Source organism: Sinomicrobium endophyticum (assembly GCF_052983315.1).
The window spans coordinates 57,672-115,342 of sequence record NZ_JBRKIS010000039.1; the positions used below are offsets into that span (position 1 = coordinate 57,672).

A 57,671-nucleotide genomic window follows, 5' to 3' on the forward strand; every position below is an offset into this window, starting at 1 on the left:
TGAATACGGGGATATTGTTATAAAGGCTTTGGGCAACGGCAGGTTTTTAAGGGTTAAAGACGTAGCCAAGGTAGAACTGGATGCCTTTTCTTATACCGGGTTGAGCCGTACTATGACATACCCGGCATCTAACGTAGGTATATTTCAGACACCAGGCTCCAATGCCCAGGAAGTTATAGAAGGTATCCACGCAAAGCTGGATGAATTAAAAGCCAATTTCCCCGAAGGAATCGATTATGTGGTATATTACGACACCAATAAGTTTCTTTCCGCATCTATCGAGAAAGTGCAACACACCCTGATAGAGGCATTCTTACTGGTTTTCGTCGTGGTATTCATCTTCCTCCAGGATGTAAAGTCCACACTGATCCCCGCAATTGCGGTTCCTGTGGCCATTGTTGGTACATTCTTCTTCCTGCAACTGTTCGGATATTCCATAAACCTGCTCACGCTTTTCGCCCTTATCCTGGCCATCGGTATTGTGGTGGATGACGCCATTGTCGTCGTCGAGGCCGTCCATTCCAAGCTGGAAGAAGGATATGACAACGCGATGAATGCCACCGTATCGGCCATGAGTGAGATAAGCGGAGCCATTATATCCATTACCCTGGTTATGGCTGCCGTTTTTGTGCCTATTACGTTTATACAGGGGCCTTCGGGAGTATTTTATGAACAATTCGGAGTAACCCTTATCGTTGCTATCCTGATCTCGGCAGTCAATGCATTGACACTCAGCCCGGCTCTGTGTGCCATATTCCTGAAGCCACACAAAGATCATCCGGATGCCAAGAAAAATATATTACAACGTTTCTATAGCGCATTTAACATTGCGTTCAATAAAATGACCGAAAAGTATGCCAGGTCTTTGGGCTTTCTTACCAGGCACAAATGGATCACTGCGGTTATTCTGATCGCCGCGGTACTGGGTATACTTTGGGCAAATAATACCACTCCTACAGGATTTGTTCCTTCGGAAGACCGTGGTTTTGTTATGGTCAACGTAGAATTACCTCCGGGTTCTTCCCTGGACAGGACATATGGCGTAACCGAGGAACTGCACGAGATCATCAGTAGCATAGAAGGTATACGGGCAGCCGGTTTGATCAACGGCAGAAACTTCTTTTCCGGTTCAGGTAGCTCTTATGCTATGGGATTCATTATCCTCGAAGACTGGGATAAACGTACTACCGATGCAACTTCGATCGATGCTATTGTAGGCCAGCTTTTCCAGAAGTCCGCAATGATATCGGATGCGAACATCATCTTCTTTACTCCTCCCAGCGTACCCGGATTCGGTAACTCCGACCTGGAGTTGCAAATCCTCGACCGCGCTGCAGGAGACATAAAAGACCTGGACAATGTAGCCAAACAATTTGTAGGAGCGCTGAACCAGAGTCCGGAAATCGGATTTGCCTCCAACTCTTTCAGTACCAATTATCCGCAATTGGAAATGGAAATAAATGTTCCAAAGGCCAAAGAATCCGGAATTGGTATAAGCGACATACTATCCGCTCTCCAGGGATATATCGGTGGTTATTACGCAACCGACTTCAGCCGGTTCGGAAAACAATACAAGGTATTTGTACAATCCGAACCCGACGACCGGAAAGACCAATCCAGTCTGAACAGTATGTTTGTTCGTAACAGTGATGGAGAAATGGCGCCTATTTCGGAATTTGTAACACTGAAAAGGGTATACGGACCGCAAACGGTAAACCGCTTTAACCTTTTCAACGCTGTAACGGTTAACGGAGCAACGGCTGAAGGATTCAGTACCGGGGATGCGATTGCAGCTATAGACAAACTGGCAGCAGAAACCTTACCAAACAACTATGAAGTGGCATATTCCGGACTTACCCGGGAAGAGATCAATTCGGCCGGACAATCCATTATCATCTTTGCCCTGAGTATCCTCTTTGTATATTTCTTCCTGGCAGCACAATACGAAAGCTACCTTTTGCCGCTTTCCGTATTGTTATCGCTTCCGGTCGGAGTAGCAGGTGCATTCATTGCCACGAAACTGGACGGACTGCAGAATAACATCTACTTCCAGATAGCGCTTATCATGCTTATCGGGTTACTTGCGAAAAATGCCATTCTTATCGTGGAATTTGCCATCCAAAGGCGTAGACATGGTATGTCTATCGTAGAAGCGGCTATTGATGCCGGAAAAGCACGTCTGCGGCCAATCCTTATGACATCTTTTGCTTTTATCGTGGGACTTATGCCCCTGGTACTTGCCAAAGGTGTAGGTGCCGAAGGTAATAACTCCATAGGTACCGGTGCCGCTTTCGGTATGCTTATCGGTACCGTTGTCGGAGTGTTCATTATCCCTACGCTCTTTGTCGTATTCCAGTGGTTACAGGAACGCATAAGCGGAGCTCCGGAATTTGTATCTGCAAAGGAAGAATCAAAAGAAAGCTAACAACACCATACGATAAGATTATGAACTATAAAAGAATATTTAAAATAACTGCGATAGCAGGGTTTGCATTTCTCATGCAATCCTGCTTCGTAGCCAAGACCTACGAGCGCCCCGAGGTGGAAGAGACCGAAGGCCTCTACCGTACGGATGAGCTGCCACAGGACAGCATATCCATGGCAGACGTATCCTGGGAGGAACTCTTTACGGACCCTTACTTACAGGATCACATAAGAAAAGGACTGGAAAACAATCTGGACATCCGTATAGCCATACAGCAGATTGTTACTGCAGAAGCTTATATGAAACAAGGAAAGGCCGGATATCTCCCTACCCTGAGTGTCGGCGTGGATGCAAGCCGCCAGTTTATCTCCAAGAACAGTCAGTTCGGATCTTTCTTCAGCGGACATATCGATCAGTTTCAACTTACCGGAGATCTCTCCTGGGAAGCAGATATATGGGGAAAAATAAGAAGTAACCGAAGAGCTTTTCTGGCTTCTTACCTGCAAACCGTATCGGCCCACCAGGCAGTAAAAACGGAACTCGTAGCTTCCATTGCCTCTGCCTACTACCAGCTACTTGCCCTGGACCAACAACTGAAGATCACCGAAGAGACCATAGAAAACAGGGAGTCCAGCCTGGAAACCACGAAGGCCCTTAAAGATGCCGGAAACGTTACCGAGGTAGGTGTAAAACAAACCGAAGCACAGCTCCATACGGCCGAAGCCCTTCTTGTTGACCTTGAAGCCAGCATAAAACTTATGGAGAATACCATGAGTATTCTGCTTGGGGAAAACCCCGGCCCGATTGAAAGAGGATCACTTGAAGGACAGCGTATAGATACCGAACTCAAAGTGGGCGTGCCGGCACAACTGCTGCAAAACCGTCCTGATGTAGTCGCTGCCGAATATGGTCTCGTCAATGCTTTTGAACTGACCAACGTAGCCCGGAGCAATTTTTATCCTTCCCTTACGCTCACGGCTACGGGAGGTTTCCAAAGTGTAGATTTTGACCAATGGCTCGATTCGGGATCGCTTTTTGCAACTATAGCAGGAGGACTGGTACAACCCATCTTTAACAGGAGACAAATAAAATCCGAATTTGAGGCATCCAAAGCAAGACAGGAATCATCTTTACTGGAATTCAGGAAAACCCTTCTGAATGCCGGAAAAGAAGTTTCCGATGCTCTGTATACCTACCAGGCAGAAACCAAAAAAATAGACATCCGTAAAAAAGAACTGAATGCCTATTCCCTGGCTACGGAATATTCCGAAGAGTTGCTGAACAATGGTATGATCAACTACCTGGAAGTATTGACCGCCAAAGAGCAGATGCTCAATTCGGAGCTGAACTATATTAATTCCAGGTATGAACAACTGAATGCCATCATCTCTCTCTACAAAGCTCTGGGAGGAGGATGGAAATAATACCCGGAGATGATAACCAAAGAAGAATTTTTAAAGTTATCTATCACCAATTTTACCCGGTTTGGCAGCCGGAATTTCACTATGGATCAACTGGCTGCCGAACTCGGTATTTCAAAAAAAACGATATACGAGCATTTCAGTAACAAGCACGAACTGGTCTCCGCCAGTTTTCAATACCTGCTCAATAGCATCAAACGGGAACTGGCCTCTATTGAGCAAAGACAGAAAGACACTCCCCTCCATTGTATCGTTAGTTTCTATAAACTGGGGATGGACAAATTACAATCGTTCAATCCCTCTTTTTTACACGGTCTCAGGAAATACTATCCCGAGGCTTATGACCAATACGAAGTTTTCAAAAAAGACATCGTGTACGGAAAGGTCATCCGCCTTTTAAAGAAGGCGCAGCAACAGAATCAACTGAGAGAGAATATACACCTGGAATTGTTTTGCAAACTATACCTTTTACGTATGGATGAGATCGTTTTCTCGGAAAAACTGCTCGACGATTACGATAAAAACGTTTTGCTGGAACACCTCATCATCAACAACCTTCGCGGGGTATTGACGCCGGAATACGTCCGTAAACAAGGTTTTGTAATATAACTCCGTTGCCGGGCAATACCATGGTCCGGAGGAACAGTATTGTTTTCGTTTTAATAAATGGTTAATTGGAGAAAACCGTTCGCGTTTGCACTGCAAATACGGACGGTTTTTGTTTACCGGAGGGGGAAACCTTTGGCCGCCCACCACGGGTGTGTTTCCACCATTAATCTTCCGGATTTCACCATAGGGTCCAGTTTTGCCAGACTATCCGCCATCTGCAGGGTAGCCGTATTGTAGATAGTGATACCACGAATATCACCGTCATCTCCAAACGGCCCGGAGATCGAAGCATATCCTTCCTCATACATCCGTCCGAGGTGCGCCATATGTAATGTCATCAAACTGTCGGTTTCCTCTTTACTGCCGGACCGGTCGGGACCTTTTTTCAGGAAAACGATGAAGTATTGCTGCATGAGATAGGTAGTATCCTTCCCTTCGTCCCGGTATTCGAAGATACTGTATCCCTGTTCGATCAGAGTTTTCTTTAAAGAATCGGTATCTGCCGGTTTCCCGGTTTTATCTTCACTTATCCTTTCTTTCTCCTGTACGGAACGCTCCGCACATGAAAAAAGCCCTCCGAGCGCCAACAGGAGGATCATCTTTTTTACATTGTCCATGTCGTATACGGTTTTTTGCTTAATTGCGAATTGTAATAGCGGACATCTCCGGTGACTTCCTCTCCCAACCATGCCGGCCTGTAAAAATCCTCGTCTTCCGAGGCCAGTTCAATTTCTGCGATCACCAGTCCGGTGTTATCCCCCAGAAACTCATCCACCTCGATAAGATGCGGACCGGCCTTTATTTCATGTCTTATCTTTTCGATCACTCCCTTTTCGCACAACGGCAAAAGTGCTTCCACCTCAGCTACCGGGATTTCCTTTTCCCATTCAAATCTTGACAACCCGTTTTCACCGGACTTCCCCTTAACGGTAATAAAACCCTTATTCCCTTTTATACGGACTCTCACGGTCCTTTCGGGATGCGTATTTAAAAAACCCTGTACGATACGGATAGCGCGTTGTGCTTCTTCTTTATATTTTTCTGATCCCACTATAAATTTGCGTTCTATTTCTACCATCAACGTTTAATTTAGGAAAGTTTCGGAACTTTGTCAAAGTTAGCTAATAATGGAGGATAACCCTACATACCGCAAAATTATCCATGTCGACATGGATGCCTTCTACGCCTCGGTAGAGCAAATGGACAATTCCGAACTCCGCGGAAAACCCGTTGCGGTTGGTGGAGGGAGTAAGAGGGGCGTTGTCGCCGCGGCCAGCTACGAAGCCAGGAAATTCGGGGTTCGCAGTGCTATGAGCGGCGCTCTTGCACGTAAAATGTGTCCGGAGCTCATTTTTGTAAAGACCAGGTTTGATCGCTACCGGGAAATATCGCGAAAAATCAGGAATATCTTTTATGAATACACCGATCTTGTGGAACCACTATCCCTGGACGAAGCCTACCTGGATGTCACCGAGAACAAAAAAGGCACCCCTTCCGCTACACTTATAGCCACAGAAATAAGAAAGCGCATCTATGAAGAGATAGGACTCACGGCATCTGCCGGAATTTCCATAAACAAATTCATAGCCAAAATCGCATCGGACTATAACAAACCCAACGGGCAGAAGACCGTAAACCCGGAAGAGGTAATTCCTTTTCTGGAAGCTCTGGATATCAAAAAATTCTATGGTGTGGGCAAAGTTACTGCCGAGAAAATGTACAGGCTCGGGATTTTCACCGGGAAAGATCTCAAGCTAAAACCGGCAGAGTTCCTGGAAGAGCAATTTGGTAAATCGGGGATGCACTACTACCACATTGTACGCGGTATCCACAACAGCCCTGTAAAGCCGGATCGCATTCCCAAGTCGGTAGGTGCGGAACGGACTTTTTTCGAAAACCTCTCTTCCGAAATATTCATGCTGGAGCGCCTGGAACACATCGCCGAAGAACTCGAGCAACGTCTTCTTCGCAACCGTATTTCCGGAAAAACGATAACCCTTAAAATAAAATACAGCGATTTCACGCTACAAACCCGAAGTAAAACCCTTGCTTATTTTATTGCAGACAAAAGCCTTATCCTCGAAATGGCCAAAGAATTGCTATACCAGGAAAAACTGCAAAACTCCGTCCGGCTCCTGGGTATATCCCTTTCTAACCTGAACACACAAAAAGAAGAACAGGTAGCGGTACAACTAAAGTTTGATTTCTGAACAAATACACCCAAAAAAGAAAGGCGCAGCCAAAAATGCCGTTATGACATTCCCGCCTGCGCCTCTATAACACGGTACTTATATTTTTAATGAATTTCCGTAACCCGGAGTGTATTTACCATTCCTTTTTCCTGGATAGGCATCGCAGCAAGGCTTATCATCATATCCCCGGTTTCTACAAAACCTTTTTCTTTGGCAAGCCCGTTAACATCTTCAATGGTTTCATCCGTAGACACATATCTGTCGTAGTAGAATGCTTTCACCCCCCAAAGCAAATTGAGTTGTGCTAGTATCCTTTTGTTAGAAGTAAAGACAAGTATATATGCCTGAGGTCTCCAGGCAGATATCTGGAAAGCGGTATATCCGCTGTTGGTAAGTGTAGATATGACCTTGGCCTGTATCTCATTGGCCATCAGCGCCGCATGGTAGCAAACCGACTTGGTGATATATCTTTTGGTACGTATATGTGGCGGCTCCTGGGGAACCTTAATCAGCGGTGAATGCTCCACACTGTTTATAATGCTGGACATCTTTTCGATAACCTGAACCGGGTAGCTTCCTACGGATGTTTCTCCGGAAAGCATTACGGCATCAGCTCCATCCATAACCGAGTTGGCAACGTCATTTACTTCGGCACGTGTGGGAGTAAGGCTGGTTATCATGCTTTCCATCATTTGTGTAGCAATAATAACCGGTATTCTGGCCTTTTTTGCACGGAGTACAAGCTGTTTCTGGATCAGCGGAACTTCCTGAGCAGGAACCTCCACACCGAGATCTCCGCGGGCAACCATCAAACCATCACAGTTGGCCACTATCTTATCTATATTTTCCACGCCCTCGGGCTTTTCTATTTTCGCAATGATCGGTATTTTTTCATCCGAATGCTTTTTGATAAGTTCCTGCAGATCGAGTAGATCCTGGCTGTCCCTGACAAAAGAAAGAGCTATCCAATCCACGTTGCATTTTATAGCGAAAATAGCATCCTCTATATCTTTCTTCGTAAGAGCTGGCAACGAAACCTTGGTATTGGGCAGATTCACACCTTTTTTTGATTTTAATGCGCCTCCCTGTATAACTTTGGCCTTTACCGTAGTCTTTTTATCCGTACTCAGCACTTCAAACATAAGCTTACCATCGTCCAGAAGAATGAGTTCACCGGGTTTTACATCCTTGGGAAAAGCTTTGTAATTCATATACACCTTCTCCTTGGTACCCTTAAATTCTTCTCCGGTAACGAAGGTTATTTCGTCTCCCTTGTTTACCACAACATCTTCCGCCATGACACCCACCCTGAGTTTCGGCCCCTGCAGGTCTGCCAGGATAGAAGTATTATATCCCATCTCTTCATTCAGCGCACGTATCATCTCAATACGTTCTGCCACATCTTCATAATTGGCGTGGGAAAAGTTAATACGGAACACATCCACTCCCGCTTCTATCATTTCCTTCAGGATTTCCTTCTTGCTTGTAGCGGGGCCTAATGTGGCAACAATTTTTGTTTTTTTTCTGTTTGGCATTATAAAAAAATTAAATTGTGTTTCGATTTTAGTTGGTTTACATCCACCTCATAAGCAGTAGCCACCCGAGGTATTTCGTTTATTTTTCGCACTATTTGTTTGTCTATGTCATAGCCTTCTGCATTATCTATTTTCAGAAAGTAATCTACCTTTTTCATCTCCGGTATAAGATACCTGGTAATGGTCAGTATATCGGACGGAAACAGAGCATTTCCGGCAGACGACACCGTCGTTCTTGTAGCATTGACAATAAGACCCCACACCGTTTCTTCCATCCGGTTCTCCCATTCGTAATATTCGGACAGCATATCGCTTTCATCCGGTTCCTTTCCCGTAATCCTCCTCAATCCGATCTGGAGATGTAAGTTTAAAAAATAGGCCAGCCGATATGCTTCCATCGGGCAATGAACAGCAACTAAAGAACAGGTGGGTTCATAAAAGTCATCTGACAGTTTCAGTGTAGCCATATAATGTTACATGGAAGTGTAAATATAGGATACTATGGGTGATTAGACAACAATAACAAAAGGTTTAATTATAATTTAAAGTACGAAAACGATTTCGTTTACTGCATTTTATCCTGTAATGCATAATATGCTCTTTTCGAAGCCTGCTCTTCCGCCTTCTTCTTGGATGTTGCCCTTCCTTTGGATATCACCTTTCCGTCTATAAACAACTTTACCGAGAAATGTTTGATCGATTCGTTTCCGCTATCTTCATAAACTTCATAGCGAAATGTATTCTTCTTCTTCTGGCACCATTCGATAATAAAACTCTTATAACTTATTATTTTACCTTCCAGTCGTTCTATGTCTACATAGGGTTCTATAACTTTTCGGTAAATAAATTTTTCACAGTATTTATAACCTCTGTCCAGGTATATGGCGCCCAGTAATGCTTCGAACAGATTACCGTGAATATTCTCTCCGAAGCTATCTTTTGATATTTTGGAATCTACATAAGTAATCAGGCTCAGGTCTTTTCCCAGTTCGTTCAGGTGTTCCCTGCTCACCACTTTGGACCGCATCTTAGTGAGATATCCTTCGTCTCCCGAGGGGACTTCTTTGAAGAGATGGTAAGATATGATAGTGCTCAGCATAGTATCGCCCAAGAACTCGAGACGTTCGTAGTTAACAGGATTACCCTGGCTGTCTCTTTTATTGGCAGACCTATGTGTGAACGCTTTCTTGTATATGTCCAGATGCCTGGGATTAAAACCCAGGATTTTCTTAAGTATTAAAAAAAAATTCCCGTCTTCATCGGAGCGGGAATTTAATATGTTCTGAACAATTTTCATTCAATATCGGCCTATACTAATCCAGTCTCTTGAACACTACACAGGCATTATGCCCGCCAAAACCAAAAGTATTACTCATAGCGATCTTGATATCTCTTTCCTGGGCCTTATTAAGGGTAAGGTTGAGTTCCGGAGAGATCTTTTCATCAGGAGTACTGTGGTTTATTGTCGGTGGCACCAGCTTATGCTGAATGGCCAGGATGGAAGCAATAGCTTCTACTGCTCCAGCGGCGCCCAGCAAATGTCCGGTCATGGACTTCGTAGAATTTATATTAATATTTTTGGCATGTTCTCCGAACACTTCGGTAATAGCCTTGAGTTCGGCTACATCTCCCAGAGGTGTTGATGTTCCGTGCGTGTTTATGGCATCCACATCTTCGGGTTTCAATCCGGCGTTCTCCAGGCAGTTTTTCATTACGGCTTTTACTCCTGTTCCGTCCGGATGTGGCGCGGTCATATGATAAGCGTCTGCGGAAAGCCCGCCGCCTATTAATTCCGCATATATTTTAGCGCCACGTGCTTTGGCGTGCTCATACTCTTCGAGGATCAATGCTCCGGCTCCTTCACCGAGAACAAAACCATCCCGGTTCTTATCAAAAGGCCTGGAGGCTGTTTTAGGATCTTCATTACGGGTAGATAACGCATGCATGGCATTAAACCCTCCCATTCCGGCAGCCGCAACCGCCGCTTCGGATCCTCCGGATACAATAACATCGGCATAACCGAGGCGAATGTAGTTGAGAGCATCTATCATGGCATTTGCCGAAGAAGCACATGCCGATACCGTCGTGTAATTAGGCCCCATAAATCCGTGTTTGATAGAAATAAGCCCGGGGGCCATATCCGCTATCATTTTTGGGATAAAGAAAGGATTGAATCTCGGTGTTCCGTCTCCTTTTCCAAAATTCAGCACTTCTTCCTGGAAAGTTTCGAGTCCGCCAATACCGGCACCCCAGACAACACCAACTCTTTCTTTATTGATCTTATCCAGTTCTATCCCCGAATCCGCAATTGCTTCATCCGAAGCCACTATGGCATACTGTGAGAACTTATCCAGTCTTCTCGCTTCTTTCCGGTCTATAAAATCGGTAACGTTGAAATTTTTAACCTCACAAGCAAATTGTGTTTTGAACTTAGAAGCATCAAAATGAGTTATGGGAGCAGCACCGCTCACGCCGTTTCTTAAGCCTTCCCAATATTCCTGCACAGTATTACCTATTGGGGTCAAAGCTCCTAATCCTGTGACAACAACTCGCTTTAGTTTCATTCGAATAAATTTAGTCCATACTGTTTTTAATGTATACGTTACGAACCTCGTTTCCGGAAGATATACCTCCGGGCATTGTTACACCAGTTTCGATAACGACCACTCTATCCGCTTCCCGCCACCGATCGTTCCCATAGCATCATAGACAAGTATGGAACAAAAGAATACGATCTGGGGGAATAACTAGCTTTTCAACCTTGCAAAACTTTACCCGAACGTAAGGAAAAAGAAGGAGATATTTCAGATATCTCCTCTATACCTTACTTCTTTGTCTAGTCCGGGTCCATCAGACATAGCCCGAATACGTGTAGATAATTGAATACAATATATCCTGCACAAAATAGAATGCTTAAACAAAATTAAGCATTCTATCTGTACTCATTGCATATAATATTCTTCCTTATTTTGCTTCTTCGATGTATTTTATAGCCTGCTCTACCGTAGCGATATTTTCTGCCTGGTCATCAGGAATCTGGATATCGAATTCTTTTTCAAACTCCATGATTAATTCCACAGTGTCTAAGGAGTCCGCGCCGAGATCGTTTGTGAAGCTAGCTTCTGGCACAACTTCATTTTCATCAACACCTAATTTGTCTACGATAATCGCTTTTACTCTTGATGCAATGTCTGACATAATCTTTAGTTTTTAAATTTAAATTGTTGGCAAAAATAAAAAACTTTGGTTGAAAACAACATTTAAGTTCCAAAATGTGGCTGTAATTTAATAAAAAATAAGATACCGAATTTACTTTTAATTTCTAATTCTTAATAATTATTCTTTCTTTTGCTCCGATAAACAGGGGCGCGGACGACGATAGTACATGCTGAGAAAAGTCTGGAAAAAACTGTTTTTCCCAACCTTTAACAAACATCCGTTCGCCCCGTAAAAGCAAGTATCGGTGAAAAAAATTGTCATATTCGCTTCGGGCTCCGGCACCAATGCGGAAAATATTATACGTTATTTCTCGGATAGCGAAAATACCCGGGTGGTCCTGGTCCTTTCTAACAAAAGAAATGCAGGAGTACTGGACCGGGCAGACAAATACGATATCGACGCACTTTATTTCAACCGGAAAGCCCTTTATCGTTCCGACATCATCCTAAACCTGCTGGAAAACATCGGGCCGGATCTTATTGTGCTTGCAGGCTTCCTGTGGAAATTTCCAGAAAACATTCTTCGGGCATTCCCGGACAGAGTCATTAACATACACCCGGCATTACTCCCAAAATATGGAGGTAAGGGCATGTATGGGATGAATGTTCACCGGGCGGTAACCGATAACCGGGAAACCGAAAGCGGTATTACTATACATTACGTCAATGAGAACTATGACGAAGGCGCCGTTATTTTTCAGGCCGAAACTGCCATATTATCATCCGACAGCCCTGAAGATGTAGCACATAAAATTCATGAGCTGGAATATAAGCACTTTCCTGAAGTAATCGAAAAGCTTCTGGCAAAGGGATAAAAACATCTAATCATTTTACAACACACTAAACACTTTTACCTGTGAATACTTTTGACGTACATATATATACGGATGGCGCGGCCCGTGGAAATCCCGGTCCGGGCGGCTACGGAATTGTAATGGAATGGGCAGGAAAAAAATATGTCAAGGAATTTTCACAGGGCTTCAAACACACTACCAATAACCGGATGGAACTGCTGGCGGTCATCGTAGCCCTGAAAAAACTGAAACATCCGAATACGAACGTAAAAGTATTTACCGATTCGAAGTATGTTGCTGACGCCGTCGAAAAAAAATGGGTTTTCAACTGGGAACGCAATTACTTTAAAGGAAAGAAAAATGCGGACCTCTGGACAGAATTCCTCAAAGAATACCGCAGGCATAAGGTGCGTTTTCACTGGATAAAAGGCCATAACAACCACCCGCAGAACGAGCGCTGTGATGCCCTTGCCGTGGAAGCATCCAAACAGAGCAAACTGGCTACGGATCGCGGATTTATGGAAGGATAGGATTTTCTCTGAATTTTCCGTTCTGTCAAAGCCAACCTGTTTTTTTAACCGTACCAATAAAAAGACTGGCCGTTTTCTGAAAGCAATAAAATTGCGTAAGTTTGCAAAAAATTTCAGCATGGGCAAACTGTTAGCGGTGGGTAGCATGGCTTTTGATGCTATAGAGACACCTTTTGGTAAAACAGACAAAATTCTCGGCGGCGCAGCTCCCTATATCGGTTTGGCCGCTTCCCAATTCAACATCGACATAGCTATTGTATCTATAGTCGGTGAAGACTTTCCGGAAAAATATTTATCTCTGTTACAAGACAGGAACATTGATATATCGGCCATAGAAATAGTAAAAGGCGGTAAAACCTTTTTCTGGAGTGGCAAATACCATAATGATCTCAACTCCAGGGATACTATTGAAACACAGCTCAACGTACTCGGAGACTTCAACCCTGTTGTTCCGGAAAACTACAAAGATGCGGACGTGGTAATGCTGGGCAACCTGCATCCCAGCACACAACTGGGGGTTATAGAACAAATGGCAAAAAAGCCGAGACTTATTGTTCTGGACACCATGAACTTCTGGATGAACAATACCTGGGAAGAACTCATGCAGGTCATATCCAAAGTAGACGTCATTACGATCAACGACGAAGAAGCCCGCCAGCTTACCAACGAGTATTCCCTGGTAAAAGCAGCACAAAAAATAAAGGAAATGGGACCAGAATACATTGTAATTAAAAAAGGAGAACACGGCGCCCTGTTATTCCACAAAGACAATGTTTTCTTTGCTCCCGCACTTCCGCTGGAAGAAGTCTTTGACCCCACAGGTGCCGGAGACACTTTTGCCGGAGCTTTTTCCGGCTATATTGCCGCGACAGAAGACACCTCTTTCGAAAACATGAAAAATGCCGTGATCTACGGATCTAATCTCGCTTCTTTCTGCGTAGAGAAATTCGGGACGGAACGAATGCAAAAACTATCGAAAAGCGAAATACAGCAGCGCCTCCTGCAGTTTAAAGAATTAACACAGTTCGAAATAGAATTAACATAAATATCGCGCCCTGAATTTTCAGGGCCTTTTTAGTTCATACAAACACAACAACACCGATGAGCGACGCTATTAAACACGAATGCGGTATTGCCGTAATAAGACTCTTGAAACCTCTCGAATACTACAAGGAAAAATACGGTAGTGCATTCTACGGAGTTAACAAGATGTACCTGATGATGGAAAAGCAGCACAATCGCGGACAGGATGGCGCCGGGTTTGCCAGCATAAAACTGGATGTGAATCCCGGAGAAAGATACATAAGCAGGGTACGATCCAATCAGTCGCAACCCATACAGGATATTTTTTCCCAGATAAACAGCCGGATAAACAGCACCCTGAAAGATCATCCGGAATATGAAGATGATGTGCAACTGCAAAAAAAACACATCCCTTACCTCGGCGAACTGCTCCTGGGTCACGTCCGGTACGGTACTTACGGCAAAAACAGCATTGAGAACGTACAGCCTTTACTGCGTCAGAATAACTGGAAACATCGCAACCTTATTGTCGCCGGAAATTTTAATATGACCAACGTCAATGAACTCTTTGACAACCTTATCCGCCTTGGACAACATCCGAAAGAAAAGGCAGATACCATAACAGTTATGGAAAAGATCGGTCACTTCCTGGATGATGCGGTAGCGAAACTCTACAAAGAAATAAAAAACGAAGGTTACAGTAAAATGGAGGCTTCTCCGCTCATCGCGGAAAGGCTCAGTGTAGCCAAGATACTCCGGAAGTCCGCTAAAAACTGGGATGGCGGATATGCCATGGCAGGATTACTGGGTCACGGTGATGCCTTTGTATTGCGCGACCCTGCCGGTATACGTCCCGCATACTACTACCACGATGACGAAATCGTGGTTATCGCGTCGGAACGCCCGGTAATCCAGACCGTGTTTAATGTGCCTTTTGAGAAGGTAGAGGAAATAAACCCGGGACATGCGGTTATTATGAAGGCTGACGGAAAGGTAGCTCACAAAAAAATACTCAATCCGCTGGAACGGAAAGCATGCTCTTTCGAAAGAATATACTTTTCCCGTGGAAGTGATGCGGAAATATACAAGGAACGCAAAGACCTCGGAAGGTTACTGATGCCCAAGGTACTCGATGCCATTGATAAAGACACCACCAATACGGTTTTTTCCTATATACCCAATACTGCAGAAACTTCTTTCTACGGACTGGTAGAAGCCGCCCAGGACGAACTGAACAAAGAAAAGAACAGGCAGATACTGGAAGAAAAAGAAACCCTGACAGACGACCGTCTCACCGAAATATTATCCAGAAGACTGCGGACGGAAAAAATAGCCATTAAAGACGTAAAACTCCGCACTTTCATTACGGAAGACAGCAGCCGGGACGACCTGGTTGCACACGTTTACGACGTTACTTACGGGGTTATAAAACCGGAAGATAACCTGGTGATCATTGACGACAGCATTGTAAGGGGCACTACCCTGAAAAAAAGCATTATCCGGATGATGGACCGTTTGAACCCGAAATCGATCGTTGTAGTATCTTCGGCACCACAAATACGATATCCGGATTGCTACGGCATAGATATGGCAAGGCTGGAAGATCTTGTCGCCTTCCGTGCAGCTCTCGAATTACATAAGGAAAAAGACACTTACGATGTCGTAGAAAAGATATACCGGGAATGCAAGGAACAGGTAGGCTATCCGGATACCGATGTAAAAAATGCGGTACAACAGCTATACGATCCGTTTACCGACGAAGAGGTTTCCGAAAAAATATCACAGCTCCTTTGTACGGATGATATCCGCGCCGAAGTAAAGATCATCTTCCAGTCTGTGGAAAACCTCCACAAGGCATGCCCCGAAAATCTGGGAGACTGGTACTTTACCGGAAACTACCCCACACCCGGTGGTAACCGGGTAGTAAACCGGGCATTTATCAATTTTTACGAGGGCAGCAAAGAGCGCGCTTATTAGCTATAATACACAACCGAAAAATAACTTTTAAATAACGTTCTCTTTATCGGATTTATGTGCAATTCATCGAATTAATTTTACAGGGGAGATTTCCCGACATACATTTGAATCACCATAGCATAAGTAGGTTAAGTTCATGGTAAGATTTGGGGCAAAAAGGTGGAGTTCTACTCCGCCTTTTTTTATGCTTTATATTTACCTGTCCCTTATTTTGGACCCTAAAAAAATCTCATAACTATTCCGCATAAAAAAAGCGGGATCAGAAACCCCGCTTTTCATATCATTATCCCGTTGCCGGTAATTATTTATTGGCTGCGTAAAGCTCAGATACTTTATCCCAGTTTATCACATTAAAAAACGCGGTGATATAATCCGGTCTCCTGTTCTGATAGTTCAGGTAATACGCATGCTCCCATACATCCAGTCCAAGAATAGGAGTTCCGCCACAACCTATTTCGGGCATTAACGGGTTATCCTGGTTCGCAGAAGAACAAACTTCCACTTTACCTCCTTTATGTACACAAAGCCAGGCCCATCCGGAACCAAATCGTGTAGCGGCCGCTTTCGAAAACGCATCTTTAAAAGCATCGAAAGAACCAAAGGCAGCATCTATTGCCGCAGCAAGTTCTCCGGAAGGAGCTCCTCCTCCGTTAGGAGACATGGTCTGCCAGAACAGGCTGTGGTTATAAAACCCGCCGCCGTTATTCCGGACAGCCGCATTTCCCATATCCAATCCGGCAAGGATATCTTCGATAGATTTCCCTTCCAGATTTGTTCCCTCTATCGCTTTATTCAGGTTTGCAGTGTACCCGTTATGGTGTTTCGTATGATGTATCTCCATTGTACGTGCATCAATATGAGGCTCTAAAGCGTCATAAGCATACGGTAATTTCGGTAATTCAAAAGCCATGATATCAAATTTTAAATTATTAGTTAATACTTGTAAGTAACAAATTTAAGTATAAACTTAAACAATCCATAATAATAAATAGTAAAGAACTCATAAAGATTGCTTATTTTGCCATAGAAATCACGTATCGGGTAAACCGGTGATTTTTACCCGGAAAAAAGGAAAAAGTAACTTAAAGTTCGTTTAAATTGAAGTCGCAAATGATCTCTTTGTTTTCCTTTCAGGCCACCGCCATAAAACCATAACTACAATTATTACGATTTGTCCACAACTACATTTCAAATATACAATGCATCCGCAGGCTCCGGGAAGACCTTTACCCTGGTCCGGGAATATCTGAAACTGTTACTCGCATCCGATTATCCGGATACGTATAAACAAATACTTGCCATTACCTTTACCAACAAGGCTGTAAATGAAATGAAAGAGCGGGTGATAAACAGTCTCCGGGAAATGGCATCCGAAAATATCCTGTCTTCACCAACCGATATGTTTGACCAGCTCCGGGAAGAGTTGAACATTGACGCCCCCACCCTGCACCTGAGAGCAAAGAAAGTATTGAAAAGGATATTGCACAATTACGCCTTTTTCGATATAGCAACCATTGACAAGTTCAATCACCGCCTGTTGCGGGCCTTTGCCCACGACCTTCACCTGCCCGTAAATTTTGAAGTAGCCATAGACACCGTTTCCTTGCTTAATGAAGCGGTAGACAGACTTGTATATAAAGCCGGGGAAGATGAACTGCTAACCAGGATACTCGTAGATTTCGCCCTGGAAAAAGCCGATGACGACAAAAGCTGGGACATAAGCCTGGACCTGAAAAAAATTGCAAAGCTCCTCTTAGAGGAAAACCATTACGAACACATCCGGGAAATGGAGAACAAAAACCTGGCCGACCTGAAAGACCTGGCCTCTCTCCTGAAAAAACAGATACGGGAAGAGGAAAAGCAACTAGCCGGAAATGCAGGGACATTCTTCACGATAATGGAAACCAACGGGCTGGTCCCCGAAGACTTCACCCGGAATTCCATCCCCAATTTTTTCCGGAAAGCAGAAGATAATGCGTTAAAAAGTATAGATTTCCAAAAGAAAAAATGGCAGGAAGAAATACTTTCGGCACCACTTTACACCAAAGCTACGGAAAAGAAAAACCCGGAAAAGACAAGTATTATAGATCAATTGCAACCGGAGATAGCGTCTCTTTTTGAAAATACAAGAACACTGTTTTTCCACACCCAGTTTTTACGGAATTTCCGGAGTAAGCTCATTCCGCTCTCCCTGTTAAATGCCATCAACCAGGAACTAAACTATATTAAAGAATCTGAAAACCTGATGCCTATTTCCGAATTCAACCGTATCCTGGCGGGGGTAATCAAGGATCAGCCTGCGCCATTTATCTATGAGCGCCTTGGAGAAAAGTACCGGCATTATTTTATAGATGAGTTTCAGGACACTTCCGAAATGCAGTGGAAAAACCTCCAGCCACTTATCGGCAATGCTCTTGAAGGGGAATCGATTACCGGAAAAAGAGGCACCCTCCTCCTGGTAGGAGATGCCAAACAGGCCATTTATCGCTGGCGCGGTGGTAAAGCCGAGCAGTTCATAAAATTGTACAACGAAGAGGAAACACCTTTCCAGGTAAAACCAAAGGTGGAACCTCTCCCTGTAAATTACCGTAGTTTTGACGAGGTCATCCGGTTTAACAACCGCTTTTTCCGGCATACCGCAGCACATTTGTCTTTCCCCGAATACAGGGACCTGTATGAGAACAAAAGCCATCAGGAGGTCAATTCCAAGAAAGGCGGACTGGTAAATATCTCTTTCCTGGACAAAGAAAGCCAGGACATCCGCAAAGAGTACTGCGAAATAACCTTACAAAAAATAACTACACTCAAGCAACAGGGATACGCACTGAACGACATCTGCATCCTTACGCGAAAAAAAGACCAGGGAGCACTACTGGCAGGTCATTTACAGGAAAACAGCATTCCGGTTATTTCATCGGAATCCCTTTTACTCAAAAACCATCCGAAAATACGGTTTCTCATTCATTTGATGCATTACTTTCTGCAGCCCGAAAACAGGGAAATCCGCCTGCTGCTGCTCATCTTCCTGGCCGAAAAAGAAAATGTGGAAGACAAACATCACTACCTCTGCTCCGGCCTGAAAGACATGTACCCGGTATGGAATGCAGGGAACTTTTCCCCCGATATTTTTTTACAACGCTCCCTGTACGATGCCATACAATATGCCATATCCAGCTTTAACCTGAACGATCCTTCCGATGCTTACCTGCAATATTTCCTGGATATTGTCCTGGAGCAGGTAAATCGTCATCACGCCGGCCCTGCCGAATTCCTGAGCCATTGGGAAAAGAAAAAAGATACTCTTGGCATCGTGGCCCCCGAGGGTATTGATGCCATTCAGATCATGACCATTCACAAATCCAAAGGACTTCAGTTCCCGGTAGTGATCTTCCCTTTTGCCGAGACCAATATATACGAGGACCGCGACCCGCTTGTCTGGTTCCCGGTAAACAAGGACACCTTTGGCATACCCTATGCCCTGATCTCCAAAAATAAAGATCTGGAGCACCTCGGTGAATACGGTGCGGAGATGGTAGCCGAATACGACGCCAAACTGGAACTGGATAGTTTTAACATCCTTTACGTAGCCCTTACCCGGGCAATAGAACAACTCCATATTATCGGTAAGACGGACACGGATAAAAGCGGCAAAGAAAATACCAGGTCTTTTTCCGGCCTGTTCATCCATTTTCTGAAAGCGGAAGGGTACTGGGAAGATGGTAAAGCGATTTATAACTTCCCTTCCGGCGAAGACCCCGGCAGATTACAAAAACACACACCGGCGCTATCTTTGCCGGAAACACCGTATATCCCATATGTTTCCAACATTTCGGAAAGACAAAAATTCCGTATTATCACCAGGTCCGGCTCCCTGTGGAGCGCCGGCCTTGACAAAGCCATTGAAACCGGGAACATATACCACTCTCTCCTGGCCCGGATACGATATACAACCGATGTGGAAAATGTAGTCCGCGAAGCAGTAACGAGCGGCACTATTCCTCCTGCGGAGGAAACAAAATTCCTGGAACAATTACAAACGGTCACCACGCACCAGCAGATCGGCAAATACTTTACTCCCGTTTACACCATATTCAACGAAAAAGACATCTTTACGGTGCGGGGAGAAACCCTGCGCCCGGACAGGATAGCGATCGATGAAAAAGGCAACGCCACCATCCTGGACTACAAAACAGGAAGTTATGACAAAAAGCACGAACAACAACTACAACAATACCAGGACATCCTTGCGGAAATGGGCTATACCGTCACCGAAGCATTTCTCGTGTTTATAGACGACGAGATCCGTATCTACTCCGTACAGGGATAAACACGTCAATCCACAAAATACTTCCATATTACAAACGCCTTTATGATTCCGGGAGACTGTTTGAGTTTTATCTCCCGCGACCATAAAACACATTCCCCGAAATAAAAAATGAAATTATCCTGGGACCTATTCTTATTCCCGGTGTATAATTAACAAATCCCCCCGGAAGATTTTTTCGAAAATTGGTTTACACAAAAGGGGATTACTAATAAAACTGGCCTGAACAGGCCGGTACTGTCGTTTATTTTTGGGGTAATCCGGTATGAGAATACCGGGTGGTAAACACAGTGCTCATGAGGGTCGTCCGGATATTTCGGACGGCCTTCTTTTTTTCAGAGAGCAACAGGAGAAAATTTGTGCAATGCCCGCACCGGCAACATTAAAAACATGGAGAATCCCGTTCCCCAGGTCAACTCCCTCGGAGGGATAGTTATCCGGACCAGGCATAAAGCTCACCAGGGTAAACGCATTGCATAAGGGAAGACAGATGAAGGGGATGAGACACCGGGAGACAAAGTGACAAGGAGACGAGGGGTGTTGGTGATTGGTTGTTATTGATGAAGATTGCCCTTCGACTGCGCTAGGAACCTGATAAAGATTGAAGCTATTGGGTTCTAAGTTTGGGAGTCCCGATATATCGGGATGGAGTTTTGTAGGGAAGGTTTCCCGTTTCAATTCTCTAACTAACCAACTCCGTACTAATCAACAACCCGGAAACTGGCAAACCGGTAACCGGCAACAAACCTTAAACATAGAATTACGCAATTATGATGCGTTTGCCCTGTAAATCTCACTTAGTGAGTCCACATGTCTCTGAACATTTATTTACCTTTGTTGCTAAACACAAACAGATTAATATGTACGGAAAAATAAAACAGCACCTGCAACAGGAATTACAAGACATTAAAGATAATGGCTTATATAAAAAAGAACGTATTATCACTTCTCCGCAGGATGCGGTCATAAAGATATCTACCGGTGAAGAGGTTATTAATTTCTGTGCCAATAACTACCTGGGGCTTTCCTCCCATCCGGAAGTAATCCAGGCTGCAAAGGACACACTGGACACACACGGCTTCGGAATGTCGTCGGTAAGGTTTATCTGTGGCACACAGGATATCCACAAAGAACTCGAAAAGAAGATCGCCGATTTTTACGGCACGGAAGACACTATTTTATACGCTGCGGCATTTGATGCAAACGGTGGCGTATTCGAACCCCTCCTTTCTGCCGAAGACGCCATTATCTCCGATTCGCTGAACCACGCTTCTATTATAGACGGCGTACGCTTGTGCAAGGCTATGCGCTACAGGTATGAGAACAACAATATGGAGGATCTGGAAGCCAAGTTAAAACAGGCAAACGAAGACGGAGCGAGGTTTAAGGTCGTGGTTACCGATGGTGTTTTTTCCATGGATGGCCTGGTAGCCCCGTTGGATAAGATTACTGCCCTGGCCGAAAAATACGATGCCATGGTAATGATTGACGAATGCCATGCTGCCGGATTTATAGGAGAAACCGGGCGCGGGACTCCTGAAGAAAAAGGCGTCATGGGTAAAATAGATATTATCACCGGGACCCTGGGCAAGGCACTGGGCGGGGCTATGGGCGGATACACTACGGGTAAAAAAGAGATCATCGAAATACTCCGCCAACGGTCCAGGCCTTATTTATTTTCCAATTCCCTTGCCCCTTCTATTGTTGGCGCTTCCATCAAAGTTTTTGAGATGCTCTCCGAAAACACCGAACTCCGGGACAAACTGGAAGAAAACACCCGTTATTTCAAAAAAGGAATGAAAGAAGCCGGTTTTGATATTATAGACGGCGACTCTGCCATTGTCCCCGTAATGCTTTACGACGCCAAACTATCCCAGGTGATGGCGGATAAACTCCTGGAAAAAGGGATTTACGTTATCGGATTCTTCTATCCGGTAGTTCCTAAAGGAAAAGCAAGAATAAGAGTACAATTGTCGGCCGCACACGAAAAACAACATTTAGACAAGGCCATTCAGGCTTTTACGGAAGTAGGTAAGGAATTAAATGTTATTTAAAACCGTTGTATTTTCTTAATAAAAACAAAAAATTTACTATATTTATCTTTGTTAATATGCCGTAACGGCTTACATTTGCTCTTAATTAATACTTAAAATTTAAATAATTGAACATGAAACATCTTAGCAAATTATTTGTTGCTGCGCTCTTGTTTATAGGGTTTAGCAATGTTCAGGCGCAAGATTCCAACAACCCATGGCAGGTGAGTTTTGGTGCAAACGCCGTTGATGTTTACCCCACCAATCAGCCCGGAATGGGACAGTGGCTTGACGAGTATTTCAACGTCAGTGATCACTGGAATATCCTCCCTTCTGTTTCTACTATAGCTGTTTCCCGCTACGTAGGTAACGGATTTTCCGTTGGCGCAAGGGGATCCCTTAACAAAATCGACAAATGGGGCGATACAGATGTAGATGATCTATCATACTATGGCGTGGACGGAACTGTTAAATACAACTTCATAGAAGGAAAGGTATTTGATCCGTTCATCGAAGTTGGTGGAGGTTATACCTGGATTGATGAAATTGGTGCCGGAACTCTTAACGGAGGTGTCGGTTTCAACCTATGGTTTACCGACAATATCGGTCTTACCCTGCAATCCAGTTACAAGCACTCTTTCGAGGACTATCTTGCTCCTCATTTCCAACACCTCGCCGGTATTGCTATAAAATTCGGCGGACAAGATACGGATGGCGATGGTATCTATGACAAAGACGATGAGTGTCCAGAAGTAGCCGGACTTCCCGAATTTAACGGATGTCCTGACTCTGACGGTGACGGTATCCCGGATAAAGACGATGCTTGCCCTAACGAAGCAGGCCCTGCCGAACTTAACGGATGCCCCGACAGAGATGGTGATGGTGTGCCGGACAAAGACGACGCTTGCCCTGACACTCCCGGACCGGTAGAACTTAACGGATGTCCTGACTCTGACGGTGACGGTATCCCGGATAAAGATGATGAGTGCCCGAACGAAGCTGGCCCTGCATCTCTTAACGGATGTCCTGACAGAGACGGTGATGGTGTACCGGACAAAGACGACGCTTGTCCTGATGTAGCCGGTACCGTAGCTAACAACGGTTGTCCTGAAGTAACAGAAGAAGTTCAGAAAAAACTTAACGAGTTTGCCAAAACCATTCTGTTCGACACCGGAAAAGCTACTATCAAAGGTGAGTCTGCCCAGGTACTGGACCAGATAATCAGTGTACTTAACGAATATCCTAATTCGAAATTCACTGTAGAAGGTCACACAGATAGCACAGGTAGTGCTGCCTTAAACCAGAGATTGTCTGAGCAAAGAGCTGAGTCCGTAAGAAAATATCTGGCCGAAAAAGGTATCAATCCTTCCAGGTTGTCTTCCATCGGATTTGGAAAAGACAAGCCTATCGCTACCAATGCTACTGCAGCAGGTAGAAAAGAAAACAGAAGGGTTGAAATAAACCTGGTAAAAGAGTAAATTAAACAGATTAGACAAATAAAAAGTCCCGTCCTGATTTTTCAGGGCGGGATTTTTTTATTTTTAGACTTTGAAAATAGATTATCAATCTACCTGTCGGATCCGGCAGGTTTTTGCAATAACCATAAACAACAACAAGTGTGAAAACCTTTCTGGCCGAAGTCGTGGAAAATATTCTTTCCGAAAACGGAAACATCAGCGATATAACTTTCGTGGTACCCGGAAAAAGAGCCGGGGTGTTTTTAAAAAGGGAAATACAGAACCGGATGACCCGAACCGTATTTGCTCCGCAGATATACAGTGTGGAAGACTTTGTACAGGAACTGTCCGGTCTGAGCCTTGTTTCCAATATTCAGCTCCTATTCGAATTTTACGCGGTATATCAGAAAATCACACCACAGGAACAACAGGAAGATTTCTATAACTTTTCTAAGTGGGCACAGATCATGCTCCGGGATTTTAATGAGATAGATCGTTATCTCATCGCACCGGAAGATATTTTTTCCCATTTGTCCTCCGTCAAGGAACTGGACCACTGGTACCTCTCCGACCAAAAAACCCCGTTGCAGGAACAATATATCGAATTCTGGAAAACCCTGGGCACGTATTATACCGCACTTCGCGAAGAGCTGCTGGCCAGACAATGCGGCTACCAGGGGCTTATTTACAGGGAAGCTATAGAAAATATAGAACATTATTTAAACCACAATAACCACCGAAAACATATCTTCATAGGTTTTAACGCATTAAACAATGCCGAATCCGCCATACTACAGGAGTTCCTTGCGGCCGGTGCCGAAGTATACTGGGATACCGATAAAACCTTTATGGAAGATCCGGAGCACGATGCAGGTCTTTTTATGCGACAATACAAAAGGAAGTGGAAATACTATGAGAAAAACCCCTTTAAAAATATTAACACGCACTTTTCCGAACCGAAGAACATAGAGATCATAGGAATACCGGGAAAAACAGGACAGGCCATGTATCTCCACTCCATTCTCTCGAAACTTAAAAGTGGGGGCGAACTGGAAGGAACAGCAGTGGTGCTGGGCAATGAAGAATTATTAAACCCGGTACTGAATGCCATTCCCGAAAATATGAATGAAGTGAACATCACCGGTGGGTTCCCCCTGGCTTACAGCCCTATTGCTTCCTGGTTCCATGCCTTTTTTCAGACACTCGAAAGCGAACAGTCGGGAAAGTGGTATTATCAAAACGTACTGAACCTGGTATCTCACCCGGTTTCCAAAACGCTGCTCTTTCATAACGGTCGCGATCTGGCTTCCGAATTTATCCGGACCATCCAGGACAACAACATTGTCTTTGTTACGCAGGAACACCTGCAAAAAGCATTTTCCGAACTAATTGCCGATGCCGGAGAAAACATCGTCCCGGTAACGGAACTCCTGTTTTTTTCCAGGAACACGTCCACCGTAGATAATGTCATTCAAAAATGCAGTGCCCTGACCCTGCGGCTAAAGGAAGTTTATTCCCTACAGGGAAACCAGGTATTCCTCGAATATCTTTACCGTTTTTATGAAATATTCAACCAGATCCGTTTTTTCCATGAAAAATACAGAGCCCTATCTATCCATTCCTTAACAGGAATTTATAGAGAGCTCCTTCTCCAGCAAACGGTAGACTTCCAGGGAGAACCCCTCGAAGGTTTACAGGTGATGGGGGTATTGGAAAGCCGGAACCTCGATTACGAAACCGTAATCCTGACCTCGGTGAACGAAGGCGATCTTCCCTCGGGAAAATCCGGGAACTCCTTTATTCCCTTTGATATTAAAACAGCTTACGGCCTGCCCACTTACAAAGAAAAAGACGCCATATATGCATACCATTTTTACAGGCTTCTGCAAAGAGCCAAAAATGTTTATCTTCTTTACAACTCCGACTCCGGATCTTTTGACGGTGGAGAAAAAAGCCGCTTCATACAGCAATTAACAACATTCCGACAAGAAAATCACACTATCCGCGAACATATTGCCATACCACAGGCAGGAAACCTTCCCGGGTCGCAGGCTCCTGTTAAAAAAACACCCTCCCTTATGGAAGCCATACGAATTATGGCTGAAAAAGGCTTCTCCCCGACCTCCCTTACCAACTATATCCGGGACCCTATGGAATTCTACAAACAGTCTATACTGAAAGTCAGTGATGAATACGAAGTAGAAGAAACCATTGCCGCAAACACATTGGGGACCATCATTCACGATACCCTTGAAGACCTTTATAAGCCTCTTACCGGACAAATACTGACCACACACCACATAGAGGATATGCGAAGCAAAGTAAACGGCCTCATAGGCCTTAAATTCGGGGAAGTATACAAAGGCGGGGATTTTAGCCGCGGAAAAAACCTGCTCAGCTATGAAGTGGCCAAACAATACCTGAAAAATTTTCTGCAGACAGAGGAAAAACGGGTCCGGGACGGAAATTCCATAAAAATCATAGAAATTGAAAGTAATCTCCGGGTAAAAATAGAGGTTCCCGGCATATCTTATCCGGTATATCTGAAAGGAAAAGTGGACCGTGTAGAAGAAACTAACGGCGCTCTTTGTTTTATCGATTATAAGACCGGGAGGGTTGAACAGGCAGATGTAGAGCTTGCCGAATGGGAAAACCTCATCATCGACTACAAATACAGTAAAGCTTTCCAGCTATTGTGTTATTCGTATATGCTTATCCGTAACAGTTCGTATTCCCTGCCTGCCGAAGCAGCCATTATTTCATTTAAAAACCTCCGGAAGGGATTTCTGAAATTTGCCAAAAAAGAAGGCTCCGGATCCCAAAAAGAGTATACGATCACCGAAGAAACATTCCGGAACTTTACAGAACAACTCCACCTATTAATCGGTGAAATATGCGACCCTGCAATACCTTTTACCGAAAAAGAAGGAGTTTAAAAAATCAACCCTCACCTCCCGGTAAGGAATAAAAAAACATCCTCCCCGACCATGGTCGGGAAGGATGTTTATTAGCATAAGAAAGGAAAATTATTTTATGAAAAGCTTAGTATCCGGGGTTTTGCTTTAATGTCAGTTGTCCCGTTTCATCTACACTTAAGTCAATTTGAGCTTGTGGAATCGGATAATACTCGCTTTTTCCGGAGATGAACCTGCCTCCGCGAATATCCGTAGTTATACTTCCCTGATATCGAAAGTATGCATTGAGCGTCTCCTCCGCGATTCCCCAGCGTACCAAATCAAAGAATCGATGACCTTCTAAGGCCAATTCCAGTTTCCTTTCAAAATAGATAGCTTTCAAAGCATCTTCTTTAGAACCGAATTGAGCAGATGTATATTCTTCTATATTATAATTAGCTGCATTGGTACTTTCATCAAATCCTGCCATCGGATTATCTTCATTAATATATTCCTTCAGAAAACCGTTTGGATTAACTGCTCTTCTCCGAACCCGATTCACATATTCCATAGCCGTAGAGAGACTTCCCGCCTGTGCTTCGCTCTCTGCAGCCATTAGCAATACATCTGCAAACCGGATGACATGAACATTAATCGCTGTCCCTGGGGCCCAGGAACTTTGATCGGCATATTGATCCTGCGTAGCTTGCCAGTAAATATTTTTCTTAGGAGCATAAGGACCTCCATAAGCCTGATCTCTTATCCACTCAATCCCAGGATGATCACCCCAATCGTGGAAGGGAATACCACGACGTCCTACAGTCCAATCGAGTCTTGGATCCAAGGAACCCGTATATGGTGTAAAAGCAGCACCTGCAGAGACTCCCATATCATTTTTAACCGGATCCTGATTATAGTTATCCAAATACGGAAGACCTGTATTTGCATCAGTTTTATAGGAGTTCACCAAATCTTGTGTAGGTTGAAAAAAACCGCAACAACGAAAAGGGCTGTTATATGGAAAATTTAGCTTCCCACCCTGGTTAGAATTTGTAATGTTACCGGTTCCATCGTTAGCTACCATTTGAATATCAAATACGGTCTCCGAGTTATTTTGAGTAGCAGCATCAAAATTATTTTTGAAAAGTGGTACCAGGTCATATTTATCACCTGCAGAGTTCACTCCAGAATTAATAGTCTCCGTAAAGATATCCTTGGCTTCGGCAAACTTCTTCTGATAGAGATAGGTTTTCCCGAGATAAGCGGCGGCGGCCCATTTATTAGCTCTGCCAAATTCCCCCTGTGTCGATGGAAGATTCTCATAAGCATACAGAAAATCGGCTTCGATCATTGGCCAGATATCCTGGTCGTTGGGTTGCTTAGGGTTTTCGGTAGTCTCATCTATCCAGGGCACCATGTTGAACATCTTCTTTAATTCAAAATAATAATGCCCTCTCAGAAAGCGGGCCTGGCCGATAATATTTTCTTTATCTTCTTCTGAAATATCATCTACTTTTTCCAAGAGTTTTAAAGTATTATTACAGCGCACAACACCTTCATAAGTAGCTTTCCATTTGGAATTAAAAAATCCGTTCGAAGGATCGGATGAAAATTTAGCAATCGGATCAATTGCCGGTTGATCTCCTCCGAAACTTCCTTTGCTGGCGGTACCACCCGCAACCGCTCCATATATCCAGTTATCCGGTGCAGCTTCCCATGGATTACCTCCTCCCAATGCCGCATCATCGCCCTGTCCGTCCAGAGCTGCATAAGCTCCAATTAACAATTTTTCAACTCCTGCCTGATCTGACACAACATCTTCACTTAGAGCTCCCAGAGCGGGCTGATCCAAAAAACTATCAGCACAGGAAAACAGTATTGCCAATGTCAAAACAGGAAAGTAAAGACATCTTATTTGTTTCGTAAGTTTCATATATTTTATCTTTTAGAGTTCATAAATTAGAATATTACATTCAGTCCGAATAATAGCTGTCTTTGATTGGGGTAGGCTCCTTCATCAATCCCAAAATTCACACTTTCTCCTGATATTTCCGGATCCAGCCCCGAATAAGACGTTATAGTAAAAGGGTTTACCATTTGAGCATACAATCTCAATTTTGTCAATTGAATCTTTTCAAGCAAAGAGGATGGCAAGGTATAGCCCAATTGTATTTGACGGCATCTCAAGTAAGAGCCATCTTCCACAAAATACGAGTTCGGCACATTGGCCACACTAAATGATCCCGTAGTTTCCTGTATAGGGGCCTTGGCATTAGTGTTTTGAGGCGTCCAGGAATTATGCAATGCGGTATGGCTCTTAGCTCCCTGAAAAGAGCTGTAAAAGTCCGTCCACCAACGCACATTATTCCATATGTCATTACCTTGCGATCCATAAATAAACATACTGAAATCCCAACTTTTATACAACAGTTCAATGTTCAGACCATACGTAAAGTCCGGGTTAGGATCTCCCAGAAACGTTCTGTCTTTATCATCTACAATATTATCTCCGTTAATATCTTTATAACGGAACCTGCCTACCGCAACATCATTCTGATAAGTTGCGTTAGGATTCCCTGTGGCAGAAACGGCAGCCGCATTAGCCTCATTAATTTCCTCCTGGGAATTCCAAAAACCTTCAATTTGGTACCCAAAGAACTCGCTCACGGAACGCCCTACGGCATTTCGAATAATAGAACTCCCGTTGAAACGTCTTCCTTCAAGATCGAAATATTGAACTCCATCAGCAATTTTTTTGATTTCATTATTATATGTAGTAAGAGTTACCGAGGTATTTAATCGTAAGTCTTCTCCCAGCCTAAAATAAGTAGAGAGGTCTATATCAAATCCACCGTTAGTCATCTGTGCCACGTTAACATGAGGGACAGTAGCAGCACCAACTGTACCCGGAAGATTTGGATTGTATAATAAATCTTTTACATCCTTTCTGTAATAATCTACGGTTAATTGAACCGTATTATTAAACAACGAGGCATCAACACCTATATTTGCATTGATATTTTTTTCCCACACTGCATGCGGATTTCCTATTCTGGACTGTTGAAAACCTTCAGATATGGACGAATTACCGCCTCCAATCGCATAAAAAGAGGTTCGGTTATTTCCTCCAAAAGTCGTAAATGAGTTCGAAGGGTCTACATTTAGCTGATTTCCCATAACGCCATAACCTCCACGTATTTTCAAATCATTTAACCAACTTTTTTCCGGAAAGAAATTCTCATTGGAGACATTCCATCCTGCACTAACTGCAGGGAACCAACCGTATTGATTATTTAAAAACCTGGACGATCCATCTCTGCGGATAGTTGCGCTTAACAAATACCGATCGTCAAAATTATAATCCACCCTTCCGAAATAAGACGCCAGTGCATCCGCATACTTAAAGGAATAATTTGTCTGTGTCCCTGAACCGGTATCCAATGTTACATAATCCGGGTCAAAAGAAAAATATCCTTGTCTGGAACCTCCGACTTCACGTCCTTTGTTTTGATAAGCTTCAGTACCTAGCAAAATTGTTACATTGTGAATATCGTTAAAGGAGTTGTGGTATTTTACAGTATTGGTCCAGGTCCAATTGAAATTGGTAGCCGCCGCCTCAGAATATTGATTTACAGATAGGTTCTCGGAATTTTCGTATTCAGGAAATTGAAAAGAGTTAAAGCTATTCGTATAATATTGTCCCCCAAAACTGGTCCTAAAGATAAAGTGTTTCAAAAAATCTGCTTCCGCAAAAATATTACCGAATATCCTCGTAGAAACGCCGCGGTTGTGCCGGGTACGGTCCATGATAGCAACAGGATTTTTGGCATTCCCCAGACCACTACCGAATGAGCCTGCGTAATTACCCATGATATCGTGCACAGGAATAATAGGCTGTTGCCTAAAGGCCATCCCAATAGCACTGTCTTCGGTTAAAGCATCTACCTGTGGATTATCCCTGATAGTAAAGCTTATATTTTCACCCACACGAACGTTTTCTCCAATATTATACGTTGAATTCGCCCTAAGTGTATAGCGTTTTAAGTACGTATTCTTTAAAGTCCCTTCCTGGTTAAAATAATTTAAAGAGAAAAGATAACTTCCCTGTTCATCACCATTACTTACAGACATATTATGACTTTGAATACTTGCCGGACTAAAAATTTCCTGGAACCAGTTGGTCCCTTTTTTGTTAGCTCTTACTATGCGATAAAAGCTATCCAAATCATCCGAGCTGGTATAATTGGGGTTGACATAATACAAAGATTCATCTACCGAATTTGCTCCTACAGGAGCAATATAGTTTGGTAAGACAGGATTTGCACCGTTTCCATATTGACCACTGCTAGGCGATTCTTCCGGATTAGTGTTTCGCTGCGCAATAAAATTGAGCTCAGCCATTTCCTGCGAATTCAAAATATTCCACGGGTTACCCTTTTGGACCATTTGAACTCCATAGTAAGAGTCATACGTGACCTTCATCTTCCCTCTACCCTTTTTTGTGGTGATAATGATAACTCCATTTGCTGCTCTTGAACCATAAATAGAGGCCGAAGAAGCGTCCTTAAGTACTTGCATAGTCTCAATATCGTTGGGGTTAATATCACCGATGCCATCTGTTGGAATTCCATCCACAACATAGAGAGGAGTATTGTTCCCAAATGTATTGGCTCCACGTATTTTTACTTGCGGAGCTTCTCCCGGTTGGCCGCCTCCGGTTACTGTAACTCCGGAAACCCGTCCCTGAAGCTGATTGGTGACATCAGCAGTTGGTTGTTGGGTTAATTCATCCGTTTTCACTACCGACACCGCCCCGGTAAGGTCTTGTTTACGCTGTGTTCCATAACCCACAACAACTACTTCGTCTAACTGGGCAAGGTCTTCCTGGAGCGATACGTCCACTACTTCCCTGCCGTCTACAGGCACTTCGAGGGTTTTAAATCCTACATAGGAGACCACAAGTATCGCATTATCACTACTTACCTCTATAGCATAATTCCCGTCAAAATCGGCAACCACACCATTAGTGGTTCCCTTCTCCATCACACTGGCACCTACCAGGGGCTGACCGTCCTCTGAGGTGACCTTACCGGTTACCGACAAAAACACGGAAGATTTCTTCTCTTTTTCGGATTTCGGCGATGCACCGAAAACACTTCCTGACACCAGGAATACGCAACAAAAAAGCAAAATACACATGGTATTTTGCAACGTGATACGAACTTTCGCAAAGGTTCTTTTTCTCATAAAGTAAAGTTTGTTAGTTGTTTAATTCAGATCATCCCTATACACAAAACCGGTCCGAACAACGAGGCAGAAATCCCTTAAATATTATTATCCGTTGTTTATTCTTTTGATTTGACAAAAAGATTATTTCAGCCGATGTCTTTCCGATATCATGTATAAGCTGTTTCTTCATAAAAAGAAGGAATAAAAAACACATATTCTTTTTATGAAAAAGGTCGGCTTCTAAGAAAAGTTTAAAATAGGATTATTAAATTCTTCTTAAAAAAAATTTATACCAACGACATGATTTTATTCATGAACGACTTATTTTTTAATACTAAAAGAATATTTGCTAATATAAAGACAAAATAATTGACACTAATTATATTTTTTTATTAATTATTTGTACAATTAATACAATCAGAAGAAATAACGGTATGTCTAACCCGGTTTACGACATAAAACAGGACTACAAAAACAGACATAATATTTATGTATTATAAAAAGGAAAAATAGGTATTCACTACCTAAGAATAAACTTATACGAGGTACGGAAATATATCCTTCAAATTAGGGCCTGTTAACATCACACTTCAAGACAGGAAGAACACGGCGTGAAGATTTCCTCCATATCTTACATGAAGCCGGGAGGAGTGAAAATGATAGCCTGCCAGAAAAAATACCAGTGAGTTAAGATTAAAATAGTCCTCCGGATGTGCTGTATACCACGAAAGACATTCTCTCCGGCAGAAGCCACACTTTCGACACGAAACACCTTAACACAAAACACAAAATATGGGAATTCCACCATATTTTGACAAGAAAATATCATTTGTGTCAAAAAAACATTATCAATTTTATATATTTGCTACTCGTTAACGTTAACGAATCCCGAATCACGCAACCAAAACTTAAGTTATGAAGAAAAATATCAGGGCAGAAATTCTCTTTCCCATAAGCCTATTATACCACAAACAATGTATACTGCAATTCCTGTTAGGAACATGTTTTATTTTCGGTGCTCTGGCAGGAGAAAATCCCAAAACACACGCATACCAACAAGAAATAAAAGGTACGGTACACGATGTCAACAATACTCCCCTTCCCGGTGTTAGTGTACAGTTAGTGGGTACCACCAAAGGAGTTACAACTGATTTTGACGGAAATTTCAATATTCAGGCCGAGACGGGAGATGTCCTCGAATTTTCTTATATAGGTATGCGTAACCAACGCGTTATCGTGGCAGACGATAGCCCTGTAGCAGTAATTATGGAAGAAGATTACGAGTCACTGGATGAAGTTATTCTCACCGGATACGGCAGCCAGAAAAAAGGTGAAGTAACTGCAGCTATCTCCTCTGTGAATGCAGAGTCTATCGAGAAAATAGCCACTTCCAGCGGTATAGATGCCATAAAAGGCCAGGTAGCCGGTGTGGATATCGTGCCGCAAGGGGGACGGCCGGGAGAAAATGTTACCGTAAGGATCCGTGGCCGGCGTTCGATAGGAGCTTCTAACGATCCCCTGTATGTTATAGATGGTATTCCCCAGATCAGCGGAACCAGTTCCATTAACGATATCAACCCCCAGGACATAGAGTCCATGCAGGTCTTAAAAGATGCCGCGGCAACCGCCATCTACGGATCGAGAGGGGCCAACGGAGTAGTTCTGATCTCCACCAAAAGAGGAGTCGCCGGAAAAACATCCGTATCGTATAGTAGTCATTTCGGAATAACTTCCGCAACCCAACTTGTGGATATGATGAATGGGGAAAGATTCGCCATGATGAAGCGAGAATCCCAAAGAAGCTCCTGGAATGGCACTATTCCCAACGACACTCAGGTTTTTTTAGATCCCGTAGAATTGAAATCCATAGCCGAAGGGCGGTCTACGGACTGGCTCGATCAGGTTATCGGCTCCGGGTGGCAAACCAATCATCAGCTAAGTGTAAGCGGCGGATCGGAAAAAACCAACTTCAACACCTCTATAGGCTACTTTAAAGAAGAAGGTATTATTCCCACCATGGATTATGAACGTTACACCGGGAGAGTAAATCTCGACCACAAAATAAGTGACATGTTTAAAGTAGGCGTTTCCTTTTCCATATCACACGCCATACAAAACTGGGGTTCTTCGGCTGCAGTTTCCGAAGCCTTACTAAACAATCCGCTGGGTATACCGCGCGACGAAAACGGCGATCTGATCTTTTTGCCTACAAATGACGGTCTGCGCACCAACCCCCTGAGTGAACTCGTAAAAGGGTCTTTTATAGACGAACGCAAGTTCACCCGGATTTTTGCTCCGGTTTACCTGGATATCTATATTAACAGTAATTTGAAATGGACTACTACTTTCGGCCCGGATATACGTTACAGAAGGCGAGGCCTTTTTCAGGGCAGTTACACCAATGCCAACCGGGGAGGCCCAGGGGATGCTTCGATAGAACACAATGATAACTTCGGTTACACCCTGGAAAACCTGCTTACCTACAACCAGACTATCGGTGAAGATCATAACCTGAAAGTAACCTTACTGCAAAGTATTCAAAAATCCCGCGAAGAAAATTCGCTCGCTGGCGTATCCAACATACCTTATGAGGAGCAGCAGTTTTATAATCTGGGTTCTGCATCGGTGAAAGGCGATATTACTTCCGGACTCATAGAATGGAGTCTCGCATCTTTTATGGGGCGGGTAAACTATGATATTGCCGGTAAATACCTTTTTCAGGCATCCTTAAGGGCCGACGGATCATCGCGCCTGGCCCCCGGAAATAAGTGGAACTCTTTCCCCGGCTTCTCTGCCGGATGGCGTATATCGGAAGAAGAATTCATGCAGGATTCGGAGGTTTTTGACGATCTCAAAATACGGGCCTCCTACGGGGAAGTTGGTAATACTTCCGTAGACCCTTATCAAACTTCGGGGAGATTGGAAGGTACTGTATACGCTTTCGGAAACAGCCCTGCCCTTGGTTTGGGATTAAATGAATTAGCCAATTCCAATCTCGGATGGGAAGTCTCCAAAACCGTGGATATCGGTTTGGATTACAGCCTGTTCCGGGGAAGAATTCAGGGTAGCATCGATTGGTATCACACCAAAACCGCCGATATCCTCCTGGAACGCAGTCTCCCATACACTTCCGGTTATGAAAATATTCTTCAGAACATAGGGGCCACAAGCAGTAAGGGTCTGGAATTCAATATCGACGCTAATATCATAGACAATCCGGAAGGATTTAAATGGAACCTGGCCTTTAACATTGCCGGATACAAAGAAAAAATTACCGAACTGGCCCTGAAGGATGGAAACGGAAATCCCGTTGACGATGTTGGTAATCAGTGGTTCATAGGAAAACCCATCAATGTGTTTTACGACTACAAAAAAATCGGCATTTACCAGGCTAATGAAGTAGATTTAGCGGCTACTACCGAAGGAAAGGTCCCGGGGGAGATAAAACTACAGGATGTGAATGGCGACGGGGTAATAAGTCCGGAAGACCGGGTTGTACTGGGCTCCGATGTTCCGGATTTTTACGGAGGTATTACCAATAGTTTTGAATATAAAGGTATAGATTTCAGCTTTTTCTTCTATTTCCGGCAGGGACAAATGGTAAGCAGCCGTTTCCATGATGATAACAATACACTTTTCGGACGATACAATAATCTGGATGTGGATTACTGGACCATGGATAATCCCACAAACGACTTTCCTCGTCCCAATCAAAACCAGGAGAGGCCTAGAGACGCATCTACAATGAGTTATTTTGACGGCAGCTTTATAAAATTACGAAATGTGAGCCTGGGTTACAATTTACCCAAATCGGTGACCGACAACCTGGGACTATCCTCCTTAAGGCTTTATGTTTCCGGGCAAAACCTGTTCTTTATTTCCAAATTCGACACCTTCGATCCGGAAAACACCGGGAATCCGGACAACACAGGAGAATTAAGCAGCGGTACGACACCGAGCAACAAAATGTACCTTATGGGATTAAAGGTGATTTTTTAAAACATGACAGGTTTGAAGAAATTACAGCAATACCGTTTTAAACCACATTTCCCCCCCCGATGGGATATTTCGGGGCCGTTTAACCAATAAATGCGATAAATAATGAAAAGCAAAATATATTTAGGTTTCACCATACTTCAGGCACTCCTTATTACCTCCTGTAATAATTTCCTGGAAGAAGATCTGGTAACTGATATTTCCGCATCTTCCCACTATACCACTGAAAAAGGGTTTGAAGATGCTGTAAAAGCTACCTATGCCGGGTTAAAAACTTTTTACGGACAGGAAGTCGGTTTTACCATGACGACATTCGGCACGGATATCTTCACCAACGGTTCCGACGGCGGTTATAAATATTATAATATCTACGATGGCAGCCTTAATGCTTCGGATAATTATGTCCGGGATGCCTGGAGAGACTGGTATAAAGGCATTAACCAGGCCAACGCCGTAGTAGGCAGGTCCGAAGCACTGGAAATGGACGAGAACCTGAAAAAAACACGCCTTGCAGAAGTACGTTTTTTACGTGCCCTGTTCTATTTCAATATCATTACCACCTATGGCGACGCACATCTTAGCCTGGAAGAATCGGAAGGCGTGGAAATCGAAGCTAACCGAACAGCAAGTGCAGAAATTTACAAACAGGCCATTATCCCCGACCTGGAATACGCTATCGAAACATTGCCCGACACCCAATCGGATTACGGGCGTATTACCAAAGCGGCGGCGCAGTTCCTCCTGGGCAAGGTACTTCTCACCAGAAGTTATACCCAATCCGCCGAAGGAGATGATGCCACCCGGTCGGAAACCTTCTTTACACACGTTATAGAAGATTACGGCTTCAGGCTCCTGGACCGTTACGCGGATCTGTGGAACATAAGCAATAAACAAAATGACGAGGTTATACTCTCGGTTATCAATTCCAAGACCCAGGTAGATGACGGTACGGATGAATTAGGACACCGCGGACACCTCTTTTTCCTGATGGAATACGATATTTTGCCCGGTATGGCCAGGGACGTGGAAAACGGAAGACCCTGGAAAAGGTTCAAACCCACCGATTTTTTACTCTCTTTGTGGGACAGGGAAAAAGACACCAGGTATGATGAAGGTTTTACGCATGTCTGGTATACCAACAGTCCCAACGAAAACCTTCAGCTGGGGGATACCGCGGTTTATGTTCCCGGCCCCGGAAAAGATGAGTTATGGCCGCAATCCCGGCAGGACACCAAGCCTTACATGGTCATTACGAAAGAGGAATACACGGAACGGTTATTTCCAAGCGTACTGAAATGGCTGGATCCCACCCGTCCCGATCACCAGAGAGAGCCATCACAGCGCAATCATATTCTCATGCGTCTGGCCGATGCCTATTTGCTCCGGGCGGAAGCAAGGTTAATGCTAAATAATACCACAGGTGCCGCCGAAGACATTAACGTGGTAAGACACAGGGCAGCCCAACCGGGTATGGAAACCGAAATGGAGGTCATGGCATCGGATATAACCCTCGATTTCATACTCGACGAAAGGGCGCGTGAACTTTACGGAGAAGGTTATCGCTGGTGGGACCTGGTAAGGACCGGGAAACTCGTGGAAAGGGTACGTCTTTACAATCCCGTGGGCGCAAATAATATTAAGGATTACCATGTTCTGCGCCCTATTCCGCTTGACCAGATAGACCGTACGGTTAACGAATATCCTCAAAATCCGGGATACCCGAATTAGGCCACGATTTTTCGACAATATATAGTATTACGTTTGAGGATGCTTCTAAAAGACATGGAGATTTTCTTTCACTACAATTTCCACCGGAATGTCAATATGCAGTTCGGAAGCATCCTTTTCTGTTAAAAATTTAAACAACCCCTTAATCGCCGAATAGCCCTGATATTCGGGCTTTTGGTTGATCAAAAACGACATATCATCCCGGTTCAGGCTTTCCAGGTTTTCTTTGTTCAGATCAAATCCCACAATAGAGGCGTCACTTATTCCGTATTTTCGCAGAACAGGAGGAAGCATATATGCCCTGGAATTGGTTACAAATATTCCTTTAGGCCTTTTGTCTTTCAGTAACTTATTTATGTCGGGTATAGTGTCCAGAGGTTGGTTTAACGGGTAGTTTATGGTATTAATATCCATCTTTCCCTCTTTGTTTTTCGCATTCAAAAACTCCCTGAATCCATTTTCTCTCTGCCTGTTATTTTCATGTAGCCCTCTGGCATTTAAGATATTAATCACCATATAAAAACCTTCTTCACCAACCAAGCCATACAGCAATCTGCCCGCTACCAATCCGGCCTGATGCGAATCCTGGCAAATAAAATAACCGGGGTAATCCAGAGTCACCCGGGTGTCCAGAAACACAACAGGCATGTCTTTCTCCCTTGCTTTCCCGGCCAACAGGTTACTTTCCGATGTAAAAAAGGGCACCGTGACAATACCATCAAACTGTGTTTCAAATATTTTTTCACTTGCGGATATAAAGGTTATCGGATCCGAAAAATAAAAATAAGTGACCAGTATTCCGTGATCGTGCAGTTCTTCGGCAGCCTTATCCATGCCTCTCTTCGGAAGTTCCCAATACCCCCAGTTATTTGCGGTCTCCGGGATCAGCACAGCTATTTTAACCTTCTTATGCGCACCCAGCCGAAGGCGGCTGGCCACGGTATTTTTTTTATATCCCGCCTTCTTTATAACAGCGAGCACCTTTTGCTCGGTAACTTTAGACACTCCTCCCCGGTTGTGAAGTACCCTGTCCACAGTTCCGATAGATACATCCGCCAGTTGTGCTATCTGCTTAATTCCAATAGATCCTTTCATATCAGAGACATTTCAAAAGCGAATTGCAATCCGCCATACTCCATTTAATATCGCATAAAGATAAAAAAGGGATTTTTAAAAGAAGGAGAATCCATTGATCATACTGCAGGTTAGCATTTTGAACTATTTATTTTTTGAGCAAAGATCAGGCGGTTGTGCTTCCTTTTTCATAGGTAAGATGATTTGCTAATATTCCCGATGGTGTTCTCGCTTTTTCGTCTAATATTTCAGTGTTTGCAAATACTATAAAATTGTCTTTAGCTCTGGATACTGCAACATTCAGCAATTTGGCTTATTGTCTCTGTCAAAAAACATAGTTCCTGAATCACCTTTGCCATAAACCATTGAAAATAGAATAACCGGTCTTTCAGCACTCTGTAAGGCATGAACAGTTCCTGTTTTTAATATTCCAACATCAAAACCAAGCTGCTTGGTATATTTCCAATTAATGATTTATTCGCGGAGGCAACTGATTTCTTCCGGCCAAACCCAAGCCCTGTATTTTATGTATATTTATACAACCAAAAACCGTATCGTCATGAAAACCAACCCGGATTCGCAAGAGGGCTATGGGGCTGATATTATCGATATCCTCATTGATATTTTACAACAAATCAAAGCCACCGGTGTCTCGCATTACACGCCACAGGTATACCTTACCAGTGCGGAAGTGATGGAAAAATACAGGATCAGCGAAAGCACTCTGTACAGGCTTCGCAAAAACAAAAAAATACCTTTTATAAAACTGAATAAAAAATACCTGTACCCCCAACGGAAACTAGACGTCTTTCTGGACAATAACTAAACCTCTGGACTGAAAGTCCAGAGGTTTAGTTATTAGGTCACTCGGTTATTTAGTCAATACGCAATTACTTAATAACTGAACTAAGTAAAAGTTTATAGAAACTAAAGTAGCTGCAATAGTCCCGATTATCGGAATCGGGAGCAGGGTTTTGACCTTCAACTTGATAATAAAGGCTCTGCTTTTATCCAAAGAAAACCTGTGTTTTCTAGTTCTCACCAAAATAAAGGGATTTACCTTTTTTTGCTTCCGTGTACCCTAACTTTCTCCTATTGCTGTTCGGGTTTCCTTCGGGACTTCTTCAAGTCTCCTTCGGAAAAACATCCCTTTTTCCGAAGGAAACCCGAACGAAACCCGAAGAAGTCTCGAAGGAGACTCCTAAAATCACTTGCAGAAATCGTCATCACCGGTCAAATTCCGTCAAAATGCCGAAAAAATTATTTCCCACAAAAAAGATTGGAATCATCGCTTGATTCCTCTCCATCCTCAGGCCATGTACCTATTTAACTTAAAGGGTCCTGTCTATGCAATATCAAGCGATGGTCTCATCCTCTATTTGAAGCTGACATAAAGCAGTGGTACTGTTACCTTCTCCAATCGAATAATCGGCATTGGCGTCTTTGTGAGATTTGAGAATGCGGTGATTTCCATACTCAAAATTCCGTCATTCAGCGGGGTAGAATAGTACGTGTTAAACCACTTGGTAATACCTTTCGCCCAATTGCCGATCATCATACTTATGTCCGTTGTTTCACCTTCACCGGTATTGTCATTCACATTTACCCTCACTAAAGGTTGCATCAGGATAGGCAATTCGATACTTGTCAGTTTTTTGTTCTGGCTATACACATATTTGCCCGACATCTGGAAACTCAACACTTCTTGTGAATTATTTTGGAGCAGGATATCGAAAAACTCCGTCAATTGCCCTTTCAGCGTACGTTTCTGTGGGCCATTTCCTCCCAGCAATGACATGTCGATGGTTTCTTTAATAGTAATCGTTGGCCTGAAGGCATTGGTAAAACCGACTTCTCCTGTAGTATATACAAACGGTGGGTTGGAGATCCTGCCCGGAACTAATTCGTAATTGCGTCGTAGTTCTACCGAGGTATTGGCATCTTGTCTTTCCAGGATATTCAGGCCACTCAATGAGAACTGTCTGTCCGGGATACCCTGTCCTTTCCCTGCCGTGAGTATACCGTCATTGTTTTCGAAATAGTAACTGAAATCACTGTTTTCGGTATTTTCATACGGTTTGGACGTGTAACCGGAAATATGAACAACCGGCGTTCCTATCCCTTCCGGCGGCGTCCCGATAATTTCCACGACAAGGGCCTCGATTCCATCGATGAATGCTTTGGATTCACGGATCTTAAACTTGTATGGCTCTATATTTACACTGAATTTCCGCAGCGAATCGGAAATCATGGCCAGGCCGTTTCCACTATGGTTGGCGGCAGTAGTGATGTGGTCAACCATTTGGATGAATGCCTCCAGAGCAATGGAAGCGTTGTTAAATGTTTCCGCATCTGTGGTTTCGGCATCAATAGTTGCCAAAATAGTGTTCAGATCCTTTTGAACCTCGGGAAAAACGGTAATAAACTCGGCTATGGTGTTAAAGGCATCCGTAAAGTCCGCCCGGTTTTGCAGTCCTGAGTCTCCGAGATTGAAATTAATGATCCCATCAATTTCGTCTTGCGGGTAATGGACGTTCTCGGTATAGGTAAATGCGTAGTTCCACTTGAGCAATTCACTGAGTTCCTGCTCTGATACGGGTTCACTTACTTTTTGATGAGCGGCCCCGCCATGCTGTTCTGTCATATTAGGCGGAACGGGAAAAGTACGTAAAAACATAGGAATATCGAACCCTCCCAGTCCGGCGGACAGATTGCGGATTGCATTGGAATTTATAAAGCTCAGCCATGTGGATGCTTCGTAGTCCTCTATGCCGGGGAGCGTTCCTATCTGATGCTCAATATTTGCGCTTTCATAGGCCAGGTTCATATAGAGCGAAGGCAGAACTGCTCCATCGGTACCTCTCACTATATCCGGGGAATTCAGTAAAAAGGTAATCGGTTCGTTATCGCTTTTTTGAAGGTTGAGTTTAGGCGAACTCAATGAAACGGACGAACTGATATTGACATCTGCAATCGTCGTCTCAACGGTATGCATGTAAGGGGGGATGATCTTGTTTCCGTTCTGATCCCTGAAATCATCAGAAACGGTGACCGTTGTTTTCCCCGCCTCCGCATTTCCAGACAATGTCAGGATCACCTGGATAGCGTTATCCGCAAGAACCGCATTTTCAATAACTATACTATCCGAAACCGTATAGTTGGATACATCCTGTGCACTGTCGAAGGACAATACTCCACTAAAGAACAGGTTCACCGTCCTCGGATGGTCCGTGCTCATGGTAGCGCCTATAAATACCGTATTCTCCACAATATTTCCGTAAAGACGCGGCGGAATTTTATTTGTTTGATCCGTTTCGACCTTTGCCGAGAACCCGATAGCAGCCTTAGTCGTATATGCATTGCTCAATTCGATCAACAATTGCTGTTCGAATGTTTCTTGTGCTTCGGCGGGATCCCAGTCCGTGTCCTGGTAAACCGGAATCATAAGTTCTTTCGCGATCGCGGCCAATGATCTTTTTGCATCGAGAATCTGTTCCAGGTATGTTTTGTACAGGTTTTCATCAACCAATTGAATGGCAGCGGTAAATGCGGGTGTCAGGACACCATCTACGGAAGCAAACAACTGCTTTCCCCATTCATCCATATCTATCCCGTTAAAGTCCAGATGCTTTGAAGGGGTAGTGAAATCAATGCCTTTACCTGAAACATAATCATAGATGGCTATTTGCGAACGCGATTCCAGCTTATTGGAAATGGGCCTGGGGGCAAACAGTTGCGGAGCACCTTCATTATTAATGGTGTAAGAAATTCCTTCGGAAGGTTTCAATCCCACACGAACAGCCCATAACTGATTACCCGGTCCGTCGGGGACAAACCGGTCTTCTCCGGTAGCGACACACATCCGGAAATCTCCGGCCTTGAAGTAAGAGGCTTCGAAGTTCGCCGCAAACGCACTCGAATCGAGTGTTGCCGAACCTTTGATATCTTTTGTCCATGCCGATACCATAACAGAACTTCGTTTAACGCTGCCTGTTGTTTCAAAATCCCCGGCTATTGCACCGCCTGTTCGCTCGATACTAAAAGTAAGGTTAAGCTTTATGATTTCGTCCTGGATAATATCGTCTGCATTTGTCGCAAACCGAATCGTGTGATTTACTACGGGCGCAGTGAGTCCTGTTTGTCCTTCTGCCGTTTGTTTAACGAAGAGATAAATAGACTTTATCCAGTCATTCACAAGTGCATCTTCCTGTGCTTTATCCAGCGTCAGGTCGCTTTTCAGGAAGGATGTCGTAACGCCGTAACTAATCCCGTTCGGATCGGTTAATTGATACCACAGGTTTGTATACAGTTCTAATGCCTGAGCTGCATTTTGCAGGACAGTTGAGTCCGGCACAGCTTTCGGATCCGTACCGGGGTAACTGAAACCTGCATATCCCGCATAGTCCACCTCCTGGTTCGACACCGGTTTGATCTGTTCAACAGCCAGGGTATATATATCATCAGCCAGGGAAGGAACTGCAAGTAGCACACACATACCGCCTGTCTGCAGTTGTGCCGAAGTAACTTTGACATTACCACCGTTGATGCTGTAGTTTTTCACATTCTCAGCACTGTCAGCTTCTACGGCATTGGTGAAATACACCATGATTTCCGCAGCACTTTGTGCTTCTGCCCGGATCATTCCCTGGAAAGTGGTAGGATCGAAATTAAGATCTACTTCGAGTAACGGATCCCCATTCTCCACTGGGGTTACCTGCCATGATGCAGCCACCGATTGCCATTGGTTCAGGCCAATAATCGAATCTGTGTATCCCGTAAGTATCGGAGGCTGGTCCAGGAATTCTCCACTGTCCGGATCAGATAGTTCCGTCATCAGGCGATTTCCATAAATATCCTGCCATGCCATCGAGACCTGTATCATCGTTCCCAGTCCGCGGTACGGACTATCTTCCTGCCCCGGCATCTCCGCATCTTTCTTATAAGCCTGTTTGGAGAAACGCGAATACGGAACCGCCTGCTGATAGGCCCAGAGGTCGCCTTCCTTAACCATTTCAGGAACACGTACCTTGTCGTTCTCCGAAGCCTGGCTGGATCCTTTACCGGATGGCCCGGCGGGCAAACTTAGATGACTCTTTCCAAAGTACGGATTATCCACTATTTCATAGGCGAGACTGCTGTACATATTCTGCAGGTATATCTCCCCGTAATTGTCTGCTGTCGGATGATCCGGGATCTCTGCAGGTACCGGACGTGTCGCCTGCATGGAAACAACTCCCGGAGGTACTGTGGCAGAAAGCACTTTCGGTCCGCCAACCAGAGTAATTTCCGAGCCTGCTGCAAAGATGTTCCGGACTTTTTGATTGTGATTGGCCAGGGAAGTGAGGTTTTGTCCGTAATATTTGGCCATTGCCCCCAAGGTCGATCCGCCCGGGCTTGTACCCGCTTTTACTGTTATTACCGGCAAATAAAGTGCCGTGTACACCGGTAATGCCGAAGACCAATCGGTAATCAGAGGGTTAGCATCCCTGATCGCCTGCGGATCCACTCCGAAGTATGCGGCAATTTTATTTAGTTCTCCTCCCGGTTGAGATCCTGTCCCTCCCACTTCATAGGTCCCTTCACTAACCAGTATCTCCACACCTGTTGTGAGCGGCACATCCCGGTTGTCATCGGCCACGTTACCCACATTTCCGAAGTAACGGTAGGCTAATTGTTCCAGGGTATCCGTTTCGGCAGCCTTGACCTTATGAGGTAACGGATCGGCTTCGGCAAATACCTGGCTGTTGGAAGCGTCGATAGCATCTCCTGAAACAAAGGCGTTCATATAAGACGTTAATGTATTTTCCAATGCTGTTTCCGTCGGAACATTGTACATGACCACCAAGGAAACCGAAGCTTCTCCTTTATCATTAAACAAGCGGCTTTGCAATCCTTCTTTGCTGTTATCATCAAAGTAATAGAGATAATAACCTCCTGAACGGGTAATACTGGCCTGCCAGACCAGGCGCAGGAAATCGATCGGTTCGTTCAGCAAGATCATGCTTTCTTCAGCTTCAGCAAGTGTTTCCTGGAATGCCATGAAACTACCCGGCTTTGTTTCCGTAGAAAGGTTTACCTGCGCAATCCCCATAGTAATGGCATTGTACGGGTCGGTTTGCAGGCCGGAAGTCGTACTTGTGTTATTACTGCCCCTTTCATAGGCCAGGAAGACAGAGTGAATGGCAGAATTGTCGTCTCCCAATTCACTGAGCAAGCGCTCCAGAAGTACGATGCTGTCGTCATCCGCACCGGCGATCTCATATGTCGTCTTCGTCGACGGGCTTTCTTCAATAACCGGGATCTGTTTTACCTTAAGATCAATCACAGAAGCCCATCCGTAAGATTCCACAGGGCGATTGATCATCGTCTGCGTGGCCGGGCTAAACTGACCGATCTGCACCTTGAATTTCGGATTCAGTGCACGCGTTGAAAGGTCAGGTAACCTGAGCATATCCGACGGTAACATCCAGATATTGACCGAAGGGTTTCCTTTAGGAGTATTTCCATATGGCAATGCAATTGGCGAAGCACTTTCCCACGGGATATCCGTAGTCAACGGATATGTACTGTTATCTTCCTTGAACAGACGCTGCGGGCCAAAGCTTTGCAGTTGTGTATTGAGCAGGTTAGCCCGTGCATAGGCCGCTACTTTGTTCAGGCGGTCCGCATCTACCGAATCACTCGCAACGGAGATCGTCAGTGATGCATCGGAAGTGCTTCCCTTAAACTGGTACCAGGTTGTTCCTGTTCCCCTGTTGAAAGTTACCTGGAACGGTGCCTCCGGGCCAATTACAGGTACGGGGAACTGCTGTCCGGTCAATGCATAGAGCCCTGCATATTCCGGCAGGCTCAGCCTTACTTTGCCTTCCGAATCTTTTGTTTCCTTCACCCACATACCGGGATAATTTGGCGTGATCCCCGCAGTGGGCAGCCGCATTCCGGCAAGGTAATACCTGGAAGCCATTCCGGACAACTGTTGGATGCCAAGAGAACGCTGTGTCTCTGCTATCAATTCACCTACTGTGAACTGTGTCAGATCGGATATATCGAGGTATGCATTACCGGCAGTCGCGAACAGGTCTTGAATGTCGCCATTCTTAGCGTTCAATCCCAAATCTTCCGCGGTGATATTGAATTGTCCGGCAAAAGACTGTAGTGTATCTTCTTCCGTTGTTTTTGCACTAAACTCCGGGATGAAAAGCATTCCCACCGGGGCGAGTAACCCTTTCATGGATGTGATATTGCTCTCTGCAACAAGTTCTTTGACGGTAGTACGCAACACTTCGGCAACAATGTTAAGGGAATCGCCCGGTTGTACGACATAATCATTCGAATTGAAGGTGATCTTCATACCGGCTACCAGTGTATCGGTAGTCAGTGCATTCGCGTCGGCCAGGTCTGCTCCGGAAAATACCCCGTTATAGGGACTTGCCTTAGCAATAGTGTCATAGGTATCCGATTCCCGGATAGCATATCGTGCCCCGGCAACATAGATATCCTTATCTGCGTTTAGGGCATGTGCAGGATTATCACTGAACAGGTCGGTCATCGTATATTCCCTGGCCTGGTTGGCGTATTCCGGACTGTTCGCTGCAGAGTCATAAGTCCTTTCGTTATAACCGTTGTTGTCATTGATCCATTTCAGGACAGCATTGACATTTTCAGTGGACTTGATAGCGTATTTGAAATTGCGGAGAGCATCTCTGGACGATTGGATCATTTGCCGGGCAATGAGCAGGAAGTAATCCCCGAAAATGAAGTCGGCCATGGAAGTTTCTTCATTGTTCATAACACGGGTAAATGATGACACTCCATCTTCTTTTCGGACCCGGACGGCCAGTTCATCAAAATAAACACGGAGGTCTTTCAGGAACTCCTGACTGGTTGTATTGTAATCGGCAAATGTATACTCGTACCCTTTGTAATCATTCCCGTAAGCGGGAATATTCAACTGCATATCCAGTGGCATGGGGAAGAAGGTCGCATCTGCTTCCCCGTCTTCCGTCGGGCTGCTGATCTCCATCGTGAATTGCCCGGTGATAAATTTCTCGATCGCAGCTGTAGGGATCGGTGTTGGCGTGGTTTCATTATCAAATGCATTGTAAAGGTTTTCTAGATCGAAGTCAGAAACAATCATCCGGTCAACATCCCCGGCACTTGAAGGGGTAGATTGTGTTGCGGCTATCACCCATCGGTACACTTGTTTTACCAGCAATTCAAAGGGGGTGTCTGAAGCGGATTTCAGCACTTTTTCGACACTGTCTTTTACATCCCCGGTAGACGGCGCTACGGAATCGATAAACAACATGGAGACATAACAGGGAACCTGATCTGCCAGTTGCGTAGCATTTCCTCTTGCCGCTGTTAAGCCGAGACCTACATATCCGGTTAATGAGACAGGCGTATCTGCTTTGGTAAGATTGTCCCACGTCATTGTCGGGTGTGGCGGAATTACAATGGCATCCTCGTTTATCAGCAGTTTTGTTCTCCTGGCCAACAACGGTGCGTATGCTTTACCCGCTATTGCCTGTGAATTGTCGTACCACGGAGCTGTTCCTCCGATGCCTGCAATGGTAATCTTCTGGGAGATATTGGCAGAAAAGCTGAAGCTGATCTTGATTTTGAAAAGCCCGAGATTGATCTTCACACTTACTGAGATGTCTACGGAAGCGATCAGGGCAATCACAATATCTTCGTATGGGGCAATTGTCAGTTGAGCCAATATCTTGATCTCTACATTGACATCGGCTTTGATGATGGCAAAGTCGACCGTTCCGTACAGTTTTCCGATAATGCCGACAGTTCCCCGAAACCAGAAGAAATACGATTTCTCCACCTGGCTTTTGTCTGCCTGTGAAGTTGTTGCAGGCACATACGGATTCCACGCTGCAATAACCCCTTCCAGGATGGCCACGGCAGTAAGGCTGAAACCGGCTTTCAGAATGCCCAGGCTGAAATCATAACCGATGCCTACCTGGAAACCAAATCCGAATACAAGAACCGGATTAAATGTTCCGAGGTCTGTTTTTGGCACTTTGTCCGTAGAGACACTGGACAGTTTTCCGAAGTAAATCCCTAGTGATCCCATCACCGGAATGGGGACTCCCACCGGTGTCCAGATCAGTGTCTGGAATGTAAATGACCGGGAAAAATCGGCTTTCCACGGGAAACCTACATCTACCTGGAAATCTCCATTTGTATATATCTCGATCCCAAAGACGGGTAACGTTATATTGAACTGCCCCATCTGGATTTTACGCATCACTTCGGGAAGGGCGATCTCCGCAGCGTAAACGCCTACCGTGTCACTTACCTTACGGTACATGATCTGGAAGTCAAGCCCTTTAAAGACCTTGGCCATGTCACCATCCAAAGCAACGCGAAGGGCATAAAGGTTCGGGTCGTTAAAAATGGTTTGTAAAGTGAGGAAGTAACCGGGCGCACTTTCTCCTGCCGTTACCAGTGCATCGGATTCTCCGTTTTTTTTGCCGTCGGTGAGCCGGAGAACCCCAAAGTCCATCCCGATCAGCCAGGAACTGTTTTCATCATAGATCACAGCCGGAATCTGACCCGGTTCGGTAGACGGCAAGTCTGTCATGGCCTTAACTGCATCCTGTACCGTTTTGGCATTTGCAAATCCCGGCAATGTCACATGCTGCCCCAGCGCCAGTAAACGCAGATCCAGGTATTTATTCCCTTGTCCGCCAGGCGAAGGTGCTGTTTCCGGTTTTGTAGCATCCCAGCTAAGTGGTGCATTCCGGTTGTCCTGCCACAAGAACTCCCCGTTCAATTCAACCATTACACCATTATCTTTCGGATCTGGCTGGTTGGAATTGTAGCTGACAGCAATACCTTTAATTTTAGCAAATACCATATCAATAGGCCCGATATCGAGTTGGAATGAAACTTTCCCGTCCGTAAAATCATATTCCAGTGATAGATTGTTCAGCGGAATTTTATCGAGGAAATTCCAGGGGCTTGACAAACCGAACTTCGTACCGGTCGCCCACCCGATCATGGTCTCGATCATACTTCCTATTGTGGTTGATTTGGTAAACCTGAGCGTGGCAATCTGGTGCTTCTTACCTTCTATCATTTTTTCTTCTATCTGCCCGGTAAGAATTCCCCAGATAATTCCGTAAGCACTGTATTCCGGCTGGAAATTATAGAATACGGTAAGTTCAATGCCGTTCCATTCCAGATCGGCACTTATTTCTCCGTATCTGCCGGCTTTTCGGTCTGCATTGGTAGTTTCCGGAAGTGTTGGCCGGGAGGTTTTTGTCGTTCCCTCCGGGCCTCCATAGTATCCCATTTTGAAGTTTCCGACAATATTAAGGGGATCACTGACCGGGATCGGAATTTCCCAGGGATCGGCTGTTTTTGCCCTGAATTCCCACGAGGAAGCTTTTCCGGTGGTGCCGCTGGTTTCCACATCAACACCGAGTCCGTCAATAGAAATACGGAGCGTGGTATCCCACCCCAGGTATTCTTTGAGTAATCCTGTTATGTTCAGCTTTCCGCTCGTTTGTTCCCCGTTGAATTTCCAGACTTTGTTCGCCGAATTGTAAGATGCGCTCAGCGCAATCCCGAGATTCACATTGGGGTCGTCCGGCATAATGGTAACCGACCCTTTTAGTCCGCCGAGTAAATTGCTGCCTTCCCCTGCAACCGAAACACCGAGGTTATCTATGGTAAAAAAGGTCGTTCCCAGAATTTCAATAGCCCAGTTGGTATTCATATCGCAGTTCACCGAATAATTTTTGTTATCCATTTCATAGGTGAACTGGAAAGAGGTGATAACGGGTAAGGGAGATGATGCCGGGAGCGTAAGATCTGCTCCGGCCAGGAAAATATTGAACAGGTCGGTTACGTTTATTACACCTGATTCCAGCAACCCAGTAAATACCAGGCTCGGCCCGGCAACACCTAGAGCAATGACCCCGGCATCCTCCGATGTCCCGATCCGGAATTTTCCGTTGACTGACCATGCTGTTTTTCGATCGGCAACAGAAGCCGGGTTCTGAACGGTTACATTTGCAATGATATCCTGCATGACCACTCCTTTCATCAACTCATAGGGCTGATCTGTTGCGAAAACAAAGCCTACGTATTGGATCGCCTTATTTTTAGCGTCGTATTCCAGTTGCATATTGGACACACCAAATCCTGCCAGGGCATTGAATGGCGCCGGAAGCGATTCGGCCAGGTTGATCCCTCCGGCCAGTTGATAGCATTTTGAAATGGTGATGGGTGTATCGAAATCACCGACCAGTTGCCATTTATCATCCTTTATGGGGAGTTGGAACGCCAGATTGGCGTCGATCCCGTCGATCTTACCCCCAAACCCACCGGATGTAAGGGTTCTGGCATTAATGACCGTAAATTGTACAAACGGATCGCTGAAACGGAACCAGGGAATTTCGGCAGGTTCCCAATGAATATCATAGGAAAATTTATTGTCTGAGACAATGACACCATCCGGTGCGGTATAAACAATTTCTACCGCGGCAGGGGGCCCCAGGAAATTCATGCTTCCGGTGACAAGGATACTGGCCGGGTCTCCCGTTTCGGGCGTAGTTGTAATTTTCGATGCTTCGATGGTAACTTTGGCGCCGAGTAATCCCATGAAGAAATCGAATATCGCCCCCGCACTGAATACTCCCGGCAGGAAATTCAGTACTCCTTCCGCGTTTTGATTGTCCTGTAGCTTCTTCAATAAATCTGCCAATACCGGACTACCTTCTTCGGCATGCCCGATAGTTACGAAAGCTTTTTTATCCGGTGCATTCACTGCATAAACTTCGGGCGATATAATATAGTTCAGGTAACCAACGGCATATCTGAATTTGTCATTTCTCGGGTCCTGATAGAAATCTGCTATCGTCCTGAAATACCTTTTATAAACTCCGTGATCGTCCTCAGAACGGTAGTCTTTAATGAACTGTCCCATGATCTCACAAGGGGTATCTTCACTTTGTGCAGGCCATGCGTTCACCGGATAATTCATGTTGTTGGCCATTTCCTGAAGTTGCAGGGGCAAGGCAGGAATATAGGCTATTATAGGAGAAACGTCAATTTTAACATACTCGGAATATCCGATTATTGTGGAAGGATAATTAACATTGGATCGCAGGTTCGGCTGCAGGTAATATTTACCCATATTGAGCACATCATTGGTGGTTCCCTGTCCTTCAAAAACCGGGGGGAGCGTTGTTTTCTGGAGTAATAAATTATACAATGGTTTTGGCACCCCTCCCAGTTGAACAAACAACACACGGTCTTTGCTGCCACTTAACCAATCCAGGTGTCTCTGAATGCTTATCATATCGTGACTCCATTCCAACTGGATACGTTCAGCGGCTTTTACCTGCGTGAGATAGGTGGATCTGTTCTGCTGTACCTTAGCGGCATCTTCTACCAAATTATCGGTGCCGGCAGGCCCTCCTTTAAAAAGGCTTTCCAATTCATCTTCGCGGTTTCTGAAGTTTCCAAGGCTTATGACCACAATGGGCCGGGCGCCGTCAGAGATTCCGGGTCCGTTTCTCTGAGATGCCATCATACTCAGGATCGCTTCGAACATTCGTTCTTCTGCCGAATATGCATAAGCCATAGGAGTTGTGTTATTAATTCCATATACAACGGCATAATCGTAATCCGGCTGGCCTATTACCCAGCTTACGACTTCTGTTTGCTGCGCATATTTTTTTTCTCCGCGGTAGTATTTCCAGTCCGCCTCGGAAATTGTTGCCGGGACACGCATAAAATAAGCACGTTGGGCAAATGAACTATACCCGAGTACATTTTGTTCCGTAAGAGTTATAGGGTTGCGATCCGAATTAAACTGAATTTGATTTTCCCCCATTGTCCATTTATACGGCTGCAGACGCAGGAAATATCTCGTATTGATCGTTTTCGCAAAATTCGGCACCTTTTTCCCTGAAGGTGTATGTGTGTCATCCGCACCTCCTGTAAAACCAAGATTCACTTCATTTACAGGAGGTTGATCTTTATCGGGTAACGGAAGAAGCTGCACGTTAGCATTAACAACTTTCCCTTCGGTTTTTCCATCCAATTCGGGAAGCAGCAGCAACAGCTTTTCCAGATCGTTTCCGTCAGGACTGTAGTATACTTCGATTGTTCCTTTGTAAGCAAACCCGTTTTCAACTTCAGGATTGGCAAGCTGATGAAGTAGAGCCACTGTTGATCCCTGATGCCCGCTCCCCTTGGTTGCGCTGACATACATACGGATAACCGGGTTATCGCCACCGTTCAGGTAATTTCTGAATTGCTCGACGGACGCATCTATTTGAAAATCCCAGTCGAGATTGAAATAGGTGTAAACTTTGTTTATGATAGTATCAAAAAAGGACATTTCGCAGGTTTATTTAGGTGAGTTCAATTTTAGTTGAGGCGTGTAAGTGCCTTTCCGGATCTTCCTTTCTCAGGAACATTGGTATATTGAGCGTACCATCCTAACCCGGAAGGTTTGCCAGTACCCTGCGGATTTCCAAAGAGGTAAAACAGCGTGGAGCCTGAGGGTGGGATCTTCAGAAGACCGAGAAATTTTAAGGCGATCTCTGTCATCATCAGCAGGAAAGCTTTCTGGTCTTTGTTATAAACCAGTTTGATCTGCCCGATAGACAAACTCATTACGGACTGAAGACTGATAAGTCTGGCGCCTCCGCCTGTTCCCGGAAGCATCATACCGAGTTGCGCTTTATAAGCGTCTCCCGTACTTGCCGGTGACCAGGCCGTGACCAGGTAGGACGTAAGGTTTACTTTTCCGGCTAGTTCGCCGGGTGTTCCCATATTAACCCGGAATCGAAGGCCGTACCACGTCTCTCCGGCAACACCGGCCATTCGGATATTGCTCAGCACCTGAAGATAACCCATCTTTTTGGGGTCTATTTCCGCCTTGCCTATAATAAAAGATTGAACATCCAGCGCCAGGCTTAAAAACAGGCTTTCTTTTCGGGCTGTACTCCGGGCAATATCAAAAGTAATCTCAGTGCTGTCAAAGGTATAACCGGCCTGTACCTGCCGGTTGGCCATTTCTGCCTGTTCCTGTGCTTCTTTGGTGAAACTCATTGGAATAGCCAGGTTAGAATAACGGAGTCCCTGCAGGCTTTTGTCCTGTCCGTCCTCATTTCCGAATGAAAAGATATCGAATGTCCCCTGATCCGGATCCGAGACAACCGCATAGTCCAGGTAACCGGAAAGGTCGAATGAAGTGTCTATTTTTCCGGAAACCGTACCGTCGTCCTGAGTGCTGAGCAATACATTGTTGATCTCTACTTTCCTGAGGATATTATTGTCCGGGTAGAAAGAACTATTGCTATCGGTACCCATGGCATAGACTGCCCGGCCATTGGTTATCTGCAAACTCCCCTTAAGCACAATGGTGTTCAGCGAATTCCCTAATGTCCCCATTCCGGTGATCCTGCTACCGTAGAGCTGGTTAAGTGTTAACTGTGCGTAACTTTCAAAGCTTTTGACCGAAGTATTTTCAAACCGGACCTTGAGGGTAAGCAGGCAAAAATCGTAGTTATTGTTGTTGGAGGGTGTCACCGGTTCCACCTTATTGTTCTCACCAACACCTTTGAAGTACGGATCTTCATAATAGATCAATCCGAAAATGGAGCTGGATTCTTCGATAACGGGGCCATTATCGCCGGGTTTGACAGGGCTGATGTCTATGGCAAAGTGATGTGCATTGAAATTTTGCGGATAGCGGACACCTGCCATGATCCCGGTCAGGTTGGCCGGCAATTTTCGCAGGTCGGCCCTCAGAAATAATATTCCTGTCCAATCCGGATCGGTTGCTATACTGTTGAATTTTTTGAAGTAGGGATTGTCACTTTGCCTGGCTGCTTTCTCAAAATAGTTTTGAATCCACTGGGACAGGATGATCAACTCATCGGTATTCTTATCCGGACCCTGTGGGCAGGCAAAGGTGTTGGCATTGGTCCATTTATCGGAGTTCATCACCAAACCGTCCGGGTCCTTATGTTCACTTCCCTTTTTATCATTCCCCGGGGTGTAAAGGGGCCCTTTTCGTCCCTTAATGATCATTACGTTGCTGTAATCGTTGTAGGTAATGCTCTTTTTGCTTCCTGCATTGACCTGAATACCCCAATCTTCGATTTGCATATAATTCGGGGGAGGTGGGTTGAGTGAAGTTGTTCCGCTGCCAAACCCCTGCAGGTTGGCATCATTTGCTACTACCAGGAAGAGGTCGCTTGTTTGTAAGGCCTGCAACAGGGCTTCATTTGTTTCGTTCTGATCATTTTGAAGCGGAAAATACATACTGAATTCCTCGCCGTCAATTTTGTTCTGGCCGAGAAGTACTTCATCCCAGGTATAATCATTCTCCGTCCCGGAAAGTTTGGCGATCAGGCCGGAGGGTGTGGAAGTGGTGATCTGGCTGGCTTCGGCCTCCCTGTCCTTATTGGTAAACATAGCGTTCTTTACCGTTTTGCCACTGGCTTTGGCCACCAGGTTCCTGCGGATTCCACTGAGTATCTGGGATTCATACTGCTCTGTCTGGCCGGCAGAAAAACCATTGCTTCCGTCTCCCGGGCTTATACCGCTATACGGCGCCATTGGAAAAAAAATATCTTTACCGGTATCAAATTCGAAGCCCGGGGTAGTGTGTCCGTATACCGGGGCGTCTTTTCCCTGGATAGAATCCGTACCGAACAAGGCCGATCCTTTGGGTTGTGCCACATACATGACTTGTTGATCCCCGCCCCGGAGAATGGTGGCCCATGATGTTGTATACATATCATTCATGATGCTGGCATCCAGAACCGGTGGAGCTGCTACCGGCGATACCGGCTCAAAAGGGAATTTATCCGAGAAAGCGGGACTATTAGAAAGAAAACGGATTTTATCCCCTACTCCCGACGGATCAGCTGTTGTAATTGTAAAGAACTCCGTTCCCTGCAGGCCACAGATCAGGTTTACCTGGCTTCCATCCGGTATACTCCCGTTCTGAAGCAGGTAGTCTCCTTCGGGTGCCAAATGGAAATTCTGCAATGAGGTCGAAGTTTCTTCACCCGGGCTCAACACCATTCTTGCCGGCAGGATGCCGTTTTTTGAACTGACGAGTGGAATGAGGTTCAGGGTATTTCCATAGATGGTTTTGTAATAAGATACCAGTTCCGTTCCCGACCGGTCAAAGTTTTTACCCTCAAAGTCAAAATATGTTCTGCGGGATGCATATTTCTCTGCAACGGTACTCCCGGTAAATACCTTATTGAACGGATCGGACGAATCGATACATATCGTAAATTTTATCCGGTCCGAACCGGAAGGAAGCCCGCCACTCGCAATGGGTAACCATTCCGAAAGTTTGGTGTGATCTTCTGCCGGATGCGGAAAAAGGAATTGAAACCCCCATTTCAGGTCATCGTATAGGGATTGACGTGTAATATAGGTCTGAAAGGTAACACAGCCGGTTTTTGCTCCTGCAAAATCCAATGTGCCCTGTGTACTTTGTGTTATGGCCGGAGCTGCCGGACCTCCGAATGAAAAAACCGGTGAACTGGTCGTGGTGCCGAATTTTAAAGTCGTACTCCCCGGAGGTAAGGAAACAGGCATACCGTTACCGATTATAAAAGTGAGTTCCGGGTCTACCAACGGGGCCTGTAATCCCGAATTCACAACACTCCCATTTGCGGACAGACCTAATAAACTGGCTGTATCCGGTGAAATTTTAACCGGGTTTGTGAGCCATACAATACCCCTGTCGTTTTTAATGATGTTATTATAAATGTCTTTAATAAAGTTTCCGGCTTCTTTTTCGTCAGATATATCCGGTGTTCTTGCCGAAAAAACAAAGCTCCCGGCGTATTTCTGTTGGGAAAGGGCTTCTTCCAGGGAAATAGTCGGCTCCGGATCCTTAACGCTTTCGGGGAGTATAAGGGCCAGAAAGCCGGTATTCGAATCCTTGTTATCCGGAAGATAGTAATTGCATTTACCCGGGTATTGCTGAATGAAGTTCATGGGGCATGGGGTTGGATTATTACATAAATAGCTGGAAGAAGGAACCCGTCTATGGACCGGGAGATTCCTTTTCTTTACAAATGGCTGTCTATCCTTTTTCCGGCTTTGCGTTTATTCCCGGTATGGCAATGGTTACTGAACAAGTCCAGGGAGGGAATAATTGGTAACAGCAGGAAGATAATCAGGGTTTCCTGCTGTTACTCAGAAATATGTTAGTTGGTAAATGTTATGGAACAAGCCATAGCTTTCTGATTGGATTGGCTTTTATCCGACTCGTCGTATCCGCTCATGAAAAAGGCAATGGTATATGTTAGTCCTATACCGATTTTCACATTGTTGAATGCAAGTGTCCCGGAGGCTGCGTCCAGGTTTGCCGGGATAACATAATCCGGCGGATTATTGTAAGATGGCTGACCTGCCCTCCACAGTCCACACCAGGCCTTATTGGATTGGGGCGTAATATTATCCGGCAATTTATAACCGAAAGCCACAGATGTTGATCCCACGTGAATCAAGGATAAACCTGATGCAAAATCTATCTGATCTGAAGAAGTCGTATCCGGGATATAAACCGATGAACAAATGTTCCCGTACTTCTGCCCCACAGATAATGTCGGGCCTACGGAATAGCCTATGATATACGTATCCTTAGTAACCGTTAATCCCGTAAAGTTCATGGAACCCGCAGGGGTATTCGTATCAATGGGTTGCGTTTTTAATGGAGGCGTATTCCAGGGGATGGAATTGGTATTTTGCCAGATAGCGACAAAGTGTCCGTTTGAGTTTGGCTGGCACCCCGGAAGGTTGGTATAACTGATACCAATTGTGTCTGCCGTAACATAATCGGCTTTAATGACTGTTTCGTGACTTTGGGTTGATGATAATATCATCGATTTTTCTTTGCTCATGATAAGATTTTTAGGTTAATTATTTATATAAAAGCTTTCTGATAATCTCCTGTATTAAAAGTGAGTATTGCTGCTGCGGTAGTCTCTTCTTTTCCGGTGAAGTATACCAGCGTATATACACTGTTGATCCCCACCACAATATTATTTATTGCTACATTTCCTTCTGAGGAATCCGAACTTATTTCAGTAAACCCCAGGGGGTTCGTACTATTAAAAGGGGAATAATAACCTTTCCAGATCCCTATCCAGTTTTTGTATGTCTTTGGTCGGTAACCGACAAGTGTCCTGTAGTTTATCGACACGGAATTGGAGCCTACCGCGTTCAATCCGATTGAAATGCTGGTCGGAGCGCCGCGCAATCCCCCGGCACTTAATATCGTACTGGCTGCAATGTCAGTATAATCCGGTCCGCAGGCATATCCTATCGTGTATGAAGAAGCGGTGACGACAAGATCTGTCATTACAATAGTCCCTGTCTGTGCATTCCCGGATATATCTTGTTTTTGTATAGGATCCTGTCCCCAGGGTATAATGGTTTGATTCCAGATCGCAACAAAATTTCCGTACTTATGGGGCAGATTTCCCGGGAGCCCGGAATATCGCAATGATATCGTATCTGCCGTAAAATTATCAACGGTAACAGTAACAATATCCAGATTGGTAGTACCAAGTTGAACATATAGTAGTTTACCGCTTTGTGAATTCATTTTTTCGGGGGTCCTCCGGTTAATTTAATTCTTCTGTTTATTTACGGATATTTTTTCATATACCGGCGTTCTGTTTCACATGGCAATTGTATAAGCTGTATTCCCCCGGTCAATCGGGGAAGCCCGTAGTTTTTGCCTGGTTATCACATTGAACCGTTCTGTGTTAAAGATCTGTCACGCAATATTCTGCCGGGGATTGTCATCTAAGGTTTACCGTAATAACCTTTGATTATGACATATTGTTAATCCGGAGTTACATTACTATGAATCCCATTCAAAGTAACGAAAGGAAAGGGGCATATTTTAGCGTAGAAAGTACCAAATTCTATTTTCCGTATTTATACGGAGCCGAAGTGTTGAGGGGGGATATAAATTTCATGAGCTATGGCGTAAACAACAAGCCCGACCGTGTTTTTAGCACCGATTTTTTCCAATATTCTCTGCCTGTGGCTTTCCACTGTTCGCTTACTGATAAAAAGTTTATCCGCTACTTCCCGATTAGTATATTCCGAACAAATAAGTATTATAACTTCTATTTCTCTGTCCGATAAGTTATCGACAGGGCCAAAACCGGGCTTTTTGGACTTGCT

The 57,671-nt window shown here is 44.7% G+C and carries 31 protein-coding genes (2 of these 31 cut by a window edge); 15 read left to right on the forward strand and 16 right to left on the reverse strand.

Annotation, left to right across the window (positions count from 1 at the left end; translation table 11 throughout):
• The 3 genes in view from ACVBDU_RS13985 to ACVBDU_RS13995 are tightly spaced (at most 20 nt apart) and all read left to right on the forward strand, a layout consistent with a single transcriptional unit that may run on beyond the window.
• A protein-coding gene (locus ACVBDU_RS13985) for an efflux RND transporter permease subunit (protein ID WP_447180354.1) crosses the window boundary here: on the forward strand, nucleotides 1-2,425 show its 3' portion. The gene continues 725 nt to the left of window position 1, outside the view; the window shows 2,425 of its 3,150 coding nt (coding positions 726-3,150); its start codon lies off the left edge, out of view; its stop codon occupies nucleotides 2,423-2,425.
• A 20-nt stretch (nucleotides 2,426-2,445) separates the two neighbouring features.
• A complete protein-coding gene (locus tag ACVBDU_RS13990) occupies nucleotides 2,446-3,849 on the forward strand; it encodes an efflux transporter outer membrane subunit (protein ID WP_447180355.1) in 1,404 nt (467 codons plus the stop codon).
• Between the two features lie 9 nt (nucleotides 3,850-3,858).
• Nucleotides 3,859-4,455: a TetR/AcrR family transcriptional regulator gene (locus ACVBDU_RS13995; RefSeq protein ID WP_447180356.1), complete on the forward strand. Its 597-nt coding sequence runs from the start codon at nucleotides 3,859-3,861 to the stop codon at nucleotides 4,453-4,455.
• Nucleotides 4,456-4,568: 113 nt separating this feature from the next.
• Here the strand turns inward: ACVBDU_RS13995 and ACVBDU_RS14000 are convergent, their stop codons facing one another.
• Both ACVBDU_RS14000 and ACVBDU_RS14005 read right to left on the reverse strand, forming a co-directional pair.
• A complete protein-coding gene (locus ACVBDU_RS14000; RefSeq protein ID WP_447180357.1) occupies nucleotides 4,569-5,072 on the reverse strand; it encodes a YciI family protein in 504 nt (167 codons plus the stop codon).
• Nucleotides 5,060-5,533: a CYTH domain-containing protein gene (locus tag ACVBDU_RS14005; protein ID WP_447180358.1), complete on the reverse strand. Its 474-nt coding sequence runs from the start codon at nucleotides 5,531-5,533 to the stop codon at nucleotides 5,060-5,062. Before ACVBDU_RS14005 ends, ACVBDU_RS14000 begins: the two co-directional genes overlap by 13 nt.
• Nucleotides 5,534-5,582: 49 nt before the next feature.
• On the opposite strand from ACVBDU_RS14005, the gene dinB reads away from it, so the two are divergent.
• Nucleotides 5,583-6,665 (forward strand): DNA polymerase IV, encoded by a 1,083-nt coding sequence (dinB, locus tag ACVBDU_RS14010; RefSeq protein ID WP_447180359.1) that lies wholly within the window; start codon nucleotides 5,583-5,585, stop codon nucleotides 6,663-6,665.
• A gap of 86 nt (nucleotides 6,666-6,751) precedes the next feature.
• On the opposite strand, the gene pyk is transcribed toward dinB, so the two are convergent.
• The 5 genes from pyk to ACVBDU_RS14035 form a co-directional block, all read right to left on the reverse strand.
• Nucleotides 6,752-8,182 (reverse strand): pyruvate kinase, encoded by a 1,431-nt coding sequence (gene pyk, locus ACVBDU_RS14015; RefSeq protein WP_447180360.1) that lies wholly within the window; start codon nucleotides 8,180-8,182, stop codon nucleotides 6,752-6,754.
• Nucleotides 8,182-8,649, reverse strand: coding sequence for an IPExxxVDY family protein (locus ACVBDU_RS14020; protein ID WP_447180361.1), 468 nt, complete (start codon nucleotides 8,647-8,649; stop codon nucleotides 8,182-8,184). Before ACVBDU_RS14020 ends, pyk begins: the two co-directional genes overlap by 1 nt.
• Before the next feature lie 98 nt (nucleotides 8,650-8,747).
• Nucleotides 8,748-9,479, reverse strand: a complete 732-nt coding sequence (rnc, locus tag ACVBDU_RS14025) for a ribonuclease III (protein WP_447180362.1) — start codon at nucleotides 9,477-9,479, stop codon at nucleotides 8,748-8,750.
• 16 nt (nucleotides 9,480-9,495) lie between these two features.
• Nucleotides 9,496-10,746 carry a beta-ketoacyl-ACP synthase II gene (fabF, locus tag ACVBDU_RS14030; protein ID WP_447180363.1) on the reverse strand — a complete coding sequence of 417 codons (1,251 nt, stop codon included), beginning with the start codon at nucleotides 10,744-10,746 and terminating at the stop codon, nucleotides 9,496-9,498.
• Nucleotides 10,747-11,146: 400 nt separating this feature from the next.
• A complete protein-coding gene (locus tag ACVBDU_RS14035) occupies nucleotides 11,147-11,380 on the reverse strand; it encodes an acyl carrier protein (RefSeq protein ID WP_072316774.1) in 234 nt (77 codons plus the stop codon).
• Nucleotides 11,381-11,645: 265 nt separating this feature from the next.
• On the opposite strand from ACVBDU_RS14035, the gene purN reads away from it, so the two are divergent.
• From purN to ACVBDU_RS14055, 4 genes are all read left to right on the forward strand, one after another.
• Entirely contained in the window at nucleotides 11,646-12,215 is a 570-nt protein-coding gene (purN, locus tag ACVBDU_RS14040) for a phosphoribosylglycinamide formyltransferase (RefSeq protein ID WP_447180364.1), read from the forward strand.
• A 41-nt stretch (nucleotides 12,216-12,256) separates the two neighbouring features.
• Nucleotides 12,257-12,724, forward strand: a complete 468-nt coding sequence (gene rnhA, locus ACVBDU_RS14045; RefSeq protein ID WP_447180365.1) for a ribonuclease HI — start codon at nucleotides 12,257-12,259, stop codon at nucleotides 12,722-12,724.
• 118 nt (nucleotides 12,725-12,842) lie between these two features.
• On the forward strand, nucleotides 12,843-13,769 hold the full coding sequence (locus tag ACVBDU_RS14050; RefSeq protein WP_447180366.1) for a PfkB family carbohydrate kinase: 927 nt from the start codon (nucleotides 12,843-12,845) through the stop codon (nucleotides 13,767-13,769).
• Between the two features lie 56 nt (nucleotides 13,770-13,825).
• Entirely contained in the window at nucleotides 13,826-15,724 is a 1,899-nt protein-coding gene (locus tag ACVBDU_RS14055) for an amidophosphoribosyltransferase (protein WP_447180367.1), read from the forward strand.
• A 301-nt stretch (nucleotides 15,725-16,025) separates the two neighbouring features.
• On the opposite strand, the gene ACVBDU_RS14060 is transcribed toward ACVBDU_RS14055, so the two are convergent.
• Nucleotides 16,026-16,634 (reverse strand): superoxide dismutase, encoded by a 609-nt coding sequence (locus ACVBDU_RS14060; RefSeq protein ID WP_447180368.1) that lies wholly within the window; start codon nucleotides 16,632-16,634, stop codon nucleotides 16,026-16,028.
• Nucleotides 16,635-16,895: 261 nt separating this feature from the next.
• Between ACVBDU_RS14060 and ACVBDU_RS14065 the strand changes: the two genes are divergently transcribed.
• The 4 genes from ACVBDU_RS14065 (at nucleotide 16,896) to ACVBDU_RS14080 (ending at nucleotide 26,474) form a co-directional block, all read left to right on the forward strand.
• Nucleotides 16,896-20,051 (forward strand): UvrD-helicase domain-containing protein, encoded by a 3,156-nt coding sequence (locus tag ACVBDU_RS14065; RefSeq protein ID WP_447180369.1) that lies wholly within the window; start codon nucleotides 16,896-16,898, stop codon nucleotides 20,049-20,051.
• Between the two features lie 857 nt (nucleotides 20,052-20,908).
• A complete protein-coding gene (kbl, locus tag ACVBDU_RS14070; protein ID WP_447180370.1) occupies nucleotides 20,909-22,102 on the forward strand; it encodes a glycine C-acetyltransferase in 1,194 nt (397 codons plus the stop codon).
• Between the two features lie 113 nt (nucleotides 22,103-22,215).
• Complete coding sequence (locus tag ACVBDU_RS14075; protein ID WP_447180371.1) at nucleotides 22,216-23,559, forward strand: OmpA family protein; 1,344 nt, start codon at nucleotides 22,216-22,218, stop codon at nucleotides 23,557-23,559.
• A 140-nt stretch (nucleotides 23,560-23,699) separates the two neighbouring features.
• Nucleotides 23,700-26,474 carry a PD-(D/E)XK nuclease family protein gene (locus ACVBDU_RS14080; RefSeq protein WP_447180372.1) on the forward strand — a complete coding sequence of 925 codons (2,775 nt, stop codon included), beginning with the start codon at nucleotides 23,700-23,702 and terminating at the stop codon, nucleotides 26,472-26,474.
• A gap of 106 nt (nucleotides 26,475-26,580) precedes the next feature.
• Here ACVBDU_RS14080 and ACVBDU_RS14085 read toward each other — a convergent pair whose 3' ends face one another.
• Together ACVBDU_RS14085 and ACVBDU_RS14090 are read right to left on the reverse strand one after the other, a co-directional pair.
• Nucleotides 26,581-28,365, reverse strand: coding sequence for a RagB/SusD family nutrient uptake outer membrane protein (locus ACVBDU_RS14085; RefSeq protein WP_447180373.1), 1,785 nt, complete (start codon nucleotides 28,363-28,365; stop codon nucleotides 26,581-26,583).
• A 26-nt stretch (nucleotides 28,366-28,391) separates the two neighbouring features.
• The gene (locus ACVBDU_RS14090; protein WP_447180374.1) at nucleotides 28,392-31,679 is read right to left on the reverse strand and encodes a SusC/RagA family TonB-linked outer membrane protein; all 3,288 of its coding nucleotides are present in this window, start codon (nucleotides 31,677-31,679) and stop codon (nucleotides 28,392-28,394) included.
• A gap of 897 nt (nucleotides 31,680-32,576) precedes the next feature.
• On the opposite strand from ACVBDU_RS14090, the gene ACVBDU_RS14095 reads away from it, so the two are divergent.
• Together ACVBDU_RS14095 and ACVBDU_RS14100 are read left to right on the forward strand one after the other, a co-directional pair.
• A complete protein-coding gene (locus ACVBDU_RS14095) occupies nucleotides 32,577-35,660 on the forward strand; it encodes a SusC/RagA family TonB-linked outer membrane protein (RefSeq protein ID WP_447180375.1) in 3,084 nt (1,027 codons plus the stop codon).
• A 102-nt stretch (nucleotides 35,661-35,762) separates the two neighbouring features.
• Complete coding sequence (locus ACVBDU_RS14100) at nucleotides 35,763-37,385, forward strand: RagB/SusD family nutrient uptake outer membrane protein (protein ID WP_447180376.1); 1,623 nt, start codon at nucleotides 35,763-35,765, stop codon at nucleotides 37,383-37,385.
• A gap of 45 nt (nucleotides 37,386-37,430) precedes the next feature.
• Here the strand turns inward: ACVBDU_RS14100 and ACVBDU_RS14105 are convergent, their stop codons facing one another.
• Nucleotides 37,431-38,480 carry a substrate-binding domain-containing protein gene (locus ACVBDU_RS14105; RefSeq protein ID WP_447180377.1) on the reverse strand — a complete coding sequence of 350 codons (1,050 nt, stop codon included), beginning with the start codon at nucleotides 38,478-38,480 and terminating at the stop codon, nucleotides 37,431-37,433.
• Between the two features lie 538 nt (nucleotides 38,481-39,018).
• Here ACVBDU_RS14105 and ACVBDU_RS14110 point away from each other — a divergent pair.
• On the forward strand, nucleotides 39,019-39,285 hold the full coding sequence (locus ACVBDU_RS14110; RefSeq protein ID WP_447180378.1) for a helix-turn-helix domain-containing protein: 267 nt from the start codon (nucleotides 39,019-39,021) through the stop codon (nucleotides 39,283-39,285).
• A 549-nt stretch (nucleotides 39,286-39,834) separates the two neighbouring features.
• Here ACVBDU_RS14110 and ACVBDU_RS14115 read toward each other — a convergent pair.
• From ACVBDU_RS14115 to ACVBDU_RS14135, 5 genes are all read right to left on the reverse strand, one after another.
• Nucleotides 39,835-51,831, reverse strand: a complete 11,997-nt coding sequence (locus tag ACVBDU_RS14115; RefSeq protein WP_447180379.1) for a hypothetical protein — start codon at nucleotides 51,829-51,831, stop codon at nucleotides 39,835-39,837.
• 29 nt (nucleotides 51,832-51,860) lie between these two features.
• Complete coding sequence (locus ACVBDU_RS14120; protein WP_447180380.1) at nucleotides 51,861-55,466, reverse strand: hypothetical protein; 3,606 nt, start codon at nucleotides 55,464-55,466, stop codon at nucleotides 51,861-51,863.
• A 212-nt stretch (nucleotides 55,467-55,678) separates the two neighbouring features.
• Nucleotides 55,679-56,374: a hypothetical protein gene (locus ACVBDU_RS14125; RefSeq protein WP_447180381.1), complete on the reverse strand. Its 696-nt coding sequence runs from the start codon at nucleotides 56,372-56,374 to the stop codon at nucleotides 55,679-55,681.
• A 23-nt stretch (nucleotides 56,375-56,397) separates the two neighbouring features.
• Nucleotides 56,398-57,081, reverse strand: coding sequence for a hypothetical protein (locus ACVBDU_RS14130; protein WP_447180382.1), 684 nt, complete (start codon nucleotides 57,079-57,081; stop codon nucleotides 56,398-56,400).
• Nucleotides 57,082-57,419: 338 nt separating this feature from the next.
• Nucleotides 57,420-57,671: the end of a response regulator gene (locus tag ACVBDU_RS14135; protein WP_447180383.1), read on the reverse strand. The gene runs 435 nt beyond the window's last position; 252 of the gene's 687 nt are visible here — the last part of the coding sequence; its start codon lies off the right edge, out of view; it ends in the stop codon at nucleotides 57,420-57,422.

Coding starts and splice junctions, on each gene's coding strand:
- ACVBDU_RS13990 (WP_447180355.1), top strand. CDS start 2,446: ATGAACTATAAAAGAATATTTAAAATAACTGCGATAGCAGGGTTTGCA.
- ACVBDU_RS13995 (WP_447180356.1), top strand. CDS start 3,859: ATGATAACCAAAGAAGAATTTTTAAAGTTATCTATCACCAATTTTACC.
- ACVBDU_RS14000 (WP_447180357.1), bottom strand. CDS start 5,072: ATGGACAATGTAAAAAAGATGATCCTCCTGTTGGCGCTCGGAGGGCTT.
- ACVBDU_RS14005 (WP_447180358.1), bottom strand. CDS start 5,533: ATGGTAGAAATAGAACGCAAATTTATAGTGGGATCAGAAAAATATAAA.
- dinB (WP_447180359.1), top strand. CDS start 5,583: ATGGAGGATAACCCTACATACCGCAAAATTATCCATGTCGACATGGAT.
- pyk (WP_447180360.1), bottom strand. CDS start 8,182: ATGCCAAACAGAAAAAAAACAAAAATTGTTGCCACATTAGGCCCCGCT.
- ACVBDU_RS14020 (WP_447180361.1), bottom strand. CDS start 8,649: ATGGCTACACTGAAACTGTCAGATGACTTTTATGAACCCACCTGTTCT.
- rnc (WP_447180362.1), bottom strand. CDS start 9,479: ATGAAAATTGTTCAGAACATATTAAATTCCCGCTCCGATGAAGACGGG.
- fabF (WP_447180363.1), bottom strand. CDS start 10,746: ATGAAACTAAAGCGAGTTGTTGTCACAGGATTAGGAGCTTTGACCCCA.
- ACVBDU_RS14035 (WP_072316774.1), bottom strand. CDS start 11,380: ATGTCAGACATTGCATCAAGAGTAAAAGCGATTATCGTAGACAAATTA.
- ACVBDU_RS14050 (WP_447180366.1), top strand. CDS start 12,843: ATGGGCAAACTGTTAGCGGTGGGTAGCATGGCTTTTGATGCTATAGAG.
- ACVBDU_RS14055 (WP_447180367.1), top strand. CDS start 13,826: ATGAGCGACGCTATTAAACACGAATGCGGTATTGCCGTAATAAGACTC.
- ACVBDU_RS14060 (WP_447180368.1), bottom strand. CDS start 16,634: ATGGCTTTTGAATTACCGAAATTACCGTATGCTTATGACGCTTTAGAG.
- kbl (WP_447180370.1), top strand. CDS start 20,909: ATGTACGGAAAAATAAAACAGCACCTGCAACAGGAATTACAAGACATT.
- ACVBDU_RS14075 (WP_447180371.1), top strand. CDS start 22,216: ATGAAACATCTTAGCAAATTATTTGTTGCTGCGCTCTTGTTTATAGGG.
- ACVBDU_RS14085 (WP_447180373.1), bottom strand. CDS start 28,365: ATGAAACTTACGAAACAAATAAGATGTCTTTACTTTCCTGTTTTGACA.
- ACVBDU_RS14090 (WP_447180374.1), bottom strand. CDS start 31,679: ATGAGAAAAAGAACCTTTGCGAAAGTTCGTATCACGTTGCAAAATACC.
- ACVBDU_RS14095 (WP_447180375.1), top strand. CDS start 32,577: ATGAAGAAAAATATCAGGGCAGAAATTCTCTTTCCCATAAGCCTATTA.
- ACVBDU_RS14100 (WP_447180376.1), top strand. CDS start 35,763: ATGAAAAGCAAAATATATTTAGGTTTCACCATACTTCAGGCACTCCTT.
- ACVBDU_RS14105 (WP_447180377.1), bottom strand. CDS start 38,480: ATGAAAGGATCTATTGGAATTAAGCAGATAGCACAACTGGCGGATGTA.
- ACVBDU_RS14110 (WP_447180378.1), top strand. CDS start 39,019: ATGAAAACCAACCCGGATTCGCAAGAGGGCTATGGGGCTGATATTATC.
- ACVBDU_RS14115 (WP_447180379.1), bottom strand. CDS start 51,831: ATGTCCTTTTTTGATACTATCATAAACAAAGTTTACACCTATTTCAAT.
- ACVBDU_RS14120 (WP_447180380.1), bottom strand. CDS start 55,466: ATGAACTTCATTCAGCAATACCCGGGTAAATGCAATTACTATCTTCCG.
- ACVBDU_RS14125 (WP_447180381.1), bottom strand. CDS start 56,374: ATGAGCAAAGAAAAATCGATGATATTATCATCAACCCAAAGTCACGAA.
- ACVBDU_RS14130 (WP_447180382.1), bottom strand. CDS start 57,081: ATGAATTCACAAAGCGGTAAACTACTATATGTTCAACTTGGTACTACC.